The sequence below is a fragment of the Kribbella sp. NPDC051770 genome (assembly GCF_040681455.1).
Lineage (GTDB): Bacteria > Actinomycetota > Actinomycetes > Propionibacteriales > Kribbellaceae > Kribbella.
Genome location: NZ_JBFAYT010000004.1, coordinates 470,728 through 527,424, shown reverse-complemented (window position 1 = coordinate 527,424; position 56,697 = coordinate 470,728). Strand labels below are relative to the sequence as shown.

Here is a 56,697-nt window from a genome sequence, read left to right as displayed (position 1 = left end):
TCCGATGAAGATCGGCTGAGAGCATCTCGTGCTGATCGGTCCTTCACAGATTCTTCATCGCCGCCGGGCCACCCTCGCTGCCATGAAGAACTCACGCAAAGCACTCTCGCTGATCGCGGTCCTGGCGCTGGCCGGCTGCGGGGCCGTGAACAGCCCGGGCGCGGACAAGAAGCCGGTCGAGAGCGACGACAAGAGCCCGCTCGCGGAGTACATGGGCGAAGGCTTCAGCAGCATGGGCGGCGGCGCGGTCCGGGTCACCCGGGCCGGTGGCAACGAGTCGACCGAGGAGCAGAACGCCAAGCAGCGCAAGCTGGAGGACTCGGTCGCGGCCTGTATGAAGACCGCCGGGTTCGAGTACGTCGCCGTGCCGCCGGAGTCGAACCCGAAGTCCAAGTTCAACGACGCCTTCAACCTGCCGCCGGACAAGTTCGCCGAGCAGTACGGCTACGGGATCAGCACCATCGACTGGGGCAAACCCGACGGCGAGGCCGAGGACTCCGACCCGAACGCCAAGATCCGCAAGGCGCTCACGCCGGCCGCGCAGAAGGCCTACGACAAGGCGCTGAACGGCCAGCTGGCGACCAGCGGCGGCACGATCCAGGCGCTGCCGGCGGACGGCAAGCGGCCCGATGCCAAGGACATGGGCTGCCGCGGCAAGGCCGCCGAGGAGGTCTTCGGCAGTGGTGAGGACAAGCTCGCCGACTTCAGCAAGTTCGACTCCCTGTTCAAGGATCTGGAGGCGCTGCGCAAGCGGATCGACAGCGACCAGCGCGTCGTCGACGCGACCGCCGCCTGGACCGACTGCATGGCCGACGCCGGCCACGCCGGGTTCAAGAAGATCGAGGACGCCCGCAACCAGGTCCAGAGCAAGCTCAACGAGCTGACCGGCACGAAGGACCAGCCGACCAAGGGCGGGCCGGCGGTCGCGATCGGGATCCCGTCGCTGGACAAGGTCGACGCGGCCAAGCTGGCCGACCTCCGCAAGTTCGAGATCGAGCTGGCCAAGGCCGACCAGGGCTGCAAGACCAAGGTGTACGACGCGGCGTACAAGTCGGCCTCGCAGGAGCACGAGAAGGAGTTCGTCGCGCAGCACAAGACCGAGCTCGAGCAGTACCGCGACACGATGGCCGAGCGGTGAGCGCGTCGCCCAAGTCGCGGCGGCGGGTGCTGGTCGGGGTGTCCACGGTGGCGGCGATGTCGCTCGGGGTCGGCGTCGCCGCCGGGAGCCGGATCCAGTCGCCGGAGGACGCGGCCGCCAAGACCGCACCGCCGAAGGCGTCCCAGATCACGGTGCCGGTGGAGAAGAAGGCGCTGTCGAGCAAGGTGGTCGGCCGCGGTGACACGTCGTTCGACGGCGCGGTGAACGTCCGCGTCGAGACCAGCGGGCTGAAGACGCCCGCCGTGGTAACCGGGAAGGTCCCGGCCGTCGGGTCGACGATCAAGGAGGGCAAGGTGCTGCTGGAGATCGCCGGGCGGCCGGTGATCGGGCTGGCCGGCGTCCTGCCGATGTACCGGACGCTGAGCCCGGGCAGCCGCGGGCCGGACGTGCTGCAGCTGGAGCAGACGCTGGACCGGCTCGGGTTCGACCCGGGAACCGTCGACTCGAAGTACGACCTGGGCACGGCGCACGCGATCGAGGAGCTGTACGACGCCGCCGGGTACGAGGCACCGGAGGCCGAGGAGCAGCTGACCCACGCCGTCGACGGCGCCGACAAGGCGGTCGACCAGGCGAAGAACGCGCTCCGGCAGGCGAAGGCCGCGCTCAAGCAGGCCAAGGCGACCCCGGGCAAGAAGGACTTCACCGTCGAGCAGGGCCAGGTCGACGACGCGACCGAGAACCTCGCCGACGCCCAGGACGACCTGGAGGAGGCGGAGTTCAAGGCCGGTACGCCGTTGCCGGTGTCGGAGATCGTGTTCGTGAAGTCGCTGCCGCGGCGCGTCGACGACGTGAAGGTCGAGCGCGGCGGCGTGGTGAACGGCGTGGTGATGTCGGTCAGCGGGGCCTCGCTGGTGGTGACGGTCAAGGTCGACGCCACCACGAAGGAGCAGCTGAAGACCGGCATGGCCGCGAGCTTCGACCTCGGCGACGGCACGATCATCCAGGCGACTGTCCGGCGGATCAGCCGCAACGCCGACCAGTACGACGTGGTGGTGGCGCCGAAGTCGCTGACCGCCGCGCAGCTGGAACGGCTGCGGGAGGCGAACGTGCGGGTGACGATCCCGGTCAAGAGCACGCAGGGCAAGGTGCTCGCCGTACCGGTCGCCGCGCTGTCGGCGGGCTCGGACGGGTCGTCGCGGGTCGAGGTGCTGCGCGACGGGAAGATCGAGCTGGTGCCGGTGAAGGTGGGGCTGTCGGCGGACGGGTTCGCCGAGGTCACCGCGACCGGCGACGCCAAGCTCGCCGAGGGCGACCAGGTGGTGGTGGGCAAATGACGGCCATGGCTGTCGCGCTGCCCGCGCCGGTGGTGGAGATGATCGGCGTCCGCCGCTTCTTTCCCGGACCACCGGAGGTGCGGGCGATCAAGGGCATCGACCTCACCATCCGGGAAGGCGAGTACCTGTCGATCGTCGGTCCGTCCGGCTCCGGCAAGTCGACGCTGCTGCACCTGCTCGGCCTGCTCGACAACCCCAGCGACGGTGTCTACCGCCTCGACGGCGTCGACACCTCCAGCCTGCGCGAACGCCGACGCGCCGTCCTGCGTGGCGAGCGGATCGGCTTCGTCTTCCAGTCCTTCCATCTCCTCGATCACCGGACGGTGCTGGAGAACGTCGCGCTCTCGATGGTGTACGTCGGCGTCCCGCGCCGCGAACGGATGGCCCGCGCCCGGGTCGCGCTCGAACGCGTCGGGCTCGCGCACCGGATGGAGTTCGGCCCGCGCACGCTGTCCGGTGGTGAACGCCAGCGGGTCGCGATCGCCCGGGCCCTGGTCGCCGAACCGAGCCTCCTGCTCGCCGACGAACCCACCGGCAACCTGGACACCGCGAACGCCGAAGCCATCCTCGAGGTCTTCGACGAGCTGCACGCCGAGGGGATGACGCTCGCCGTCATCACCCACGACGACCACGTCAGCCGGCGCGCCCAGCGCCAGGTCCGCATCGTCGACGGGACCTTGCAGTGGTGACCCCCAGAACCGGCTCCCCGGATCCCGCCGGCGAGCCGTCCACGTCGCGATCCGGCTCCCGCGCCGCGTCGCTCGCCCGCCGCCTCGCCGGCCTCCGCCCCGGCCGTCTCCGTCCCGGCCTCGACCCGGTCCGCCTCCGCCCCGGCGGCCTCCGCTCCGGCGCCCCGGCACCTACTCCAAGTCGGAGGAGGCGCCTCGCGCACGGTCCCGCGCTGCGGGACCTCCTCGACGAGGCTCTCGCCGGTGTCTCCGCTCGCCCGACCCGACTCATCCTCACCACCCTCGGAACAGTGCTGGGCATTGCTGCCTTGGTCGGCACGGTCGGCCTGGGACAAACCGCTGCCGGCCAGATCACCCAGCGCTTCGACCTGGCCGCAGCCACCCGCGTCGTCGTCCAGCCCGACGACAAAGCCGAAGGCGAAGCCGCCGCCCAGCTCCCCTGGGACGCCCCGCAGCGGATCAAACGCCTCAACGGCGTCGAAGCCGCCGGCACCTTCAGCACGCTCAACACCGGCGACGACCTCGTCCGCAGCGTCGCCGGGATCGGCAAGGACGGCTACGCCCTGCAGGTGATGGCCGGCTCCGAAGGCCTCTTCGACGCCGTCCGCGCGCAGCTCCGGACCGGCCGCTTCTTCGACGCTGGGCACGACACCCGCGGCGACAAGGTCGTTGTCCTCGGCAAGCACGCCGCCGAGAAGCTCGGCATCAACCGGGTCGACTCCCAGCCCGCGGTGTTCATCGGCGACCAGGCCTACACGGTGATCGGCATCCTCGACGGCGTCTCCGGTCGCGCCGAGCTGCTCGACGGCATCGTGATGCCGAACGGCACCGCCAAGACGGCGTACGACCTGAAGGCGCCCGACGCGCTGGAGATCAAGACCCAGGTCGGCGCCGCCCAGCTGATCGCCGGTCAGGCGCCGGTCGCGATCGACCCGAACACGCCGAGCTCGCTCAAGGTCGACGCACCGCCGGTCCAGGGCGGCGTCCGGAAGGGGGTCGAGTCCGACCTGAACGCGCTGTTCCTCCTGCTCGGAGCCGTCGCGCTGCTGGTCGGCGGGCTCGGGATCGCGAACGTCACGCTGCTCTCGGTGCTCGAACGCGTCTCCGAGATCGGCCTGCGCCGGGCCCTCGGCGCCGCCCGAAGACACGTGGCCGGGCAGTTCCTGGTCGAGAGCGTGATCGTCGGGTTCCTCGGCGGCCTGCTCGGTACGGCGGTCGGTGTGCTGCTCACGATCGGGGTCTCGTGGTTCAAGGACTGGACGCCGATCCTCGACACCAGTCTGGCGTTCGGCTCGCCGCTACTCGGCGCGCTGATCGGCCTGCTCGCCGGCACCTACCCGGCCTGGAAGGCCTCCGCGATCGAGCCGATCACCGCGCTCCGCGGCGCTTGACCGGGCGTAGACCAGGGCCGTCACCAGGAACCCGAGCACGATGAAGGCAAGCACCGGGTAGGACTTCCCGTCGTCGGGCAGGATCAGCGCGCCGAGCGCGGCCGCGGACACCTGCCCGACGTTGAAGATCATGTCGTACAGCGAGAACACCCGGCCGCGGTAGACGTCGTCGACGTGGGTCTGGACGAGGGTGTCGACGCTGATCTTGACGCCCTGCGCGCAGAAGCCGGTGAGGAACCCGGCGACGAGGATCGCGGGCTGGGTGTAGAGCCCGCCGGGGAACGCCGTCACGACCGCGGCCGCGACGAACAGCACCGTGATCCAGCGCCGCAGCGTCATCACGCGGGTCGCCCACGGCGTCACCAGCGCGGCCAGGAACAGCCCGGCGCCGACCGACCCGGTCGCGAGCGCGAGCGCGCCGAACGCCTGGTCGAGCTGGTCGGGGCCGTAGAACTCGTTGCGGTAGAGCAGGATCATCGCGACCGTGACGAGGCCGAAGAAGAAGCGCAGCGACCCGATCGCGGCCAGGCCCAGCGCAGCCTGCCGGCGCTCGCGCAGGTGCCGACCGCCGTCGACGAGCCCGTTGGCGATGCTCCGAACGGCTTCGAGCACGCCGGGTTCGTCGCCGCTCAGCTCAGGCCCCAGCTGACGGCGGCCGAGCCGCAGCGCGAGCAGGGCCGCGACGAGGTAGACCGCGGACGTCGTACCGAGCACGGCCAGGTCGGAGTCGGCCAGCAGCTTCACGCCCGCTCCGGCGCCACCACCGATCAGGAAGAACGCCGTACCGGATGTCGGCGTGACCGCGTTCGCCATCACCAACTCGTCGGCGTCCACAACGTGGGGAAGACCAGCCGACAGCCCCGAGAGCAGGAACCGGTTGACCCCGAGCGTCAGCAGCACCGCCAGGTAGAACGGCGCACCCGCGTTGCCGATCGCCACGATCGCTCCGACGACCAGCACCAGCACGGCCCGCGTGACGTTCGCCCCGAACAGGATCTGCCGCCGCGACCAGCGGTCGAGCAGCACGCCGGTGAACGGTCCGAGCACGGAGTACGGCAGCAGCGCCACCGCGAACAGCCCCGCGATCGCCGCCGCGTCGGGCGCCCGCTCGGGCGAGAACAGCACGTACGACGCCAGCGCGACCTGGAACACACCGTCGCCGAACTGCGAGCTGAGCCGAACGGCGAACAGCCGCCGGAAGTCACCCCGCCGCAACAACCTGCCCAGATCGCGGATGAACTGCACGCCTGCACTGTAGTTCTACTGCGTGTGCACCAGGAGAAGGTAGGTGCGGGCGTAGCTGAGGTCGTCCTGCGGCCGCGGCCAGTCCAGCTCGGCGATCGCGGCGCTGGCGGTCTCGTGGACCTCGCCGTTGACGCGGACCTCGGCAGTCTCGGAGCCCGCGCGGCCGCCGAAGAAGACCTTGATGCCGATCAGTTGGCCGCCGGTGAGCTCGAGATCCTTGGCCAGTACCGGCGCGAGGGCCGGCGGGAGCAGGTGCTCGGCCGCCCACAGCTGGACGGCCTGGTGCTCGGCGCCGCTGCCCCAGCCGACGATGCCGCCGTGGATCAGGTGCCAGCCGGGGAAGCCGCGCGGGTCGTCGGCGGCGAAGTGACTCGCGAACGAGCCGTCCTGGACCAAGAGCTCGAAGACCGCGCTTCCCGTCGTACCGAGCCAGGTGTCGATCGCCCGCTCGACGACCGCCTCGGCCGTGTCGCCGTAGCCGGTGACGCAATCGGTGAGCGTCGTGGTGTCCGGCCGCTCCAGGTTGAGCACGAAGTTCAGGTCGAGGTGCGCCGGGTCGCCGGTGTGGTCCGCGCCGAGCGTGACGCCGACCGTGCCCGGCCCGCGCACCACGTCGCCCTCGACGCTCCACTCCCGCTTGGAGGCGGCCGCCAGCTTCCCGGCGAGCAGGTCGAGAATCACCGGGTCAGGCAGCCGCTCACTCATGCGGCGACCTTAGTACGTCGTACTCGCGCGTCAGTACGGCGTACTCACGCGCCTGCGCGAGCCGCCTGCCGGGCCCGCAGCCGGTCGCGCTGCTCGACGAACTTGGTCGCCTGCGCGTCCAGCCCGGCCATGAAGTCGCCGAGCTCGTCACGCGCCTTGGCGCCGTCGCCGCTCAGGTCGTCGCGGTCGAAGACCTTCCACATCCGCAGGATCGGTGCCACCACCTCGTCGTGGTGCAGGCGCAGGTCGTAGATGCCGGCCTTGGCGATCGTCACCGAGTTCCGGGCGAAGCCCTCCATGGTGGCGCCGGGCATCGAGAAGTCGGCGACCTCGTTGGTGACCGCCCGCATGGTCTCGTTCGGCGCCACTTCGAAGGCGGCGGCGACCAGGTTGCGGTAGAAGATCATGTGCAGGTTCTCGTCGGTCGCGATCCGGGCCAGCAGCTGGTCGGCGATCGGGTCGCCGGTCGCCTTGCCGGTGTTGCGGTGCGAGACGCGGGTGGCCAGCTCCTGGAAGCTGACGTAGGCGATCGCCTCCAGCATGTTCTTGTCGACCTCGTGGCCCGCGGTCATGTGCGCCATCCGGGCCACCTCGAGCTCGACCGGGTCGACCCCGCGGGTCACCACCAGGTAGTCGCGCAGCGCGATCCCGTGCCGGCCCTCCTCGGCGGTCCAGCGCCCGACCCATGTCCCCCAGGCGCCGTCCAGCCCGAACTGGGTCGCGATCTCGCGGTGGTACGACGGCAGGTTGTCCTCGGTGAGCAGGTTGGTGATCATCGCCACCTTCGCCACCGGATCCAGCCGCGACTGCTCCGGGTCCCAGTCCTCACCACCGAGGAACGCGAAGTCACGCCCCTCGCTCCACGGCACGTAGTCGTGCGGGTTCCAGTCCTTGGTGATCGCCAGGTGCCGCTCGAGGTTCTCCTCGACCACGGGTTCCAGCTCGTGCAGCAGGTTCGTCACCAGCTTGTCGGTCACCGAGGGCTTCCCTTCGTCGGCGGATCCCTACACCCTACGGCACCGTAAGTTACGCAACCGTAGGTTGTGCGGTAGACCACTAGGGTGACTCCTGTGGACCGCAGCGCCTTCCCGCACTTCCACCAGATCACGACGCGGTGGAAGGACAACGACGTGTACGGGCACGTCAACAACGTCGAGTACTACAGCTTCTTCGACACCGTGATCAACGAGTTCCTGATCCGGGCCGGTGGGCTGGACATCCACGCCGGGCCGGTGATCGGGCTGTGCGTGGAGTCGCAGTGCACGTTCAAGGCGCCGCTGGCCTTCCCGGACACCGTCGACGCCGGGCTGCGGGTGGCCAAGCTGGGGACGTCGAGCGTGACGTACGAGATCGGGCTGTTCCGCGGCGGCGGGGATCGTGCCGACGGTCGGTCCGCTGGGAGCGGGGACCTTGCTCGCGGCGGGTCCGCCGGAGGCGACGAGCCGGCGGCGCTCGGGCGGTTCGTGCACGTGTTCGTCGACCGGGGCGACCGGCGGCCGACGCCGTTGCCCGCCGAGCTGCGGAGTGCGTTGGAGGGGATCACCGGATGATCGTTCGCGGCGCCGTACTGCGTGAGATGGGTCTGCCTCAGCCGTACGCCGAATCCCGGCCGCTGCAGGTCGAGGAGGTCTCGCTGGCCGATCCCGGGCCGGGGGAGCTGCTCGTCCGGGTGCGCGCCGCGGGGCTGTGCCACTCCGACCTGTCGGTGATCGACGGGTCGCGCCCGCGGGTGATGCCGATGCTGCTCGGCCACGAGGCGACCGGCGAGGTGGTCCGGTCGGAGGCGGAGGGGTTCGCGCCGGGGGACACGGTCGGGTTCGCGTTCGTGCCCGCGTGTGGGGTGTGTGGTCCGTGCGCTGAAGGGCGGGCAGCCCTGTGTGAACCGGGAGCCGTGGCGAACACTGCAGGGACTTTGCTCGGTGGGTCGCAGCGCTTGGACGGCGTACATCATCATCTGGGGGTATCAGGCTTCGCCGACCACGCGGTCGTCTCCGCGCGCTCTGCGGTGAAGATCGACCCGTCGCTTCCGCCTGAGATCGCCGCGCTCTTCGGCTGCGCGGTGATGACCGGGGTCGGCGCCGTCGTCAACACCGCGCGGGTGCAGCCGGGGCAGAGCGCTGTCGTCTTCGGGCTCGGTGGCGTCGGGCTCTCCGCGCTGCTCGGCGCCGTACTGGCCGGGGCGCACCCGATCGTCGCGGTGGACGTCGTACCGGCGAAGCTCGAGCTCGCCCTCGAGCTGGGCGCCACCGCCGCAATCGATGCCCGAGGCAACGATGTCGTGGAGCAGGTGAAGGAGGCGACGGCCGGCGGCGCGCACTACGCCTTCGAGACCGTCGGCAGCGCTGCCGTCCTGACGCAGGCCTACGACGCGACCCGCCGCGGCGGCACCACGGTCACCGTCGGGCTCCCGCATCCTTCACAGCTGTTGAGCATCTCGGCCGTCTCGCTGGTCGCCGAGGAGCGCACGCTCAAAGGCTCGTACCTCGGCTCAGCTGTGCCGAGCCGCGACATCCCGCGCTACATCGCGCTGTACCTGGCGGGCCGTCTGCCCGTCGACAAGCTGCTCACCTCGACGGTCGCGTTGGACGGCCTGAACGAGGCTTTCGATCAGCTCGCGGCGGGTACGACGATCCGCCAGGTACTCGTGCTGTAGGGGTGTCTCGCTAGTTGTTGTTGATGAACGTCCGCGCGAGCTCCTGGCCGCGGGTGACGGCCAGGTTGTGGTTCTCGATCGGGTTGATGGTCGAGTTCTTGAACACGATGTAGGTGACGCCGGAGTCGGTGCCGCCGTTGCTCGGGTCGGGGTTGATGCCGAGCTGCTGCGCGGCGGCGTACGAGGCTTCGCCGATGATCTCGGTCGGGCCGGTGTCGCCGACGACGGCGTAGCTGACCTGGTTGTTGTAGATCACCGCGACCACGCCGCCGCCGGCGATGCCGAAGTTGCGGTAGTCCCAGGTGCTGCTCGGGCTCGGGACCACGACGTACGGCAGCTGCGCCGCGTTCAGCGGCTGGTCGGTCGAGGTGTGGAAGGCGGTGTCGGGGAAGAAGCAGCAGTCGGTGTTCTCGTTGCACTGGTCGGTGCGGACGCCGTCGCAGTCGATGTCCATGTCGGCCTTCCAGAACACGGCGCCGTTCTTGCCGCAGACCGGGATGGTCCGGCCGAGCTCCTGGTCGGTCTTGTAGGTGCCGTTGGAGATCTGGCTGCAGCTGGTCACCTTGGCGAGCAGCTCGGCGGCGGTCGGTGCGCCGCCGGTACCGCCGCCGGCGTCGGTGACGGTCAGCGAGTCGAGGTTCGGGCCGCCGTTCGCGGTGGTGGCGGTGGTCTTGATCGTGTGCGTGCCGGCGGTGAGCGTGGTATTGACGGTGGTGGTGGTCCAGTTCGTCCAGGCGCCGGTGCCGGGGAACTGCGGGGTGGCGACGGTGCGGCCGTCGACGGCGATCGTCATCGGCCGGTTCACCGCGGTGCCGTTGGCCGAGCGGAACGCCAGCGTGGCGTTGCCCGCGGTACCGACGTTCACGGTCAGGGTGACCGACGAACCGGTGACGTTGTCGTAGTTGACGAAGCCGGTGCCGGTGAACCCGGCGTGGTTGGACTCGACGACACCTTGGCTACGGGTGCCACTCTCGGCCTGGTACGTCGTGGTCGCGGCCGCGGCCGGCGACGACGTGGCCGCCGGCAGCCCGAGTCCGGCGGCCAGCAGTGCGAGGGCGAGCGCGAGGGGGCGGAATCTACGCATCATTCACCTCTCCAAATAGATAGGAAACCTTCCTAACCATCGAAGTGGTGCGCCGGGTCGTCAAGGGCCTGCCGGTTCCGGAACTTCCATCGGCGGCGAATGGAAGGCGGGAAAGGGTTAAATCCGGGTCAGAACCGTGTACAGCGTGGCAACCGGTGCGGCAGGCTACCCACCGTGCGGAGACGCCCACCGCACGTGAGGCAGGAACCGTCCGTGCGCCGCCCCCCTGCGCGCGACGGTCCCGAGGAGTCCCTGAGGAGGACCCCCCATGCAGAGCAGGATCCGTCGTACCGGCGCGCTCGTCGGCGCCGGAGCCGTCGTCTTCGGAGCGCTGGCCGTCGTGGCCGGCAACCAGGCCGACGCCCAGCAGAAGGTCCCGGTCGTCCCCCTCGACCAGGTGATCGGCGAGCAGCTCCAGGGCAAGGCCGCACTCGGCAAGCTCCAGCCGCGCCTGGCCGAGCTGGCCGAGCGGAACGGGATCGCCGAGCAGAAGCTCCAGCAGATCCTGGCCACCGACAAGACCAGCTGGCTGGACAAGACCGGCAAGCTCTTCTACCGCGAGCCCGCGGCGACCAAGGCCGAGCAGGTCGCGTCGGCCGTCTCGCCGCGCTGGGCCAAGAAGCCGGTCCGCTCCGCCGTGGCCGCCGGCCCCGCGTTCGAGCTGCACAGCAAGCCGGGCTCGAACCGCGTGGTCTACCTGGACTTCGACGGGCACACGATCACCGGCACCGCCTGGAACACCGGCGGCAAGCCGACCACGGTGAACGTCGCGGCGTACGACACCGACGGCAACACCAGCAACTGGAGCACCGCGGAGCAGGACGTCGTCCGCGACGTCTGGGCCCGGATCGCCGAGGACTACGCGCCGTTCGACGTCGACGTGACCACGCAGGCGCCGGCCGAGTCGGCGATCACGCGGTCGGGCACCTCCGACCAGCAGTACGGCACGCGCGTCGTGATCGACCCGGGCACCTGGTACCAGTCGGGGTGTGGCTGCGGCGGTGTCGCGTACGTCGGTGTGTACGACGAGGCGAGCCGGCACGCGTACTACCAGCCCGCACTGGTCTTCACCAAGGGCGTCGGCACCGGCGCGAAGAACATCGCCGAGGCAGCGTCGCACGAGGCCGGCCACAACATCGGCCTGAGCCACGACGGGACCGCGTCGGTCGGTTACTACCAGGGCCACGGGGCCTGGGCCACGATCATGGGCGTCGGCTACTCCAAGGCGATCAGCCAGTGGAGCAAGGGCGAGTACACCGGCGCGAACAACAAGGAGGACGACTTCGCCGTCGCCGGACAGAACGGTCTGGCGCTGCGCGCCGACGACCACGGCAACGACACCGCCTCCGCGACCACCCTCGCGGTCGGCGCCACCGTCTCCGGCGTCTACGCCAGCGACAGCGACGTCGACGTCTTCCGCCTGAGCAACCTGGCGGCCGGCCGCTACACCTTCGCCGCGAACGCCGCCGCCAGCGGCGCCGACCTGGACATCAAGCTCCAGCTCCTCAACTCGGCCGGCGCCGTCGTCGCCACCGCCGACCCGGCCTCCGGCCAGACCAACGCCAGCACCCCCACGGGTCTGAGCGCCAGCCTCACCCAGCAGTTGGCAGCCGGCACGTACTACCTGCGCGTGGACAACACCGGCTACGCCAACCCGCTCAACACCGGCTACTCCACCTACGGCAGCCGAGGCGCCTACACGGTCCGCGCCACCGCCGGCTGACCCCAACAGCCTCACCCGGTCGGGCCCCGGCCCGAGCCGTCTGACCCGGTCGGGCCGGCCCGAGCAGGCCCGACCCGGTCGAGCCGGTCCGGCCCACCCCGGTCGGGCCAACTCCAGCCGGCACACCCAGTCGGGCAGGCTCGACCAGGGCGCGCCCTGGCCGAGCCGTTCGACCGCCCAGCAGACCGACCCGGGGTGCCCTTCTTCTGGTGAAGGGGCACCCTGGGTTTCTTTCTGTTGGAACGAGGCGGAGGTGCTTCCGTGGGCGGTCACCATCGGGTGCGTTCCAGGTCGGGCGCTGCGAAGGTGGGCTGGGCCGGTGGGCGGGCGAAGGACGTCGCCAGGCGTTCCAGGTCGTGGTCGAGGGTCGTCAGCGCGGCCTGAGCAGTGGTGAGCGAGCGTTCGGCGGCGATCGCCTGAGGATGGACCTGGAGGATGTCGAGCGACTGGAAAGCAGTACGGAGCTGCGTCTCCAGCGCGTCCCGGATCTCCGGCTCCTGCTGATAGGGGACGAGCCGGGGCAGCGTGGTCGACCGGTAGAGCAGATCGGTGACCAGCGGCCACTGGCCCTCGGTCGTGTTCCGGTTGAGCAAGGTCAGCGCGGTACCGGGCGGGCTGTGGCGCCGTTGGTCCAAGTAAGCAGTCAGCGCAAGAGTCGCCGGCACATACGCCTGGTACGACGGCGAAGTGCGCACCCGATCGATCCCAGGCGCATGATGCGGGATCGACAACGCCGACAGGTACGCGTCCAGCTGCGCATGCGACCAAGCCTCGGCCACACCCTCCTCCAGCGCCTTGGCGCCCGGAGTGACGAAGGCAGCCCGCGCCGCCTCCTGCGTCGCGCCGTGCGGACCGAGGAAGTGCGACTGCTCATGCAGCAGCGTGAGCAACGCATCGCGATACCGGGCGAGTGTGGTCGAAGGCCGCGTCGCACCGGCCCGCACGTACAGGTCGTGCAGCGGCTCCAGGATGCACTCGCGGTCGAGGTGCAGCGTGCCGTCCCAGTGCGCCAGGCCGAGGATCCCGTCGGCGGCCTCGACGATCTGGCCGTTCCAGGCGGTGCGGTCGGCGCCGGACAGGTCGAGCGCGGCCTGGGCGTGCTGGGCCAGCAGCTCGGGCAGCGTGTGCGGCGTCGCGGTACGCGTCGTCCGGCCGGTGTTGTGCCGGTGCGCGGCCGACGCGAGCGGGTCGGTCATGGGCGCAGCGCCGTCGCGACGCGGACCAGGGCGTCGGCCGAGCGGTGCAGGTTGCGGCGCTCGGCCGGGTCTTCGCAGCAGTCGGCGCGGCGCCGGAGCTCGGTGACCAGCCACTCGGTGCGGGCCAGGCGGTCGCCGTACGGTTCGGGGGTGAAGTCGGTCTCCATGGGGGTCCTTCCGGACGAGGTGAGGTCTCGTCAAGGAAGGTATGGAGAAACGCCCTCAGCTCAGGGGCGACTTCAGAACCTGTGGAGAAGTCAGCGCGAGTGCTCGAGCCCGTCGGCCAGCAGCGTCAGCGGCTCGGTCATCTTCAGCAGCGTGAACCGCTCGCCCGGGTCCTCGACCCGGTCCGCCAGGGTGCGGATCTTCTTGATCGCCCGCTGCGCCAGCCTGATCCGCTCGGTGACCGGCCCGTCGGCCGCGTTCGCCTCGGCGGTCAGCGCGGACGCCTCCTGGAACGCCTTCTCGTACGCCGGTGACGCGGGCGGTGTCGCGGTCCGCCGGGCGATCTCCACCAGGTCGGTCAGCGACGCCAGGTCGGACGCGGCGTCCTCGCGCTCCGAGCGCAGCTCGACCTGCTCGGCCAGCACCGCGAGACGGCCGACCTCGGTGGCCAGTCCGTCCACGTCCAGCCGCGCGTCGAGGCACGCCTGCTGGACGGCGTCATACGCAGAGCGGAACTCGTCGTACCTCACAGTGAACAAACCTAGGGCACAACGGGCCTCCGCGGCGAGACACGAATGTCGCGCTGGTTGAACCTCTGGCGAAGAAAACCGGTCAGAACAGCGTCGGCGGCGCGGTCGGGACTGGTTCCGGCAGTGGTGCGAGCTCCGGGACCCGGGCCCGGACGTCGGCGTAGAAGCGCCGCGCGAGCTCCAGCGCGAGCACGTTGTCGGGGGTGTGGACGAAGATCGTCGGCGACCGTCCCTCGCGCAACCACTCGGCGCTCAGGTCCGCCCAACCCTGCCAGCCGGCCGCCGTCTCCTCGGGGGAGTCCCGCCCGATGTAGCGCACGATCGGCTGGTCGGTCAGCACTCTCGTACGCCGGGGAACGCGCGGCTTGTTCATCCACGCCTCCCGCTCGACCAGGCTGCCGGCCGGCTGCCCGAACAGCGTCATCGTGTCGAACGGCACCCACTCCGCGCCGCTGCGCCCGAGCACCTGCTCCAGCGACGCCGCGGCGCGCTCGTCGGTGAAGAAGTCGCGGTGCCGCACCTCCACGGCGTACCGGTGCTCGCGGGGAAGCTTGTGCATGAACGTCGCCAGCGCGCCGAGATCGCCCGGGCCGAACGAGGCCGGGAGCTGGATCCAGAACGCGTGCGCGCGCGGGCCGAGCGGCTCCAGCGCGGACAGGAACGCGGTCAGCTCGGCGTCGGCGCTGCGCAGCCGGCGTTCGTGCGTGATGGTCTTGGGCAGCTTCACCACGAAGCGGAAGTCGGGCGGAGTCTGCGCCGCCCAGTTCTCCACGGAGCTGCGCGAAGGCGTCGCGTAGAAGGTCGTGTTGCCCTCGACGGCCGTGCACCAGGACGCGTACGTGCGCAGCCGGTCCTTGGACCCGAGGTCCCAGGCCGCGTGCGTCCACATCGCGCAGCCCACATGAAGTCGCACGCCCCAAACCTAGCGGGCCCCCACGACAGTCGTGGGGGCCCAGCGAGACTCAGTACGGCGTACTCAGCGCTCGACCTCGCCCTTGATGAACTTCTCCACCAGGTCGCGGCAGACGTCGTCGGCGTACTGCTCCGGCGGCGACTTCATGAAGTACGACGACGCGGACAGGATCGGACCGCCGATGCCGCGGTCCTTGGCGATCTTCACCGCGCGGATCGCGTCGATGATGATGCCGGCCGAGTTCGGCGAGTCCCAGACCTCGAGCTTGTACTCCAGCGACAGCGGCACGTCGCCGAAGTTGCGGCCCTCGAGCCGGATGAACGCCCACTTGCGGTCGTCCAGCCAGGCCACGTAGTCGGACGGGCCGATGTGCACGTTGCGCGGCTCGATGTCCTCGACCAGCTGCGAGGTGACGGACTGGGTCTTGCTGATCTTCTTGGACTCCAGCCGGTCGCGCTCCAGCATGTTCTTGAAGTCCATGTTGCCGCCGACGTTCAGCTGGTAGGTCCGGTCGACGGTGACGCCGCGGTCCTCGAACAGCTTGGCCAGCACCCGGTGGGTGATGGTGGCGCCGATCTGCGACTTGATGTCGTCGCCGACGATCGGGACACCGGCCGCGGTGAACTTGTCGGCCCACTCCTTGGTGCCGGCGATGAACACCGGCAGCGCGTTCACGAACGCTACCTTGGCGTCGATCGCGCACTGCGCGTAGAACTTGGCCGCCTGCTCGGAACCGACCGGCAGGTAGCAGACCAGGACGTCGACCTGCGCGTCCTTCAGGGCCTGGACGACGTCGACCGGCGCCGCGTCGGACTCGGTGATCGTCTCGCGGTAGTACTTGCCGAGCCCGTCGAGGGTGTGGCCACGCTGCACGGTGACGCCGCTCGGCGGCACGTCGCAGATCTTGATCGTGTTGTTCTCGCTGGCGCCGATCGCGTCGGCGAGGTCGAGGCCGACCTTCTTGCCGTCCACGTCGAACGCGGCGACGAACTCGACGTCGCGGACGTGGTAGTCGCCGAACTGGACGTGCATCAGACCGGGGACGCGCTCGTCGGGCTTGGCGTCACGGTAGTAGTGCACGCCCTGGACGAGCGAGCTGGCGCAGTTGCCGACACCGACGATCGCTACGCGGATCGAAGTCATCTGGAACTCCTCAGGTAGGGGGTGTTGCAGGCGGTTGCTGGTCAGGGGGCCGCTGCTGGCGCCGTTCGCCGTCGATCAGCTCGTTCAGCCAGCGGACCTCGCGCTCGGCCGACTCCAGGCCGTGCCGTTGCAGCTCGAGGGTGTACGCGTCGACCCGCTCCGCGGTCCGGGTCATCGCGGCCCGGAAGTTGGCCAGCCGCTCCTCCATCCGGGCCCGGCGGCCCTCGAGGATGCGCAGCCGGGTGGCCGGGTCGGTCCGGCCGAAGAACGAGAACCGGACCCCGAACGTGTCGTCGTCCCAGGCCGACGGACCGGCGTCGTGCATGGCGTGCGCGAAGTGGTCCTTCCCGTCGGCGGTGATCGAGTAGACGATCTTGGGCCGGCGGCCGTCCGGCGTACCGGCTTCGGTCGCGATCAGGCCGGTGCGGAGCATCGCCTTCAGACACGGGTAGAGCGATCCGAACGAGAGCACCCGTCCCCACCCGAACTGGGCGTTGACGCGCTTGCGGAGCTCGTAGCCGTGCATCGGCGCTTCGTGCAGCAGACCGAGTACGGCGAGCTCCAGGACCCCACTGCGGTTTCCCATGACCCACCTCCCTCGGTCCAGTTTGTCATGACCTGATGTATCGGTTCGATACATCGCTCCGCCACTGTAAGCAGCTGGTTGACGGGACGACAACTCATGACAAAGTCGACCTTTGTCACCTTTACGCCGGACCCGCGCCGAGAAACCTGTTACGTCAGGCGGCGATCTGCGTTAATTCAGCTGACACACAGCGTCGTGGGTCGGGAGCGGAGGGTCATGACCGAGAGTCAGGGCAAGCACGCCAGGCACGAGGTGGAGGGCGAGGGGCCGCTGGCCCGGATCGCCCTGAGGTTCACCGCGTTCACCGAGAAGTGGCTTCCGGACGCGTTCGGGTTCGTCCTGGTCGGCACGTTCGTCGTGCTGCTGTTCGGCCTGGTCACCGGCGAGCCGCTGCTGAAGCGTCCCGACGACCCGGCGGCGACGCACGGGTACGGCCTGGTCGACGCGTGGGGGCTGGGCTTCTGGAGCCTGATCACCTTCACGCTCCAGATGGCGATGATCATCATCGGCGGGTACGCCGTCGCGACCAGCGGGCCGGTGGCCCGGCTGATCACGCGGCTGGCCCGGATCCCGAAGACGCCGCGCGGCGCGGTCGCCTTCGTCGCGGCGGTCGCGATGCTGGCGTCGTACCTGAACTGGGCGTTCAGCCTGATCTTCGCGGCGATCCTGGCCCGCGAGGTGGCCCGCAACGTGCCGAAGGCGGACTACCGCGCGCTCGGCGCGATGGCGTTCCTCGGGCTCGGCACGGTCTGGGCGCAGGGGCTGTCCGGCTCCGCCGCGCTGCAGGTCGCCAGCCCGAGCAGCAGCCCGGCTCCTGTTCAGGAGGTGATCCGGGCCGCCGGGCATGCCAGCGGGGTGATCCCGCTGAGCGACACGATCTTCACCTGGCAGGCGATCGTGGCGACGATCTTCGTGTACGCCGTGGGCGTGACGATGGCGTGGTTCACCGCGCCCGGCGCGGACAACGCCAAGACGGCCGAGCACCTCGGGATCGAGCTGAAGCCGCTGATCGGGCGTGGTTCGGCGTACAACGGTCAAAGGGTCGAGGGCGAGACGCGCCGGCCGGGCGACTGGCTGGAGCACTCGCCGCTGTTCAGCCTGCTGGTGGTGCTGCTCGGCGCGGTCTACCTGGTCCGGTACTTCGACGGCAAGAGCTTCTTCAACGCGCTCGACCTGAACACGGTCAACCTGATCCTGTTCCTGCTCGCGATGCTCCTGCACTGGCGCCCGTGGCGGATGGCTCGCGCGGTCCGCGACGGCGCCCCGGCGGCCGCGGGCGTGCTGCTGCAGTTCCCGCTGTACGGCGGGATCTTCGGCATGATCGCGTACACGGGCATCTCCGCGCGGCTCGCCGGCTGGCTCGTGCAGGCGAGCACCCAGTTCTTCTTCCCGCCGCTGGTCGCGATCTACTCCTGCATCCTCGGCGTCTTCGTCCCCAGCGGCGGCAGCAAGTGGGTGATCGAGGCGCCGTACGTGCTGGAGGCGGCCAACCAGCTGAAGGTCGACGCCGGCTGGATGGTCGTGGTCTACGACCTCGGCGAGGCCAGCGCGAACCTGCTCCAGCCGTTCTGGATGCTGCCGACGCTCGCCATCCTCGGCCTCAAAGCCCGCGACATCATGGGCTACACCTTCACCCTGTTCCTCGCCTGCTTCCCCGCGGCGTTGCTCGCTGTGACGCTACTGGCGCCGCACGTCACCGGCTAGGTACTCTCTGTGCTCGTTTAGGGCGCGTTACCACATCCCCTCTAGTCTGGGGCCCAATGACTTCAGCGAGATCGTCGAGGACCGGACAGTGAGTGAAGCTCGTCGTAAGGCCGCCCCGTCCCGTGCACGCCGGAAGAAACACTGGGCGCTGCGGGTCCTCGGGTGGCTGCTGGCTCTGTTCTTCCTCGGCGTGATCGGGGCCGCGGCCACCTTTTTCATCGGGTACCAGACCACGGACATCCCGGACCCGAACAAGGCGTTCCAGACCAACACGACGACGGTGTACTACGCCGACAACAAGACCGTCCTCGGCAGCTTCTTCGACCAGAACCGCAAGTCGGTGCCGCTGAACCAGGTGCCGAAGACCGTCCAGGACGCCGTGATCGCGGCCGAGGACCGGACCTTCTGGACCAACCCGGGTGTCTCGCCGTCCGGGATGGCGCGCGCCGCCTTCAACATCGCGCGCGGCAAGCAGTTGCAGGGTGGTTCGACGATCACCCAGCAGTACGTGAAGATCATGTACCTGACGCAGGAGCGGACCTTCTCGCGGAAGTTCTCCGAGCTGTTCATCGCCACGAAGCTGAGTCGGCAGACGGACAAGAAGGAGATCCTCGAGGGGTACCTCAACACCATCTACTTCGGTGAGGGTGCCTACGGGATCAGTGCTGCGGGGGACGCGTACTTCAGCATCCCCGACCCGAAGAACCTCGGCGCGGCGCGAGCCGCTTTCCTGGCCACAGTGCTGAACAACCCGAGCTACTTCGACCCGGACAAGCCGGCGGCGCAGAAGCGGATCCTCGAGCGGTACCGGTACGTGCTCGACGGGATGCGGATCGGTGGCACGATCAACCAAGCGGACTACGACAAGATGAGCAAGAAGCTGCCGGCGCTCAACAAGAAGAAGAAAAGCCCTCGATTCGCCGGCACCAAGGGCTACCTGCTCGCGATGGCCAAGGAAGAGCTGGACTCCCTCGGCTACTCGCCCGAGGAGATCAGCGGTGGCGGCCTCCGGGTCGTCACGACCTTCGAGCCTGGCAAGCAGACCGAGGCGGTCCGCGCGGGACTCACCGAGCTCCCGAAGAAGAACGCGGGTCTGCACGTCGGGCTCGCGTCGGTGCGACCGGGAACCGGCGAGCTGGTCGCCATGTACGGCGGTCCCGACTTCCTGAAGAGCGAGCTGAACTGGGCCCGCCTGCGTGCCCGCCCGGGCTCCTCGTTCAAGCCGTTCGCCGTCGCCGCAGCGCTGGAGGACGACCGCAGTCTGTACGACCGGTTCCAGGGTGACAGCCCGATCGAGATCCAGGGCAAGGAACTGAACAACGAGTTCGACCGCGACTACGGCGAGGTCGACCTGCTCAAGGCGACCAAGCTGTCGATCAACACCGCGTTCTACGACCTGGTCGACAAGCAGATGGAGGACGGCCCGAACAAGGTGGTCGACGCCGCCGAGAAGGCCGGCATCCCGAAGACCGCCGCCCTCGAGCGCGGCCGGAACAACCCGTCGACGGTGCTCGGCCCGGACCCGTACGCCTCGCCGGTCGAGATGGCCAACGCGTACGCGACCTTCGCGGCCGGTGGGATGTACACGCCGGTGCACACGATCAAGTCGGTCACCTCGCCCGGCAACGCGAAGAACTTCGACCAGAAGAACAAGTACAAGTCGGTCCGGCAGTTCGACAAGCTGATCGCCGACCAGGTCAACTTCGCCCTGCAGAGCGTGACCGAGGACGGCGGCTCCGGCGAGCGCGCGCAGAAGCTCGACCGCCAGGTGGCCGGCAAGACCGGTACGGCGGGTGGTGTCGCGGTCGAGCACCGGGCCGAGAACGCCAAGTGCGACGGCTGCAAGGACGGCGACGACACGCTGACCTCCTGGTGGACGGGCTACACGCCGAACCTGTCGACCTCGGTGCTCTACCGCGCCGGGAAGACCGGTGAAGGCGACCTCGACCCGTTCAGCGACGACAAGGCGTTCTTCGGTGGCAACTGGCCGCTGCGGACCTGGCTCGCCTACATGGAGCCCGCCCTCGGCAGCTCCGACGAGCTGGAGTTCGACGAGCCGGACCCGGAGATGATGGACAGCCCGACGCCGACCTTCACGCCGACGCCGACCGACACGCCGACCAGTACGCCGACGTTCACGCCGTCCAAGCCGCCGCAGACGCCGAAGCCGCCGACGGAGACGCCGGTCAGCCCGCCGACCGAGACGCCGGACGACCCGACGCCGACCAAGCCGACGCGACCGACCCGGCCGCCGATCACCTTCCCGACCGACCCGAACGATCCACCGGGCGGCGGGGAAGGCGGCGGCCAGGGACCGGGCGGCGGCGACAAGGGCTGAACCAGGGACGGCATCTCTTCGGAGGTGCCGTCCCTGTCTTTGTCCACAGGCCTGTGGACCGAGCTGAGCCGGTTCAGCTCCGATGGGGCACGATGGGGGTGTGTTCGAGCGGACAGCGGGGGAGCAGCCCAAGGGGGCGCGGAGGGCTCGGGAGACCGGGTTCGCCGGGCTGCGGCAGTGGTTGCCGGATCAGCTCGGGCGGGAGGCGCTGGGCTGGTGGCTGATCACGCGGGCCGGGATCTTCCTGCTGGCGCTGTCCGCGCCGCTGCTGTTCAACCGCGGCGACAGCTACCCGAACGTCTGGCACGCCTGGTGGCAGTGGGACGTGTGGCACTTCAAGGCGATCGCGGAGTTCGGGTACGCGAACGGCGAGCCGTCCGGCGCGCCGCTGGCCGCGTTCTTCCCGGGCCTGCCGGTGCTGATGCGGGCGGCCAGCTGGCTCGGGATCGGGTACGTCGGTGGCGGCGTCCTGGTCTCGGCGATCGCCAGCGCGGTCGCCGGGGTCTGGCTGGCCAAGCTCGCGCGGTACGAGTTCCCCGAGCTGCGGGACTTCGGGCCGACGGCGGCGCTGGTCTGGTTCACGGCGCCGGTCGGCGTGTTCCTGGCCGCGCCGTACACGGAGGCGCTGTTCTGCGCGTTCGCGTTCCCGGCCTGGCTGGCGGCCCGGCAGGGGCGGTGGGCCCGGGCGGCGATCCTGGTCGCGCTCGCCTCGACCGTGCGGGTCTCCGGGCTGTTCCTGATCTTCGCGTTGTGCGTCGAGTTCATCACCTCGAAGAAGCGGGACTGGCGGTCGCTGCCCTGGCTCGCGCTGCCGGCCGTGCCGGTGCTCGGCTTCATGGCGTACCTGAAGCAGATCCACGGATCCTGGTTCGCCTGGCAGGACGCGCAGGAGAAGGGCTGGGCGCGCGAGTTCACCTGGCCGTGGACCTCGATCATCCACACCTTCGAGGCGGCGACGAAAGGCCACTTCCCGGCGGACCGGACCGACTGGACGTGGATGTTCCGGGCCGAGCTGGTGGCGCTGTTCGTCGGGCTGGTGCTGCTCGCCTGGTTGCTGTGGCGCCGGTCGTGGGGTGAGGCGGCGTGGGTCGGGGCGACGGTGGCGGCGTTCGTCACGTCGTATTGGGTGTACTCGCTGACCCGGGCGACGCTGCTGTGGTGGCCGCTGTGGATCGGGCTCGCGGTGCTGCTGCACCGCAGACCCTGGCTGGGCCGGTTCTACCTGGGGTTGGCGATACCCCTGGCGGCGATCTGGGCCGCGGCGTTCTTCACCGGACGCTGGTCCGGCTGACCGTGTGATGGCTTAGCGTGACCGGATGGGCACACGGAGGATTCTGCGGGTCTGGGCCGGGTCCGCGGCGGCTGCGGTGGTGGTCGGGCTCGTCGTCGGCATCGTGGTCGGACGACAGCCGACGGGGTGCCTCCCGGATGCGGACGACTGCCTGGCCGAGCTCAGGGGACTCTTCTTCGGGCTGATGACCGGCGTTGGTGTGCTGCCGGTCGCCGTGCTGGTCTCCGCGTGGCGTGCGCGACTCGCCTGGCCGTCGATGCTCGGCTCGGTCGGCGCCGCGGCACTGCTCAACCTGGCCTGGATCAACCTCACGCGCGACGCGTGGGCCGCCGGGCTGGCGGTTGCCGCGGTGGTGCTGGCGCTGGTCACCTTGGCGATGACGAGTCGGCGGGGTCAGGCGGTCGAGCCGGATCTGACCAAGTAGGCGAAGCGCTGGTGGGCGGTCTCGCCGTACGGCGTGCGGATGGTGACGGTCAGTTCGTGGTCGCCGGGGGTGAGGTCGAGGGGCCACTCGTCGGTGTCGATCGGGCCGGAGTCGAGGTGGAGGCGGACGCCCACGCCGTACGGGTGGTGGTGCTGGAAGCGGACGACCGGGCGCTGGGGTGTGCCGGTGAGGCCCGTGGAGAGGGCGGACAGACGCGGGTACGCCGGGCCGCTGTCGCGGACCAGGCGCGGGGTCTTGATCACGCGCGAGCCCTGGAAGACCGGCGCGAAGGTCGGGCCGGCCCAGGTGATACCGGTGGTGCTCGCCGAGGCGAAGTAGCTGAACCAGGCGGCAGCCTGACCTGCGCTGGGCGGCTCGACCGACCCGGCACCGATCAAATGAGGTGGTTCGAAGAGCGCCTGGAGCTCCCGCACGCCCAGTGGCGTTCCAGCAGCATCTGTCCAGTACGAGCCGTTCTGGCCGTCCAGCACGACCCAGCGGTCGAGGTCGTCGATCCAGGCCTCGCTGACGACATGGCCGCGGCCGACGCCCGTGTGGTGCGCGTCCTGCCGCAGGTCGACGCGCCGCGACGGGATCCGTACGGCGTTGAGCGCCTGGCTCAGCACGATCGAGTACTCAACACAGGCGAACCGCTCACCGGCCTCCACCCGCTCCAGCACGGTCAGCGCGTCCTCCGCGTCGACGTGGTCGTTCGCGTGCCGCCACAGCCCGTGCACCCACTCGAGCAGGCCCAGCGCCGTACCCCACGCTGAATCACCAGGCGAAGGCAGCCGCTCCAGCAGCCCCGGCAGGCGCTCAGGAGCGATCGAGTACAGCTCCAGCGGCAGTACAGCCGCCGCCTCCGGCCAGTCGACCAGCTCCAGCTCCGGCGCAGGCAGGCTCAACTCAGCCCACCCGAACACCCTCTCCAACTCCCCGTCGAACAGCTCCGGCTGCCGGAACCCGCCAGCCACCGCCTCCTCCAGCAGCTCCCGCGCACCCGCCGCTCCCACCCGAGCAGCAGCCAGCGCAGCCCCAGGAGCCCACAGATGAGCCCACCACTCGGAGTCAGCCCGCAGCTCAGGCACCAGCTCCAGCAACCCCCGGTCGTCCCGCTCCCGCATCAGTTGCTCCGCCCTGAGCCGCACTGCGGCCAGCGCCCGGGGCGCCGGGTCGAAAGCGCTCACCGGCTCAGCCATCACCCCTCCCTCCGCCCGTCGTCATCTCGGGATGTGGACTCCAGAACTCTCAGGCAACCTATCCGGCGGCTCGTTCGTCAGTACGGGTGGAAGGGGTGGCAGGCCGGGCGGGGTCGCCACCCCTCCCTTCTTCTCACGCAACGTCCGGCGGAACCTCTCAGGGGCAGGTTCCGCCGGGAAATCGGAAAGGGCGGGCCAGGTGGCCCGCCCTTCCGTCGTTCTCAGCCGAAGTTGCGCTCGATCGACGCGCTCGGCGTCGGGGTCGGCCTGGTCTCCGCGACCCGCTTCTCGCTCGGGTGCGTGCCGGCCTCGATGCCCTTCAGCGTGCCGAGCAGCTCCAGCTCCGACAGCGTCACCCCGGTGGCGCCCGCCGCCGGCGTCAGCACCAGCCGGTACTGCGTGTACGTCTTCGGCTGCGCCACGCTGAACGACCGCGTGTACGCCGGGAACGCCCAGCTCTGGCCCGACCGCTTGTCCACGGTCGTCCACTTCGTCCCGTCGTTGGAGCCCTCCAGCGTCCAGCCCGAAGGCGCGGCGCCGGTGGTCCCGCTGGTCAGCGTGTACATCGTCACCGGCCGGCCCTGCTGCAGCGTGACGGTCACCGTCGGGGCCGCCCCGGTCAGCGTGACCTGCTGCTTGGAGTCGTTGTCGGTCAGCGCGGACACGTCCACGCCGCCGGCCGCGGTGACCGCACCCTCGTCCTCGGTCGAGTCGCGCCAGGTCTTCGGGTCCTCACCGGGCTTGGTGATCGACGGCGGCGCGTCGTTGCGGCCGGTGCCCCAGCTCGACGGCTTGTCGGTCATCTCGAACTCGATCTTGCCGCCGTGCGCGATCAGGTCGTGCGGCAGCGCGGTCGAGGACCACTTCTTGCCGTTGACCTTCACACCCTTGACGTAGATGTTCTTCGCGCTGTTCTTCGGCGCGCTGACCACCAGCTTCTTGCCGCCCGGCAGGTTCACGGTCGCCTTGGTGAACAGCGGCGATCCGATCGCGTACGACGGGGAGCCGACCTGCAGCGGGTAGAACCCGAGCATGCTGAACAGGTACCAGGCCGACATCTCGCCGTTGTCCTCGTCACCCGGGTAGCCCTGGCCGATCTCCGAGCCGAGGTACAGCCGGCTCAGCACCTCGCGGACCTTCTCCTGCGTCTTGGCCGGCTGCCCGGCGAAGTTGTACATGTACGCGATGTGGTGCGACGGCTGGTTCGAGTGGCCGTACTGGCCCATCCGGACGTCCCGCGCCTCGAGCATCTCGTGGATCGTGCCGCCGTAACCGCCGACGTGGGTCGCGTCCTCGGGCGTGGAGAAGAACTCGTCGAGCTTCTTGGCCAGGCCGTCGCGGCCGCCGTACAGGGCGGCCAGGCCGGCACCGTCCTGCGGGGTGGAGAAGGCCATGTTCCAGGCGTTGGTCTCGGTGTAGTCGTGACCCCAGTCGCGCGGGTCGAAGGTCGACGGCGAGTTGCCCCAGACGCCGACCGCGTCCTTGCCCTGGAAGAAGCCGAGCGCCGGGTCGAACAGGGTCACGTAGTTGCGCGCCCGGTTCAGGTAGTAGTCGTAGTTGTCCTTGTACTCCTGCTTGCGCGGGTCGCTCTTCTTCGCCGCGTCGTACAGGGCCTTGGACATGTTCGCGATGCCGTAGTCGTTGATGTAGCCGTCCATCGACCAGCTGAAGCCCTCGGCCGTGGAGTTGGCGGTGTAGCCGTTGAAGGTCGAGCGGTCCAGGCCCTTGCGGCCGACGTTCTCCGTCGGCGGCCGGACCGACGCGTTCTTCAGCGCCGCGTCGTACGCCGCCTGGACGTCGATCCCCTTGATGCCCTTCAGGTAGGCGTCGGCGAAGGCGACGTCGGAGCTGGTGCCGACCATCAGGTTGGCGTAGCCCGGAGAGGACCAGCGCGAGATCCAGCCGCCGTCCTTGTACTGCTGGACGAACCCGTTCACCAGGTCGTCCGCGGTGTCCTGCGCGAACAGGCTGTACGCCGGCCAGACGGTCCGGTAGGTGTCCCAGAAACCGTTGTTCACGTAGGTCTGCCCGGCGACCAGCTTCGAGCCGGTCGCGGTCGGGGTGTCGGCGCCGACCTTCGGCGAGACCGGCGACGCGTAGGTGATCACCGGCTTCTTCGCCGTACCGGTGTTCTCCGAGCCGTTGTTCGGGTAGAGGAACAGCCGGTACAGGTTCGAGTAGAGCGAGTGCAGCTGGTCGGCCGTCGCGCCCTCGACCTCGATGGTGTGCAGCTTGGCGTCCCAGAGCTTCTGCGCCGCCGACTTCACCTTGTCGAACTTGCTGTCCGCGCCGAGCTCGAGCTCCAGGTTCTTCTTGGCCTGCGCGGTGCCGATCAGCGAGGTGGCGATCCGGAGCTGGACCTGCTGGACGTCCTTGCCGAAGCTGAAGTACCCGCCGACGTTGGCGCCGCCGCCGTCCGCGAGCTTGCCGGAGGCAACGACTTTCTGGTCGACGACGCCGTACACGAACAGCCGGCCGGCGCCGGTCGACAGCCCGCTCTTCACGTCACTGAAACCGGTCACGATCCCGGTCTCCGGGTCCAGCGTCAGGCCGCCGTTGTTGTTCGCGTTGTCGAAGACCAGCGACGCGCTCCCCTTCGGGAAGCTGAACCGCAGCATCGCCGCGTGGTCGGTCGGCGCGACCTCGAGCGCGTTGCCGTTGTCGAACGTCACGCCGTAGTAGTACGGGCGGGCGACCTCGTTGTCGTGGCTGAACGCCCAGGCCCGGGCCTCGCGGTCCGCGGTCGGGGTCGCCGCCGTCGACGGCATCACCTGGAAGGTCTGCCGGTCACCCATCCACGGGCTCGGCTCGTGGCTGATCGACAGCGCCTGGATCTCCGGCTTGTTCTCTTCGTTGTTGCCCTTGGCGTAGTCGTACAGCCAGGACGTCGAGCCGGCGTTCGTGACCGGCGTCCAGAAGTTGAAGCCGTGCGGTACGGCGGTCGCCGGGATGTTGTTGCCGCGCGAGAAACCACCGGTCGCGTTCGTGCCGCGGGTGGTGATCGCGAGCTCCGACGGGTGCTTCGCGGCGGTCTTCTGCGCGGCGCTGTCCGGGTTCTCCGCCTTGGCGATCCGGACGTCGTCGATCCAGCCGCGGAAGTCGGCCGGGCCCTCGGGCTTGTCGTAACCGACCAGGATCCGCTTGACGGTCTTGCCGGCGGCGTACTTGCCGAGGTCGGCCTCGATGTTGTTCCACTGGTTCGTGGACAGGCCCTTGCCGTCGCCCTGGCCGCGCGGGCTGAGCCCGAAGCCGTGGTGGTCCTTGGCCTTCAGGTCGCTCAGGTAGCTGCCGTCGGAGAACGCCAGGTCGAGCGCGGCGTACGTGCTCGGGTAGCTGAGGTCGCCCTCGACGTGCTCGGGGAAGATCTTGTACGACAGCCGGGTGTCCTTGCCGACCTTCAGGTCGACGTCGGCGACCTTGTTCCAGGTGTAGCCGCGGCCCTCGGCGGTCTGGTGGCCGGCGTACCGGAAGGACTTGACGCCGGTGAAGCCGGTCCGGGCCCGGGCGTTGTAGGCGCTGGTCGGGCCGGAGTCGAGACGCGACTCGGCGACCTCGCCGGGCGGCGGCAGCGGGGCGCCGTTGGACAGGTACCAGTCGGCGAGCTGGACGATGTTCTCGCCGTGGTTGAGCGTGACGTCGAGCTTGAAGTACGTGTACGCCGTCTCGTTCGCGACGGTGTACTCCTTGGTCTGGAACCGGTTCTCGAACGACTCGCCGGTGCGGGTGTCGAGGGTTGTCCAGGTCTGGCCGTCGTTCGAGCCGGAGACGGTCCAGTTCTGCGGGTCGCGGCCGTCGGCGTCGTTGGCCGAGGTCAGCGCGTACTTGCGCAGTGTCACCGGGGCGGAGGTCTGGTAGACCAGCCAGCCGGTCGGTTCGAAGACCAGCCACTTGGTGAACTTGTCCCCGTCGGCCACGTTGGTGGCGATCTCGCCGCCGCCGGTGTTCTCACCGTTGGCGGTCACCTGGGTGACCTTGTCCATCTCGCTGCCGCCGATCCCGGTCGGCGTCGGGCCCTCGACCCCGCCGGTGCGGGGTTTCCCGTCCGGACCGGTCTCGACCGTGTCGGTGTAGCCGGGCTGCGGCTGCCCCGGCTCGAAGGAGGTGAAGTAGGAAGCCCCACTCACAACCGGCTGCTGGTGCGCCTGGGAGGAGGTGGGAACGGAGGCGCTCGCTGACGTCATGGCAGACATTGTCACAACAAGCCCCAGAGACGTGACGAGCCCCAGTGGGCGGCGGAGTTTCATCTCGGCTCCTAGCACGGCAGAAAGTGCCCGCCGGACAGCGAGCACCCTGGTGGTCACGCGGCCCCGATGACAAGGTTGTCAGCCCGCGTCCGCAGTGATCCTCCCTACCGGCATCACCCCGGGTCAAGACTTCGTCGCACTCAGTCCTGCAAGTTACCCGCCAACGACCACCTTTCGCGGTACGACGAGCGGAACGGCGGCGCGAAGCGCACGCCTCGGGGGCGGGCGTGCTACCTACCCCCAACATGAGGGAACCGAGCATCAGCGGCTGGCGAGGACCAGCTCGCGGAAGCGACGGGCTGCGGGGGTGGCGGCGTGGCCTTGGGGGAGGACCAGGTCCAGACGGCGGTGGGTGGTCAGGTCGGTGACCGGGATCTGGCGGACTCGGGCGGCGACGGACGGCGTGAGGTCGAAGCCCGTCGGAGTGAGCGTGAGGCCGACGCCGGCGGCGACCAGGTCGAGGACCATCGTCCACTCGTTCACTTCGCAGGCGACGCGCCGGGTCAGCCCCGCCTCGCGGAAGAGCCCGTCGACCATCGCGCGGATCGCCCACTGGGCGGGCGGTTCGACGAAGCGTTCGCCGTCGAGGTCGGCGAGGGTGATCGACTCGCGCTGGGCGAGTGGGTGCGTGAGCGGCGCGGTCAGCACGATGGGCTCGGAGTCGAGCGGAGTGACGTCGAGGCCGGGGATGCGGTCGATGGTCGGGGAGACCAGAGCGCAGTCGAGCCGGCCGTCCACGACCAGGTCGATCATCTGCATCCCGGGCAGCTGCTGGACCGAGATGTCGACCCCCGGATGCGCCAGCGCGAACTCAGCCAGCCAAGCGGAGAACGGCAACCGGTGCCCACTCGTCTGCAGCGCGCCGATCCTCAGCTGCCCAGCCAGTACGCCGTGCGCATCCTGCACCGCCTGCTGTGCCGCGGCCGCCGAGTCGAGCGTGTGCCGAGCCGCCGGCAGCAACGCCAGACCCTCAGCGGTGAGCCGCACCGGCCGCGTCCCGCGGACGAACAGCAGTGCCCCGACCTCCCTCTCCAGCGCCCGGATCGAGGTCGACAGCCCGGACTGCACGATGTGCTCGCGCTCAGCGGCCCGCGTGAAGCTCCGCTCCTCGCCGAGCGCCACGAAGTGCCGCAGGTGCCGCAGCTCCACTGATATCTCCCGCACAGATGGAATTGATCTCTTCCAGTCCCAGTAAAGCTGAGATCGCCCGGGAAGCCGGAGCCGTTGGACCTCTGTGGACAACAACCAGCCACCCGAGAGGTTCCGCATGAGCACCACCACCGCGACCACGACCCGGCACCTGACCGGCTTCTGGTTCGTCGCCGCTGCCTTCTTCACGCTGATGGCGTTCGGTACCGCACCGACCCCGCTCTGGCCGATCTACCAGGTCCGCGACCACTTCGGCGCGACCACGGTGACGGTCGCGTTCGCCGCCATGGTCGTCGGCGCGGCCACCAGTTTCCGGCTGCTCGGTCACCTGTCCGACCGGCTCGGCCGGCGCCGGATCATCGTGCCCGCGCTGCTCACCGGGATCGCCTCCGCCGTGGTCCTCGCGGCCTGGCCCGCGCTCCCCGGCCTGATCATCGGCCGCGTCCTGACCGGTGTCGCCGTCGGCCTGATGGCCTCGACGGCCACCGCCTACCTGACCGACCTGTACCACGAGGCCCGCCCCGGCGACCCGTCCTCGCCGGTCCCGGCGCTGGTCGCCACCGCCGCCAACCTGGGCGGGCTCGCGCTCGGCCCGCTCGTCGCGGGCGCACTCGCGCAGTGGGCTCCGGCGCCGGTGCACACGGCGTACGTCGTGTTCGGTGTGCTGATGGTCGTGCTGCTCGGCCTGGTGCTGACCAGCCCGGAGACCGTCGACACCGACCTGACCGAGCAGGACCGCCCGGTGCGGTTCGCGGTCCGGCCGGGACGGCGGACGGAGTTCGTCGCGGCGGCGGCGGTCGGGTTCTTCGCGTTCGCGCTGATGGGCCTGTTCTCGTCGCTCGGCGCGATCATCGTCCGCGGGCAGCTCGGCATCACGTCGTACTTCGTCGCAGGTCTGGCGCCCTTCACCGCGTTCGCGGCCTCGGCGATCGCGCAGCTCGCGCTCGGCAAGCAGTCGCAGCGCGCGGTGCTGGTCACCGGGACGCTGCTGTTCCCGATCGGCCTCGCGCTGACCGCGCTCTCGCTCTACCAGCCCTCACTGGGGCTCATCCTGACCGCCGCCGCCCTGGCCGGTGCCGGCGCAGGCCTGCTGTTCAAGAGCGCCGTCACGCAGACCGCGATCGCGGCCCAGCCGGCGTCCCGGGCCGGTGTGCTCGCCGCGTTCTTCGTGATCGCGTACTTCGGGATGGGCCTCCCGTCGATCGCGTTCAGCCTGGTCATCCAGCACGTCGCGCTGCGGCCGTCGATGATCGGGTTCGCGGCCGTGCTGTCGATCGGCACGGTGCTCGCGGTCGCGAGCTCCCGGCGTACGGTCAGCGCGTAGCGGAGACCAGCAGCGTCGGCAGTACGGCGAGGAACCGGTCGCGCCGGGCCCGGTCGGTCTGCTCGGCCAGCCAGCCGTCGGCGTCCTCGCGGGTGATCAGCGCCCGCTCGACCGCCGCGTCAGCGGCCAGCTCCAGCTGCCTCACCATCACGTCGTGGCCGGTCACGACCTGGTTGTGGACCACCACCTCCGGGTCGTGGAACCCGGTGTCGAGCAGCCAGTCCCGGAAGCTCCGGGCGGCACGCGGCGCGACCGACCGGGACTCCAGCCCGAGCAGTACGACGTCAGTCAGGTCCTGGTCGCTGCTGTCGACCAGCAGGAACCCGTAGTCCTGCCCGGCGAGCACAGCCCGCCCGCCGGGCCGCAGGACCCGGTAGGCCTCGGCGAGCGTCGGCATCGGTTCCTCGAGCAGGTGGAACAGCCGGGCCGCCCGGTACCCGTCGACGGAGCCGTCGGCCAGCGGCAGCTCGTCGGAGCGTGCCACGTGAAACATCGCGCCCGGGATCCGGGCCTGCGCCACCGCGACGCAGGCCGGGTCGCTGTCGATTCCGATCACCTTCACGCCGTCGGCGATCAGCTCGCCGGCCGCGTGCCCGCACCCGCACCCGACGTCGACCACCGTCTCGCCCGGCGCCACCCCGAGCAACCGGTAAGACGCCGCTCGCAGCTCCCCGGCGCCGGGCATCTGCTCGAGCCGGTCCAGAAACGTCTCGTCTGTCATGCGACCACGCTGCAACTTCAGGTGCACCTGAAGTCAAGCGGGTCAGTCCATCGACACCTTGTCGAAGATCGTCGTGGTGTACCGGACGTCGACGCCGACCTCGTCCCCGACCGCGGGCGGCGCGACCGACGACGGCAGGAACAGCATGCTGGCCTGCATGTGCGGCGGCTCGGCGAACCAGCGCTGCTTGCCCTCGATCGTGAACGGCGACAGCGCCATCCCGGCCGCGTCCAGGCTGCCCTTGGCGACGGCGATCGCGCGTTGGCGAACACTCGCCGCCGCGGTCGGTGCCTCCAGGCCGACGCCGTGCGCCGTACCGCCGGAGACGACCAGGATGTGACCGTCTCCGGTCACCCGGCGCTGGCGGTACCCGACGCGCTCGCCGCGGCGTACCGAGTGCACGTCGAGCACGGTCGCGCGGACCGTGAACGCGCCGCGGTCACCCAGCCACAGACCGGTGCCCATCCGAAGCTTCACGTTGTCGCCGATGTCGGCGAGCTTCTGCGCCGGGACGTGCGACACCCACAACGGCCCGTTCCGGACGGCACGCGCCTGCTTGCCGAGCTCGGCGGCCTCGCGGATGTTGGCCGACGTACCGCCGGCGCCCATCGGGAAGTGCAGCGACCAGCCCTCGAACTTGATCCGGTCGAGCGCGTTCAGCAGCATCGTGTGCCGCAGCTCGCGGGCGCCGATCCCGTGCCGGCGCATCGAGGTCTGGACCTCGATCAGCACCCGGCTGCCGGCCGGGATCGAGACCAGGTCGGCCAGCCGGCTGACCGTGTGGATCACGTTCTTGCCCTGCGGGACCTCCAGGAACGAGCGCCACGGCGAGAGCACCACGACGTCGTCCTTGTAGTCCGGCGGGACCTCGGTGTACGTGCCGACGGCGACCGTCTTCGCGCCGAGCGCCCGCGCCTCGGCCAGCAGCCGCGGGTTGCCCACGCCGTACCCGTTGCCCTTGGCCACCGGGATGATGTCGGCGTTCCACGTGGAACGGAGATGGTCGCGCCATCGATCGGAGTCGATGTGCAGGATCAGGGGCATGGTGTCAACGCCGTCTCATGTAGAGGTCGAATGCGGTGTAGAGCGCCTTGTTCAACGGCAGATCCCACTCACCGACGTACTCGACGGCCTCGCCGCCGGTGCCGACCTTGAACTGGATCAACCCGACGTGCGGGTCGTTCGGGTCCAAGGTGTCGGTGATGCCCCGTAGGTCGTACACGGTCGCGCCCGAGCTGAGCGCGTCCGACATCATCCGCCACTGGATCGCGTTCGATCCACGGACGTCCCGCTTGGCGGTCGAGCTGGCCCCGTAGGAGTACCAGGAGTGACCGCCGACCCGGACCCAGATCGTCGAGGCGACCAGGTCCCCCTCGTGGTAGGCGTTGTAGAGCCGGAAGTCGCAGACGTCGGCCGGCTGGTTGGCCATCGCCGCCTGCATCTTGACGAAGTACGGCAGCGGCCGCGGCGTGAAGTGGTCGCGCTCGGCGGTCTCGACGTACAGCTGGTGGAAGGCCTTCAGGTCCTCCGGCGTGCCGAGGGTGACCTCGACGCCGAGCTTGTCGGCCTTCTTGATGTTGCGCCGCCAGAGCTGGTTCATGCCCTTCAGCAGGTCCTCCTGGCTGCGGCCGCCGAGCGGCACCTGGAAGACGTACTGCGGCTGGCCGGCCGCGAAGCCCTCGCCGACCCGGGGCGCCTTCCAGCCGAGCGCGCGCAGCTGCGCGGCGACGGTCGCGCCGGACGGCTCGATCACGTCCGGGCGGACGTCGCCGAGCTTCGGCTGCTGACCGCCGGCGATCGCGTCCTTGATCGTCTTCGCGGTCCACCGCCGGGTCGGTACCGGCGGGCCCATCCGGAGCCCGAACGCACCCATCTCCTGCGCGTGCGCGGCCAGCGGCCGCAGGTAGCGGCCGAGGTCGATCGCGTCCCAGTCGATCACCGGGCCCTCGGGCAGGTAGGCCAGGTAGCGCTTCACCTTCGGCATCTGGCGGTAGAGCACCAGTGCGGCACCGACCAGCTCACCCGGGTTCGCCGGGTCGAACCAGCCGAGCGACTCGGCCTTCCACTCGCTCTTCACCGCTGCCCAGCCCGGGGTCTGCAGGAAGCTCGCCGACGGCTGGGCCGCCAGGTACGCCGCGTGCTCGTCGGCCGAGATGGTCCGGATGCTCAAGTCACTCACGGTCGGTCAGGTTACCGGGCGGGAGCGCAAGACCGTAGCCGACGGAGGAATCCGCCACTACTGACAGCGCTCCCACCCCTACAGAACTAACCGATGCGGATCAGTCGGGAGCCGTGCGCGGGCACGTCCTGGGCGGTCCAGCTGTCCCACGACCAGCCCAGGCTCTTCCGGGCCACCAGGTCCCGGACCGGGCGCAGGTGACCGGCGCCGACCGACTTGAAGTCGACCTTGATGTCGGCCGGGGCCGAGCCGAGGTTGTAGACGGCGACGTACGTCTTGCCGTGCACGACCTTCTTCCAGACCTGCAGGTCGCCCGCCGTGACGCGGGTCGGCAGCACCGCGGACTGGTCCAGCGCGATCACCTCGGGGTTGGTGAGGATCTTGACCGCGGCGTCGTCGATGTTCTGCAGGTCGCCGCCGACGTACAGGGGTGAGGAGGCCATCGACCAGAACGTGAACACGGACTGCCGCTCGACGTTGCTGATGCCGTCCTGCAGGCCGGTGCCGCTGTTGTTCACGATCGGCATCGAGTCGAGGTCGCCGAGGTAGTTCGAGCGCAGGTGCGGCAGCCAGTTCGGCAGGTCCTCCCAGCGGTTGTCGACCGAACTCTCCCAGGTCGCCGTGGTGTCGCAGTAGCACTCGACGTCGGTGTCGATCCGGACGCCGTTCACCGACGGCCGCAGCCCGTCCGCGGCCGCGATGTCGACCGGCCAGGCGCTGCCGCTCAGCCAGATCTTCCGGCCGGACTTGTCGATCGCCTTCGAGTACGCCGCCATCTCGGCGACGCTGGACGGCAGGATCCCGTCGATCTTCAGGAAGTCCACGCCCCAGGAGGCGAACTTCTTCACCACCGAGTCGATGTACTTCTGCGCGCACGGCTTGGTGTAGTCGATCATCCAGTTGTCGCCCCACTTGTTCGCCGTGGTCAGCGGCAGGACGGTGATCTGCTGGACGGTGCAGCTGGTGCCGGCGATCGGCACGTTCTGGTCGTAGATCTTCTTCTCGAGGCCGATCGCGCCGTAGATGCCGAGCTTCAGGCCCTTGCTGTGCACGTAGTCGGCGACCGGCTTGATGCCGTTCGGGAAGCGGACCGGGTCGGCGCTCGGGATGCCGTTCGCGTCGCTGTTGGCCTGCCAGTCGCCGCGGGTCTTGCTCCACTCGGCGTCGAGGTTGATGTAGCGGTACCCGGCCGGCTTGAGCTTGGCCGCCATCGTGTCGGCGGTCTTCTTCACCCGGGCCTCGTCCATCCAGTCGCCGCCGTAACCCGGCGCCTTGGTCGAACCGATGCTCCAGCTGCTCCAGCCCATGAACGGCTGCGGGTGCGGTGCCTTCGCCTCCGCCGGCGCCGTGACGGCGACGGCCAGCAGCGGGGCGATTGCTGCGCAGGTGACTACTTTTCGGAGGGTCATGCCCTCGAACCTATGGTCATTACTTAACTCTGGCAACAAATAGGGTTTCTGTCGGTGCCGCGTTCTAGCATCGCCGGATGCCGTCGCTGGGTGTGGATTTCCGTCGTCTCTGGCTCGCCTACACGGTGAGCGCCGCCGGAAGTGCGGTCGGGTTCGGTGCGCTGCCGCTGATCGCCGTACTCGTGCTCGACGTGAGCACGTTCCAGGTCTCGCTGCTGGCCGCGTTGTCCGCGGTGGCGGGTGCGGCGCTGGCGCTGCCGATGGGCGACTTCATCGAGCAGCGGTACAAGCGGCCGGTGATGATCGCGGCGGACCTCGTCCGGTTCGCCGTCCTGCTCAGCGTTCCGGTGGCGGCGGCGCTCGACGTGATGACGTACGCGCAGCTGTGCGTGGTCGGGATCCTGCACGCCGCGGCGCTGATCGCGTTCACGGCCGCCAGCGGCGCGCACCTCAAGGCGCTGGTCCCGGCCGAGCAGCTCGGCACGGCCAACGCGCGGTTCGAGCAGACCGCGTGGATCACGCTCAGCGTCGGCCCGCCGGTCGGGGGCGCGCTGATCGGGCTGATCGGCGCGACGTTCACGCTGGCGCTCGACGCGGTCTCGTTCCTGCTGTCGGCGTTCGGGATCAGCCGGATCCGGCACCCCGAGCCAGTACCGGTACGGCGTACCGAGAAGGCCGACATCACGGCGGGCTGGCGCTACATCTGGCGGCAGCGCGGGCTGCGGGTGCTGTTCCTGAACTCGCAGCTGTTCGGCGGGCCGGTGATGATGACATCGCCGTTGCTGTCGGTCTTCATGCTGCGCGACCTCGGGATGCCGCCGTGGCAGTACGGGCTGGTCTTCGGGCTGCCCTGCGCCGGCGGGGTGCTCGGCGCGTGGGTCGCGCCGCGGCTGACGCCTCGCCTCGGGCTGCACCGGATGCTGCTGCTGTTCGGCGTACTGCGGGCGCCGTGGGTGCTGATGCTTCCGCTGGCGACGCCGGGAGTCGGCGGGCTGCTGGTGCTGATCGTGGCGGAGACGCTGATCATCACCGCAGCCGGCGCGTTCAACCCGTCGTTCGCGACGTACCGGATGCAGGTCACCGAGGACGGCTACATGGCGCGGGTGTTCACCGCCTGGTCGATCACCTCACGGGCCGTGCAGCCGGCGTTCATGGCGGTCGGTGGCGTGCTCGCCGGGCTGATGGGGATCCGGCTGACGTTCCTGGTCGCGGGGATCTGCTGCCTGGCCAGCGCCTTCGTGCTGCCGTGGCGGAGTGCGGCGTACGCCGAGCCAGTGCCGGAGGCGGCCTGAGCGTTGCGGTACGGTCCGGCGCATGGCGGATGCCGAACCGACGACCGATCGCACCAGCACGTTCTACTGGGTGTGCGCGGCGCTGTGCCTGGTGGTCACGCTGTTCCTGGCCGCCGACATCAGCAAGTCCAACAGCCAGTACGGCGCTGTCGCGTGGGCCGGTGCGGCGCTGGCCGCCGTACTGATGCTGGGTCTGACCGCCCTGTACGTCGCCTGCGCCACTGGTCGGCTGCAACTGCGCCGCCCGGTCACCGGGACGCTGACTCTCTTCCACGTCTCGACGCTGTGCGTCGTGGCAGCAGTCGGCGCCGACATCCTCATCCCGGCGCGCGACACCGGCTCCCTGGCGCTGCTGCTGCCCTGGGGCATCACGTACTGGCTCTACAACCTCAAGCCGGCCGAACCGACCAGCTAGTTGAGGTGGGCCCGCAGGTAGTCCATGTCGGCCTTCTGCCCGTTGTCTGCGTTCGGCGTCTCGACCACTACCGGCGCTCCCGCGGCCTTCACCACCGCGACGATGTCGGCAGGGTCGATGTGCCCCTGCTCGAAGTTGCTGTGCCGGTCGGCGCCCGACCCGAACTCGTCGCGGGATCCGTTCGCGTGCACCAGATCGATCCGCCCGGTGATCGCGAGCACTTTCTCCACGATCGTCGGCAGCTCCTCGCCGGCCGCGTGGAAGTGGCAGGTGTCCAGGCAGAACCCGACGTTCTCCAGCCGGTCGTTCCCCGAGGCCTGGACCGCCTCCCAGAGCCGCTCGATCCGCTCCAGCTGGCGCGCCATCGCGTTCTCGCCGCCGGCGGTGTTCTCGATCAGCAGCGGCACCGGCAGCTCGGCCCGCTCGATGCACTTGCGCCAGTTGTCGAAACCGGCCTCCGGGTCGTCCTCGTCGCCGACGTGCCCGCCGTGCACGATCACGCCCTTGACGCCGATCTCGGCCGACTTGTCCAGCGTCTGCTGCAGCAGCTTGCGGCTCGGGATCCGGATCCGGTTGTTCGTGTTCGCCACGTTCAGCCGGTACGGCGCGTGCACGTACAGCGCGACGCCCGCGGCCTCGGCGCGCTCCTTCAGCGCTTCCTCGCCGTCGGCGTACGCCAGCTTCGGCGCCTTGTAGTCCTGGGGGTTGCCCAGGAAGAACTGCACCAGGTCGGCTCCCCGGTCGGCCGCCTCGGCCAGCGGGTCTTCCTGATCGACGTGCGCCCCAAGCTGAAAACTCATGCACCCACCCTAGAACCACCCACCGACAGCCCGCCGCCGAGCCCGGACGGTGACGGAGTGCTGACCCGGAGTTGTCAACAGGCCCCGGGAGGTGGTCAGGAGACGGTCCGGCCGCTGGTATTCTTCTGGTGTGGCCCGGTCCAGCGACCGGGCTGCTTGCTTGGTTTCGGCGGCAATTGCCGGAGCCGGGTGTTCGCATCGCCCTCCTGCCACGGAGAGACCGTGGCCGCCAAGTCCGAAGGAGGTGGAGTTCGCGCATGCGTCGTTACGAAGTCATGGTGATCCTCGACCCGGAGCTCGAAGAGCGCACCGTTGAGCCGTCGCTCGACACGTACCTGAACATCGTCCGCAAGGAAGGTGGAACGGTCGAGAAGCTCGACATCTGGGGTCGTCGCAAGCTCGCCTACGACGTCAAGAAGAAGGCCGAAGGCATCTACGCCGTCATCGACCTGACCGCCGAGCCGGCTGTGGTGAAGGAGCTCGACCGTCAGCTCACGCTGAACGAGTCGATCCTGCGCACCAAGGTCATCCGGCCGGACCAGCACTGAACCCTGGGGTCGTCAGCAGCATCGGTACTGTCGGCGCCAGCCGCTACTGATAGCTGTGGACACAGACACACCCGAATGCAGGAGGAACGGTAATGGCAGGCGAAACCGTCGTCACACTGGTCGGCAATCTTGTCGACGACCCCGAGCTGCGGTTCACCCCGTCCGGTGCCGCCGTCGCGAACTTCCGGATCGCGTCGACCCCACGGACGTACGACCGGCAGTCCGGTGAGTGGAAGGACGGCGAGTCGCTGTTCCTGAGCTGCTCCGTCTGGCGGCAGGCCGCCGAGAACGTGGCCGAGTCGCTGCAGCGCGGTATGCGCGTGATCGTGCAGGGCCGGCTGAAGTCGCGTTCGTACGACGACCGTGAGGGCAACAAGCGCACGGTCTTCGAGATCGACGTCGACGAGGTCGGTCCGAGCCTGCGCAGCGCCACCGCCAAGGTCACCCGGGCCTCGCGCTCAGGCGGCGAGGGCGGCGGCAACTTCGGTGGTGGCGGCAACTCCGGGGGAGGGTTCGGCGGCGGCGGCAACCAGGCCCCGCAGAACGACCCCTGGGCGTCCCCGCAGGGTGGAGGCGGCGGCGGTCAGTCGCAGGCTCCGCAGAACGACCCCTGGGCGAGCCAGGGCGGCGGTTCCATGGAGGAGCCCCCGTTCTGATCCGCCGCAGGATCTCACTGTCACTCTGACCATTCCGGCACCCGTGCCGGGCTCTGCTAGGAGGAGAGCACCACAATGGCCAAAATCATCCGGAAGCCGAAGAAGAAGGTCTGCGGCTTCTGCAAGGACAAGGCGACGTACGTCGACTACAAGGACACCGCGCTGCTGCGCAAGTTCATCTCGGACCGCGGCAAGATCCGCGCCCGCCGGGTGACCGGGAACTGCGTGCAGCACCAGCGCGACGTCGCCACCGCCATCAAGAACGCTCGTGAGGTGGCCCTGCTGCCGTACACGAGCACGGCTCGCTGAGGGAGGTCCGAACCATGAAGCTCATCCTTGCGCAGGAGGTCGAGGGCCTCGGTAACCCCGGCGACATCGTCGAGGTGAAGGACGGCTACGGCCGCAACTACCTGGTTCCGCGTGGGCTGGCCATCGGCTGGACGCGCGGCGCCGAGAAGCAGATCCAGTCGATCAAGCGGGCGCGCGACGCCCGGGCGATCCAGGGCAAGGAGCACGCGAGCGAGGTCAAGAACCAGCTCGAGCAGCTCGGCGTCAAGCTGGACGTGAAGGCCGGCGAGACCGGTCGCCTGTTCGGCTCGGTCACCCCGGCCGACGTCGCCGGTGCGATCAAGTCCGCCGGTGGCCCGCTGGTCGAGAAGCGCGCGATCACGATCGGCTCGCCGATCAAGACCACGGGCAAGCACCAGGTCTCGATCCAGCTGCACCCCGACGTGGCCGCCACGGTCCGCCTCGAGGTCGTCGCGGTCTGACGCTCCACCCGTAGTACTGACAGGGCCCGGACTCCGCAGGGAGTCCGGGCCCTGTGTCATGTCATTCCTTCTTCGCCGTCGGCCAGCTCGCCGGGCGCGGATCGCTGCCCTGTGCGTTCGCGGGTTTCTTCACCGTCGGCAGACTCACCGGCCGCGGGTCCGACGAGTTGATCGACCCACTCGGCTTGTCGACCGTCGGCCAGCTGCTCGGCCGAGGCTCGTCCTCCAACCCGGCAGCTCCTGCCGACGCCGGGGCCAGCACCAGAAGCACGGACGCGCCGACCAGCGCCCAGCGTCCGGCCTTCACTTCTTGTCCAAGGCGTACAGAACGGTGCCGTGGACAACGATCGCGCGGTTGCCCGCGATCCCCCACGGCCGCGCCGCGTTCTTCGGCAGCTCGGTCAGCTTCCCGCCACCGGGCACGATCGACGACAGCTTCCCGCCCGAGTTCGCGTAGATCGTCGTACCGGTGACCGACAACGGGTCGAAATCCTCGAGAAGAGTCGTCTTCCGCCCGATGAAGTCGATGACGCACTCGCCGTACGCCGCGACCTTGCCGCTCGGGTCCGGCACCCACTTCCAGCTCGACACCCGGCGCGGATCCACCGCCTGGCAGGCCGCCGCGACCGACCCGTCGGCGGTCGAGCTCACCGTCGGGATCACCGCGTCCGGGTTCTTCGTGTTCCAGATGATCAGCGCGCGCCCGGGGCTGGCCATCGCGACGTGGTTGATCCCGGTCGCGCCCGGCGGCGGCTTCAAGGTCAGTTGCTGCAAGTCCTTCCCGGTTTGGCTCCAGTACAGCGGCCCGGCGTACCGCGCGATCAGCGCCTTGTCGCCCTCGGCCAGCAGCACGGTCGAGAAGCGCGGCTGGTTCTCCACCGTGTGCAGCTCACCGTTGCTGACCACGCTCGCGCTCGTGTCCCCGAAGGTGATCAGCGGCGACGTCCCGAAGAACTGCACGTCGGCGCCGTTCGGCAGCTCGATCGACGTCGGCTCGACGCCGTCGCCGGGGTAGTAGCGCAGCTCCTTCGGCGTCGCGATCGCGAGCACCGGCTTGGAGTCGATGGTGGTGTAGACCGGATCGCTCGCGTTCTTCGGGAGCTCGTCCTGGTAGAGCACCTTCCCGTTGCTGTCCAGGACGACGAGCTTCTGGTCCTCGGTCAGCACGGCGACCTCACTGCCGTCCGGCGACACCACGGGCGCGGACCCGTCGGCGATGTCGACCGTCCAGCTCGCGTTGCCGGTCCAACCGGGAGGCGCCGGCCGCCCGATGAACTGGTCCGGAACGATCCGCGGCAACGGCAGCTCGGGCAGCATCTTCACCGCCGACGGCTTCGGCTTCGCGGGGGTCCGCCCGACCAGCAGGTACGCCGTCGTCCCACCGACCAGTACGACGGCCAGCCCCGCCGCGGCGACGATCGGCCAGATCGGCTTGCGTTTCGGGGCCACCTCGATCGCGTCGACCTGGCCGTCGGGGTGGATCACCAGCGGCCACGACGACCCGTCGGAGTCGATCGCGGTCGCCTTCACCGGGCGGCCGAGCTGCCCGGCCCGCTCGGCGATCAGCGCGATCGCGGCCTGCCGCGGGTCGTGGTGGTTGACCGGGTGGCTGCGCCCGGCGATCTTCACCTCGGCGTTGTGGTCGTCGTACAGCCGAATCGTGACCTTCGGCCAGGACGGGATGCCCTTGTCAGCCACGGTCACCCCTCATCCAGGCCACGGAACTCCCTCGATCGTCGGCTTCACGGGGTCTCGTTCTAGCATGGCGACCGCCTGCAACACCTACCGAACACATGCTGCCGCCCAGGCATGCCAAGCCCCGAGCCGGCAGGCTCGGCTGACCCCGACAAGGGGGTAGAAACATCCTCGCCTGTGGATGGGTCACGCCCGTGTACCCCGTTAGCGAGACAATACTGTGGGCGACAGCCCGTGACACGCCGCGAGAGGAGGGGTCATGACGCAACCGCAGCACAACCCGTGGACGACGCAGCAGCCGCTGCCGCCCGGGCCGCAGCAATCCGCGGCCGGCCCCGGCCCCGAGGCGGGTCCACGGGGGCCGTCGGCGCCGCAGCACGGCGTACCGGCGCCCGCGGAGGACCAGCGGCTGCCCAAGTTCGCGATCCCCGCGGCCGACACCTTGTGGTGGGTCGGCGTGCACGGCGGGGCGGGCGAGTCGACGATGTCGCAGCTGCTGCCCGGGACGCGCGCGGCCGGGCACCGCTGGCCGATCCCGCCGCCACCGGTGCCGACTCCCGTCGTACTGGTCGCGCGGACGCACGGGTCGGGTCTGCGGGCCGCGCAGCGCGCCGCGATCGAATGGGCTTCCGGGGTGGTCCAGGGGGTCGCCGTGCTGGGGCTGGTGCTGATCGCGGACGCTCCCGGCCGGCTGCCGCGGGTGCTCGACGACTTCGCCGACATCGTCGGCGGCGGTGTTCCCCGCGTGTGGGACATCCCCTGGATCGAGGAGTGGCGAAGGGGGGAGGATCCCACGCCGGACAACACCCCTGACGAGGTTTTCGAAGTTCTCGAATCCATCTACGCTCTTCGCGCGTCAAATCCAGCGGACTACCCCGCCCCGTACTGAAAGGCTCTGTTCATGTTGGCAAAGACCATCCACCTGCTCGTCCCGCTCGTCGAAGACCTGCCCGACGACGTCACCGACAAGGTCGACACGGTGGTCAGCTGGGTGACGACGATCGCGATCGCGGTCTGCGTCCTCGGTGTCATCGTCGCCGGCGCCATGATGGCGATCGGCCAGCGCCGCGGCGAGGGCGGCGAGCACGCGGCCCGGCTCGGCTGGGTCCTCGCGGGCTGCATCGTGATCGGTACGGCCTCGGCGCTGGTCAACACCATCGTCGGATGACGACCCCGCCGCGCACCGCCCTGCACGGTTCGTCCAGGGGCTGATCCACGATGGCCTGGTTCAGTGGACGCGACTCTTCCGGTTCCGGAGACGACGGCAACAACGCCTCGGTCTGGGAGAGTCGCGGCTTCGTCGCGTCGGCGATCGTCATCGGGGCGGTCGTCGTGTGTCTCGTCGTCTGGCTGGTCGCGGGCGGCGCCCGGTCCGGTACGCCGGACAGCCGGCAGAGCCCGTCGGTCACGCCCACCCAGGTGGGCCCGACCGACGACTCCTCCGACGACCCCACCGAACCACCGGCCACCCCGGACCCGCCCAGCTCGACCCCGTCGGTGCCCCCCACCCCGAGCGGTACCGGGGGCTGCCGTGCGAAGAACCCGCCGCAGCGGATCCCGCGCGAGGCGCCGGGAGCGGTCAGCTGGCAGTTCGAGACGAACATGCTGATTCCCCTGCAGGCGCAGGGCGGACCGGCCGTCCAGGACGCCAAGGGGCTGCGCTCCTGCTTCGCCCACTCGCCGACCGGCGCCGTCCTGGCCGCGATGGTGACGCTGGGCCAGATCCGCAACCCCCAGCTCACCGAGGCCGTCCTGCGGACCCGGATCGCGCCCGGTGACGGGCGGACCCTGGCGCTGAAGGCGGTCCGTACCTCCCCGACCCCGCGCAACACCGGGCAGACCTCCCAGTTCACCGGCTTCAAGGTGATCGACTACCTGCCGAACCGGGCGATCATCTCGATCGCGGTCCGGCTGGACAGCCAGAAGGTGGCCGGCCTGCCGGTCACGCTGCTCTGGCAGGACAACGACTGGAAGCTGGTCCTGCAGCCGGACGGCAGCTTCAACGGCGCGGTCGCGCCGGACGTCCTGCAGTCGCTCGAGGGTTACGTCCGGTTCGGGGGCGCCTGATGATCTCGCTGGGCTGTTCCTGGGCGCCGTGGGACTGGGGCGACTGCATCTCGGAGAAGCTGGGCGACGCGCTGGAGTGGGCGATCGGCAGCCTGTTCGACCTGATCTTCGACGCGATCAAGGCGGTGGTGATCAAGGCCGTCGAGATGGTGATGAAGGCGGTCGGCACGCTCTGGATCGACATCGACACCCCGCAGTTCGGCAACAACAGCGCGGTCGCCTTCGTGCAGGAGCGGACGCTGTGGCTGCTGGTCCTGGCCGCGACGATCGCGATGATCGTCGGCGGCGTCCGGATGGCCATCGCCCAGCGCGGCGAGGCGGTCCGCGACATCGTCAAGAGCCTGCTCACGATGGTGGTCGTCTCGGCCGGTGCGGTGGCCTTCGCCAGTGCGCTGATCCAGGTCGCGGACAGCTTCTCGGAGTGGATCGTGGACGCGGCGATCTCGGCCGGGCCGCCGCCGCAGCCGATCCCGGGCGAGCCGACGCCGGAGGTGTCGACGTTCGCCACCCGGATCGGCGAGATCCTGGTGAACCCGCTGAAGACCGAGGGCGTCGGGCTGATGCTGGTGATCGTGATGGGCATCCTGATGGTGGTCACCTCGATCATCCAGCTGGCCCTGATGGTGATCCGGTACGGGATGCTGATCCTGCTGGTCGGGATCCTGCCGCTGACCGCGGCGGCCACCAACACCGAGGTCGGGATGATGTGGTTCAAGCGGTCGGTCTCGTGGCTGGCCGGGTTCATCCTCTACAAACCGATAGCGGCGATCATCTACGCGGCCGCGATCACGTTGATCGGTACGCCGGAAGGCGCGACGGACGAGACGCTGGCCGTGATCACCGGCGTCGCCATGATGATGCTCGCCGTCGTCGCCCTGCCGGCCATCCTGCGTTTCGTCTCGCCGAAGACCGGAGGCTGACATGCTGGCACTCCTGTGCGACGACGGCTGGGACGCCTGCATCCGGGACTTTCTGCTGGATGCCCTCACCCCCGCAGTCGAGGCGTTGATTAAGTTGATCTTCGATCCGATTCTCAGTGAGCTGGCCGAGGCCGTCGGCAGTGTGATGGGGACCATCGGGACCTTCTGGGTCTTCATCGAGACGCCCGCCGTCGGTGACACGCAGGGACGGCCGGACAGCGCGACGGTCGGCTGGCTGTGGGAGCACACCGCCTGGCTGGCGATCTTCGCGGCGATCATCGGCGTGATCGTCGGCGGCGCCCAGATGGCCTGGTCGCACCGCGGCGACGCGGCCCGTGACGTCCTCAAGTCCCTGTTCACGCTGGCGGTCGCCTCCACCCTCGCGATCGGCCTCGCGCAGCTGCTGATCAGCATCGGCGACACCTTCTCCAAGTGCATCGTCTCCACCGCGCTGAACACCGACGCGACCACCGGGTGGACCTGCACGATGGGCGCGGGCAGCCAGCAGGCGTTCGGCGACGCGATGATCGTGCTGTTCGGGCTGTCGGTCGCCCAGGGCGGTCTGCTCGGTCCCGGGCTGATGATCGCGATCGCGATCCTGACGCTGCTGGCGTCGGTGATCCAGGTCGTGCTGATGGTGGTCCGGTACGCGATGCTGATCCTGCTGCTCGGCGTGCTGCCGGTCGCGGCGGCCGCGACCAACACCGAGATGGGCCGGAACTGGTTCAAGCGGATCCTCGGCTGGCTGGTCGCCTTCATCCTGTACAAACCGGTCGCGGCGCTGGTCTACGCGACCGCGATCAAGCTGACCGGGGCCGCCTTCGAGGAGGGCGAGCGGAACGGCCCGCTGGCCTTCACCGCCCAGGATCCCGGGACGGCGATCATGAACATGATCACCGGCGTCACGATGCTGGTGCTCGCGCTGTTCGCGATGCCGGCGCTGATGCGGTTCGTGGCGCCGATGGTCGCGGCGACCGCCGGTGCCGCAGGTGCCGGTGGACTCGCGGCCAAGATGGTCGGTGCGGACAAGCTCGCGGACGGTGCCAGCAAGAGCACCTCGAGCGAGAGTGACGGCCCGTCCGGCTCCCGCAACGTCGGGCGCTCCGGCAGCAGCAACTCCTCCCCGCCGAGCTCCGGCCCGCGCGGCTCGCAGAGCTCCGGCCAAGCCAGCGGCAGTCGCGGCGGTGGCGGTGGCGGTGGCGGTGGAGGGGGCGGCGGCGGTGGAGGCGGCGGCGCCGGAGGCGGTGCAGGCGGTGGCGCCGGAGGCGGTGCAGGCGCAGGTGCTGGAGCCGGCGGTGGTGCTGGGGCCAGTGCTGGTGCCAGTGCTGGAGCAGCAGGCGGTGGCGCAGCGGCTGGTGGTGCCGCAGGTGGTGCGGCCGCCGGAGGTGCGGCAGCCGGTGCGGGTGCGGCGGCCGGCCCGGTCGGCATCGCGGTGGTGGCCACCGCGGCGGTGGTCAAGAAGGGCATCGACACCGCCAAGGACGTGAGCAGCGAGGCAATCGGCGACGACAGCGCGATGGATGAGGGACCAAGTGGCAGCGGCTGACAGCGTACGAACGGCGCCCAGGACGTACGGCAACTGGCGCGCGCCCGCCTCCGCGGGCATCGCCGGGATGGGCACTCTCGGCACCGCGATCATGATGTTCGGCCTGGTGATCACGATGATCGCCACCCTGGCCAGCGGGATCGGCGGTGCGCTGGTGTCGCTGTTGATCGTCGGTACGGCGCTGCTGCTGCTGATGACCAAGGACAAGCACGGGCACTCCGCCCTGCAGAGGCTCTCGACCCGAATTGGATGGCAGCGAGCGAAGATGGCCAGGCACAACGTCTACCGATCCGGACCCCTCGGCCGTACGGCGTGGGGCAAGTTCCAGCTGCCCGGTCTCGCCGCGGCCTCCCAGCTCAGCGAGTACCAGGACTCCTACGGCCGGCCGTTCGCGCTGCTGTTCTACCCGAGCACCCGGCACTTCACCGTGGTGATCAACGCCGAGCCCGACGGCGCCTCGCTGGTCGACGAGGACCAGGTCGACGTCTGGGTGGCGCACTGGGGGCAGTGGCTGGCCTCGCTCGGTCACGAGCCGGGCATCGTCGCCGCCTCGGTCACCGTCGAGACCGCGCCGGACACCGGGATCCGGTTGCGCCGTGAGGTCTCGCAGAACATGCAGGACGGGACGCCGGCGATCGCGCGGGCGATGCTGGCCGAGGTGATCCAGACCTACCCGGAGGGTTCGGCGCTGGTGTCGGCCCGGGTGGCGCTGACCTTCAAGGGCACCGACCGGAACGGGAAGCGGCGCAAGGAGGACGACATGGGCCGCGAGCTCGCGTCCCGGTTGCCGGCCCTGACCCAGAGCCTGAACTCGACCGGCGCGGGCGCGGCCCGGCCGGTCACCGCGCAGGAGCTGTGCGAGACGATCCGGATCGCCTACGACCCGGCGGCCGCCGTACTGATCGACGAGGCGCGTGGGCAGGGCATCGCGCCGGAGCTGCAGTGGACCGACGTCGGCCCGGCCGGGGCGCAGTCGTTCTGGGACAAGTACCGGCACGACAGCGCCTGGTCGATCACCTGGCAGATGACGCAGGCGCCGCGCGGCGAGGTGTTCTCCTCGGTGCTGTCCCAGCTGGTCGGGCCGCACCCGGACATCGACCGCAAGCGGGTCACCCTCCTATACCGGCCGCTGGACGCCGCGACCGCGGCCCGGATGGTCGAGGCCGACAAGCGCAACGCGTCGTTCCGCGCCACCGCGTCCTCGCGGCCGTCGGCCCGCTCGATGGCCGAGGCCCGGGCCGCCGACCGGACGGCGCAGGAGGAGGCCCGCGGTGCCGGCCTGGTGAACTTCGGCATGGTCGTGACCGGGACGGTGATGACCGCCGAGCAACTGCCGGACATGGTCGCCGCGATCGACAACCTCGGCGCCACCGCCCGGGTGCTGCTGCGGCCGGCGTACGGGTCGCAGGACTCGGCGTTCGTCGCCGGGCTGCCGCTCGGTGTCGTGATGCAGAGCCACCTGTCGGTGCCGGCGGGGCTGCGGGAAGCGCTGTGAGCCGACGGGAGAGCTCGTGAGCAAGAAGCCGAAGAAGCCGGTCGACCCGAGCCGCGGCGGCCGCCGCCCGATGCCGCGCGGCTGGCCGGGGATGGGCGGCGGTTACTCGACGTACCTGCAGGCCCCGGCGGAGTGGCGCGGGACCACCGTGCAGGTCTGCGGGATGTGGCCGTTCGCGGCCGGTACCGGCAGCCCGATGGTCGGGGTGCCGATCGGCCGCAACATCATCTCCGGCGCGACCATGTGCTGCGACCCGATCAGCTGGTTCATGCGGGCCAAGCTGATCTCGAACCCGTCGATGTTCGTGCTCGGCAAACCCGGTCTGGGCAAGTCCACGATCACCCGCCGGATGGCGCTCGGCCTGGCCGGGTACGGCGTGATGCCGCTGGTGCTCGGCGACCTGAAGCCCGACTACAAGGACCTGATCGAGGCGCTCGGCGGCCAGGTCATCCAGCTCGGCCGCGGCCGCGGCCACCTGAACGTGCTCGACCCGGGCGAGTCCCGGCAGGCCGCGCTGCGGCTGACCGGCTCGGCCCGGCAGGCGATCGAGGCCGACGCGCACGGCCGCCGGCAGACGATGGTCTCGGCGCTGATCTCGATCATGCGGTCGGCCCCGCCGACCGACCGCGAGGAGACCATCATCGACGAGGCCCTCAAGGTGCTCGACGAGCGCCACGAGGGCACGCCGGTGCTGCGCGACCTGCTCAAGGTCGTCCAGGACGCGCCCGACCGGGTCCGCAACGTCACCCTCGACCGCGGCAGCCTGGACCGGTACCGGCAGATCACCGAGGGCCTGGAGGCGTCGCTGATCGGGCTGGTCGGCGGCGGCCGGCTCGGCGAGATCTTCTCCGAGCAGACCGACCACCCGATGAAGCTGGACCGGCCGGTGGTCTTCGACGTCTCCAACATCGACGACTCCGAGACGAACCTGCAGGCCGCCGTCCTGCTGGCCTGCTGGTCGTACGGGTTCGGCGCGGTCGCGGTCTCGCAGGCGCTGGCCGACGCCGGCCTCGAGCCGCGGCGGCACTACTTCGTCATCCTCGACGAGCTCTGGCGGGTACTGCGGGCCGGCCGCGGCCTGGTCGACCGGGTCGACGCCCTGACCCGGCTGAACCGGCAGCGCGGTGTCGGGATGGCGATGATCTCGCACACCATGTCCGACCTGCTGGCGCTGGAGCACGCCGAGGACCGGATGAAGGCCAAGGGCTTCGTCGAGCGCTCCGGCATGGTGATCTGCGGCGGGCTGCCGCGGGCCGAGATGCAGAACCTCACCGAGGTGGTGCCGATGTCGGAGGAGGAGCAGAACATGCTCATCGGCTGGCAGGACCCGCCCGCGTGGGACCCGGCCACCGGCGAGGAGGCCGCACCGCCCGGACGAGGCAACTTCCTGGTCAAGGTCGGCGGCCGCCCGGGCATCCCGGTGCACGTCGGGCTGACCTCGGTCGAGCGCGAGATCAACGACACCAACAAGCTCTGGAAGACCGGCGCCGACGGCCGCCCGCTCAAGGTGGAGATCGCCGACGACGGGACCGAGGAGGTGGTGGCCGAGTACACCTTCGACGACCCGGCCCAGCTGCCTCCGCCCGACCCCACCACCCGGGTGGTCGCCCGAAGCGGAGTTGACGACTGATGGCACAGGGACGCAAGAGCACCGGCGGCGCCGCGATCTCACCCGAGGCGATCGCGCTGTTCGCCGTGATCGGACTGGTCGCGCTGGTCTCGGTCGGGACCTGGGTCGCGGCCTCGCTCGGGGCCGCGATCAGCGGCGACAAGAAGCCCGGCGGCAACCCGCTGTCGGTGCCGATCGACCTGATCTCCGGCGACTACGAGTGGCCGGGCGCGGCCACCGTCGTACTGGTCGCCGAGATCGTCGTCGTGGCCGCGCTCGGCGCCGGCCTGTTCATGCTGCTGCGCAACCGGAGCGGCAGCAAGTCCCGGGTCGACCGGCACGCGCAGCTGATGTCGAACCGCAAGGACCTGCGCAAGATCCTCCGCGAGGGCGCCCAGGAGACCGCGAACCGGCTCGGCGCCGGGCACGCCGGTCCGGGGGTCTTCATCGGCCGGACCGTGCGCGACGACCTCGAGCTGTTCGGCTCCTGGGAAGACATGCACATCGACATCTGGGGTCCGCGGACCGGTAAGACCACGACCCGCGCCGTACCGGCGATCCTGGACGCGCCGGGTGCGGTGATCGCGACCTCGAACAAGCGCGACATCGTCGACTCCAGCCGCGGCCCGCGCAGCGCCAAGGGCCAGGTCTGGGTGTTCGACCCGCAGGGCGTCGCGGACGAGGAGCCCACCTGGTGGTGGAACCCGCTGAGCTACGTCACCGACGAGGTGAAGGCCCGGCAGTTCGCCGACCACATCGTCAACAGCCAGCGCCAGGAAGGCGCCCGCTCCGACGCGTACTTCGACACCGTGGCCGCCGACCTGCTGGCCGGGCTCCTGCTCGCGGCAGCGCTGGCCAAGCGGCCGATCAACCAGGTGTACCTGTGGCTCGCCGACCAGCTCAACGACGAGCCCGCCCGCATCCTCGACAACACCCCCGGCTACGAGCTGCCCGCGCAGCAGATGGCCAGCCTCTACAGCCTCCCGGACAAGCAGCGCGCCGGCGTCTTCGGTACGGCGCAGCCGAACGTGCAGTTCCTGCTCAACCGCAAGGTCGCCAAGTGGGTGAACCCGAACGGCCCGAGCGACAACCGGCCGCAGTTCGACCCGCACGAGTTCGTCCGCAGCAGCGGCACCCTCTACAGCCTGTCCAAGGAAGGCACCGGTACGGCGGGCCCGCTGGTCGCCGGCCTCACCGTCGCGATCGTCGAGGCGGCCGAGGAGTACGCCAAGACCTGCCCGATGGGCCGGCTGCCCACGCCGCTGGTCGGCGTACTGGACGAGGCGGCGAACGTCTGCCGCTGGAAGGACCTGCCCGACCTCTACAGCCACTTCGGCTCCCGCGGCATCGTGCTGATGACGATCCTGCAGTCGTGGGCCCAGGGCGTGGAGTGCTGGGGCGAGCACGGCATCGAGAAGCTCTGGTCCTCGGCGAACATCCGGGTGTACGGCGGCGGTGTCTCGGACTCGAACTTCCTGGAGCGGCTCAGCAAGCTGATCGGCGAGTACGACATCAACTCGAACACGGTCTCCTACGAGGGCGGCAAGCGCTCGCACAGCAGCCAGGTGCAGCGGCACGCGATCATGGAGGTCTCCGACCTGACCTCGATGCCACCCGGCCGCGCGGTGGTGTTCGCCTCCGGGACGCCGGCCACGATGATCAAGACGATCCCGTGGATGGCCCGGCCGGACGCCGCGTCGGTGCGGGCGTCGCTGGCCCAGTTCGACCCGGGCGCCGCGTCGACCGCCGGCCCGGCGGGCGGCGCGTCGAACCCGTGGATCGCGGCCGGCCAGAAGGCCAAGCACAACCCGCTCGGCCCGGCCCAGGCGGCCTGGCCGGCGACGCCGGACAACCAGCCCGCCGTACCGCCGCAGGGGCAGCAGCAGCCGCAGCAGTGGGGTCAGGCGCAGTGGAGCCCGCCGAACCCGAACGACCGGCGCGGGTGACAATGTGGAGTGCACCAAGGCGGTGTGACCGGCGTGGTCGCACCGTCCGGCCGGACGGCAGCCCAGGAGGAGAGCCATGGACGACGACGTGATGGAGCTGTACTACCCGCACGTCGCGGCCTTCGTGGAGGATCGCCTGGTCTACCTGTACGCGCGCCGGCTCGGGCAGACCTTCGTCTGGTGCCCGGAGTGGTTCCGGCACGCCGAGGCGCTCAGCCGGCTGGACTCGATCTGGCGGGCCTGGGAGCACCTGCGGCTCGACCCGGCGACCGGGATGTCGGTCTGGTGGCGCGACCACGCCGACCCGCACATGCACGTGCTGCTCAACCCCGACGGCCCGTTCGCGGGCTGCCGCGGCGCGCACAGCGAGTACACCGCGCGCCCGCTGGCGACCGTGCCGCCGCCCGAGGGACTGTTCTACGACCAGCGCGAATCCAGCATCTGATCCAGCAGCCGGCAGGCTCTGGGAGAATAGAGACATGGTTATGGAATCCGCACGTCCGGTGTCGCTGACCGGGATCAAGCCGACCGGCGACCCGCATCTCGGCAACCTGATCGGCGCGATCCGGCCGGCGCTGCAGCTGGCCGACTCCTACGACGCGATGTACTTCATCGCCGACTACCACGCGCTGACCGTGCTCCGGGACGCCGAGCAGCTGCGGCACTACACGCGCTCGGTGGCGGCCACCTGGATCGCGGCGGGTCTCGACACCGACCGGATCACGATGTACCGGCAGTCCGACGTACCGGAGACGTTCGAGCTGCACTGGGTGCTGTCGACGGTGGCGGCCAAGGGCCTGATGAACCGGGCGCACGCGTACAAGGCGGCCCGGGACAAGAACCAGGAGGCCGGCAAGACCGACCTCGACGCGGGCGTCAACATGGGCCTGTACAACTACCCGGTGCTGATGGCCGCCGACATCCTGCTGATGGACTCCGACGTGGTCCCGGTCGGCAAGGACCAGTCCCAGCACGTCGAGTACGCCGCCGACATCGCCGGCACGTTCAACCACCTGTTCGGTGAGGACAAGCTGAAGGTCCCGCGCCTCGTGCTGCCGGAGGACGACGCCGCCAAGACCCTGCCGGGCATCGACGGCCGCAAGATGAGCAAGAGCTACGGCAACACGCTCCCGCTGTTCGCGCCGGAGAACCAGCTGAAGAAGCTGGTCCGCAAGATCGCCACCGACAGCACCCCGGTCGAGGACCCGAAGGACCCGGACAGCTCGTCGGCGTTCCTGATCTACGAGCAGTTCGCGACGCCGGAGCAGCTGGCCGATGTCCGTAAGCGGCTTGAGGCCGGCGGGATGGGCTGGGGCGACCTGAAGAACGAGCTGTTCGAGGTGATCAACACCCAGATCGGCCCGCTCCGCGCCCGGTACGACGAGCTGATGGCGCCGGGCTCCGACCTGGACGACCTGCTCGAGGCCGGTGCCGTCCGGGCCCGGGCCCGCGCGCGGGTTGTGCTCGACCGGGTCCGGGACGCGGTCGGTATCTCGCAGTAGCTGTTGTGGCCGGCGCGGTCAGCGGACCGCGCCGGTGACCAGCCAGGCGTCGCGGCGTTCGCGGGTGACCAGTGTCAGCAGGCGGAGCAGCATGAACCCGCCGAACGCCCACCACAGCGCCACGACGCCGCCGTCGAACCAGATCACGCTGAGCGCCAGCGGGACGTAGAGCACGAGCGCGATCACCCCGGCGACCGCCAGGTACGGCCCGTCGCCCGCGCCGATCAGTACGCCGTCCAGCACGAACACCACGCCGTTCACCGGCTGCCAGAGCGCGGCGACCAGCAGCACCGCCGACAGCGAGTGCCGCACGGCCGGGTCCTCGGTGAACCAGGGCACGTAGATCGTGTGCAGGCCCCACAACGCGAGGCCGCCGACGAGCCCCGACCAGAGTCCCCACCACATCATCCGGCGCGTGATCGCACGGGTGCCCTCGACGTCGCCCGCGCCCAGCGAGCGGCCGGTGAGCGCCTGCGCGGCGATCGCGATCGCGTCCAGGGCGAGCGCCAGGAACGACCAGAGCGTGAACGCGACCTGGTGCGCGGCGACGGACGTCGTACCGAGGGAGGTGGCGACGAAGGTGGCCAGGATGATCGCGACGCGCAGCGTCAGCGTGCGGACGATCAGCGGTACGCCGGAGTGCGCCGAGGCGCGGATACCGGGGAAGTCCGGGCGCAGCTTGGCGCCGTCGCGGCGGGCGCCACGGACGACGACCACGACCAGCGCGACCCCGGCGGCGGTCTGCGCGAGCGCCGTACCGAGGGCGGAGCCGGCGATGTCCAGGTCGAGGCCGTAGACCAGGACCAGGTTGAGCACGATGTTCAGCAGGTTCGCGGTGATCGCGACGATCATCGGCGTCTTGGTGTCCTGCAGCCCGCGCAGTACGCCGGTGGCCGCGAGCAGCAGCAGCATCGACGGGATGCCGAGGCAGCTGATCCGCAGGTAGGTCACCGCGTGGTCGGCGACGTCCGGCGACGGGTTGAACGCGCCGATCGCGGACGGCGCGAGCAGCAGCCCGAGAGCAGCCAGTACGACGCCGAGCAGCAGCGCGAGCCAGAGGCCGTCGATGCCCTGGGCGAGTGCGCCCTTGTGGTCGCCGGCGCCGATCCGGCGGGCGACTGCCGACGTGGTGCCGTAGGCGAGGAAGACGCAGATGCCGACGAGGGTCTGCAGGATCGTGCCCGCGATCCCGAGCGCGGCCAGCTGCGGGGTGCCGAGGTGGCCGACGATGGCGGAGTCGGCCAGCAGCATCAGCGGCTCGGAGACGAGGGCGAAGAAGGCCGGCACCGCCAGCCGGAGGATCTCCCGGTCCTGACTGCTGGTAAGGCGCACGGGGCTTATTGTGCCTGACACAGGCTGTGCACAACGCAGCGGACCGAACTGTCTCGAATCTTTTTCTCCTCCACACCTGTGGGTTGGAGAAACCGCAGGTCAGAGGGATGTTGTGGATCTTCTCGCCAAGATATCCACAGGGTTGTTCCCAACCTGTGCACAGGGGTGGGCGGGGTTTCCCACAGGTCTTGCACAGCCCCTGTGGACACTCGGCTACCGGGTCGCGGTGCTTCCGGCGTACCGTCGCGGGACCGGCGCCGTCCGCCCGACTCGGGGGCTTGGGTGGCTCGGGGAAAACTGTCGGCGACGCCGGATACGGTTCGATCACGTGTTCGACCCGTTGGGCGGGTCGGTGGGCGGACGATGGAGGTCGGGCGAAGTGAGCGTTGCGGAGTTCCGCGGGGGGCAGGACGGCGGGAACGAGGAACGCAACCCGGCGATGGGCTTCGACCGGACGCCGCCGCAGGACCTGGCCGCCGAGCAGTGCGTGCTCGGCGCGATGATGCTCAGCAAGGACGCGATCGCCGACTGCATCGAGACCGTCCGCGGCACGGACTTCTACCGCCCGGCGCACGAGTCGGTCTACGACGCGATCACCGACCTGTACGCCCGCGGTGAGCCGGCCGACGCGATCACCGTCGCGGCCGAGCTGACCAAGCGCGGCGAGATGGCCCGGATCGGCGGTGCGCCGTACGTGCACACCCTGGTCGCCTCGGTGCCGCTGGCCGCCAACGCGAGCTACTACGCGCACATCGTCCGGGAGAAGGCGATCCTGCGCCGGCTGGTCGAGGCCGGGACCAAGATCGTCCAGCTCGGGTACGCCGGGGAGGGCGAGGTCGACGACGTCGTCGACGAGGCCCAGGCCGAGATCTACCAGGTCACCGAGAAGCGGACCACCGAGGACTACGCGCCGCTGAAGGACATCATGGAGGGCGCCCTCGACGAGATCGAGGCGATCGACTCCCGCGGTGACGCGATGGTCGGCGTCCCGACCGGCTTCACCGATCTCGACGAGCTGACCAACGGGCTGCACCCGGGCCAGATGATCATCGTCGCCGCGCGTCCCGCGATGGGCAAGGCGCTCGCGCTGGACACCCCGCTGCCGACGCCGTCCGGCTGGACGACGATGGGCGAGGTCGCGACCGGTGACGTGCTGCTCGACGCCGACGGCCTGCCGACCCGGGTGGTCGCCGCGACCGAGGTGCTCGAGGACCGGCCGTGCTACCAGCTGACCTTCAGCGACGGGACGACGATCGTCGCCGACGCCGAGCACCAGTGGGTCGTCGAGGACGGCGGCCAGCCCGTCGTCTGCACGACGCTCGACCTGCACAGCGCGATGTCGGCGTACGAGGGATTCACTCCGGCGGTGCCGAAGTCCGCGCCGCGGGAGATCGACGGGCACGGCGTGACCACCGGGGTGCTCGGTGAGCCCGACCGCCGGATCGAGCGGGTCGAGCCGGTCGCCTCGGTGCCGGTCCGCTGCGTCGAGGTCGACAACGCCGACCACCTCTACCTGGCCGGCAAGACGATGGTCCCGACCCACAACTCCACGCTCGGGCTGGACTTCGCCCGCTCCGCGTCGATCAAGCACGGCCTGACCTCGTGCATCTTCTCGCTGGAGATGAGCCGCAACGAGATCACCATGCGACTGCTCTCGGCCGAGGCGAAGGTCCCGCTGCACCACATGCGCAACGGCAAGATGACCGATGAGGACTGGGCCCGGCTGGCCCGCAAGATGGGCGAGGTCTCCGAGGCCCCGCTGTTCATCGACGACTCACCGAACCTGACCATGATGGAGATCCGCGCCAAGGCCCGCCGCCTCAAGCAGCGGCACGACCTGCGCCTGATCGTCATCGACTACCTCCAGCTGATGACGTCCGGCAAGAAGGTCGAGTCCCGCCAGCTCGAGGTCTCGGAGTTCTCCCGCTCGATCAAACTGCTGGCCAAGGAGCTCGAGCTCCCCGTCGTCGCCATCTGCCAGCTCAACCGAGGCTCCGAGCAACGCTCCGACAAACGCCCAATGGCCTCCGACCTGCGCGAAAGTGGATCGCTCGAGCAGGACGCCGACGTGGTGCTCCTGCTGCACCGCGAGGACGCCTACGAGCGCGAGTCCACCCGCCCCGGCGAAGCCGACTTCATCGTCGCCAAACACCGCAACGGCCCCACCGCCGACGTCGTCGTCGCCTTCCAGGGCCACTACTCCCGCTTCGTCGACATGGCCCACGACGGCTAGTCGCGGGGCCAGCTGTGCGCTGAGATCGACTCCTGGGCGAGCAGTCTGAGGGCGGCGATCAGGGTTTCGCCGAGGATGGTGCCGATGACGACCGACTCGGCGATCTGGTCGGGGTCGGTGCGGGTGGTGACCGAGGCGACCTCGAGGGCGGTGAACTTCTCGACGGCGTCGGCGTACGCGTCGAGGTAGTCGGCGAGGTGGTCCTGGTCGAGGGTGCGCAGGGCGGCGACGGTCTCGATCAGGGTGGTGAGGGCGGGGGCGTCGGGTTCGACCTGCCAGCCGCGGCGGGTGATCAGGTCGCCGACCTGGACGGCGGCCGCGGTGCGGGCCTCGGTGTTCGCGGAGGCGGGGCGGGTCGGGGTGATCGCGCGGTGCGCGCGGCCGATCTGGTCGTGCAGCGGGAGGTCGTCGGAGTCGAGGCCCTCGAGGATGTCCTTCACGCGGGCGACCGGGACCTGGCCGAGGTCGATCAGGGCGCGGATCAGGCGCAGCCGGCGCAGGTGCGTCTCGCCGTACGACGCCTGGTTCGGGCTGGTCAGCTCGCCGGCGGGGAGCAGGCCCTCGCGCAGGTAGTACTTGATCGTCGGCACCGGGACGCCCGACTGCCGGCTCAGTTCTGCGATTCGCATAACCACCTTGTCTTCCCTTGGCCTGTGATGGATAGTAGCAGTATCCATTAACGGATAGTCCGACTATCCATGCTGAGGAGAGAAGATGCTGATCGTCGCCGTGCTCGTCCTCGCGACGCTGGCGTTCCGCGGGCTCGGCGCGCTCGGCGTCCGCCGGTTCGCGCGCTGGCCGGTCGCCGCCGCGCACGGGCTGGCGGTGATGCTGGTGCTGACCGCGAGCGCGCACTTCGTTCCGGCCGGCGTCACCGTGATGCCCAACCACGCCGACCTGGTCCGGATCGTGCCGCCCTTCGTCCCGTACGCCGACGCGGTGGTCTACCTGACCGGCGTACTGGAGCTGCTCGGCGCGCTCGGCCTGGTCGTCACCGCGACCCGCCGGGCGGCCGGCTGGTCGCTCGCCGCGCTGTTCGTGGCGTTGCTGCCGGCCAACGTCTACGAGGCCGTCGAGCAGATCTCGTTCAGCACCGGGGAGGCCGCGACACCGTTGTGGCAGCGGATCCCCGAGCAGATCCTGTACATCGCGGTCGCCGTCTGGGCGGCCCGTTCGACCCGTACGCCGAGCGCCGCGCCGCAGCGCGACCTCGTCCACCACTGAAGGAGCACGTCAGATGTCCGATCCCTCCCGGATGATCGCCGGAGTCATCCTGCTGACCATCGTCACGATCGAGTTCGGCGGCTGGTTCCTGACCAAGATCGCCCGCGGCCAGATCCCGATGACCGACTTCCAGAAGGCGTTCGCGCGGGCCGGGCACGCGCACGCCGGTGTGCTGGTGATCCTCAGCCTGGTCGGTCTCCTGTACGTCG

General features: G+C 69.9%; 53 protein-coding genes (1 of these 53 only partly in view). 31 read left to right on the top strand and 22 right to left on the bottom strand.

All coding sequences use genetic code 11. The annotated features are described in order from the left end of the window. Positions 1-82 precede the first annotated feature (82 nt). The 4 genes from AB0M01_RS17365 to AB0M01_RS17350 are packed head-to-tail and all read left to right on the top strand — an operon-like array spanning position 83 to position 4,513. Positions 83-1,138 carry a hypothetical protein gene (locus AB0M01_RS17365; RefSeq protein ID WP_363670411.1) on the top strand — a complete coding sequence of 352 codons (1,056 nt, stop codon included), beginning with the start codon at positions 83-85 and terminating at the stop codon, positions 1,136-1,138. Continuing rightward, positions 1,135-2,433 carry a peptidoglycan-binding protein gene (locus AB0M01_RS17360; RefSeq protein WP_363670409.1) on the top strand — a complete coding sequence of 433 codons (1,299 nt, stop codon included), beginning with the start codon at positions 1,135-1,137 and terminating at the stop codon, positions 2,431-2,433. The genes AB0M01_RS17365 and AB0M01_RS17360 overlap by 4 nt, the downstream gene beginning before the upstream one ends. Further along, positions 2,430-3,122 (top strand): ABC transporter ATP-binding protein, encoded by a 693-nt coding sequence (locus AB0M01_RS17355; RefSeq protein WP_363670407.1) that lies wholly within the window; start codon positions 2,430-2,432, stop codon positions 3,120-3,122. The genes AB0M01_RS17360 and AB0M01_RS17355 overlap by 4 nt, the downstream gene beginning before the upstream one ends. Beyond that, a complete protein-coding gene (locus tag AB0M01_RS17350; protein ID WP_363670405.1) occupies positions 3,119-4,513 on the top strand; it encodes an ABC transporter permease in 1,395 nt (464 codons plus the stop codon). Before AB0M01_RS17355 ends, AB0M01_RS17350 begins: the two co-directional genes overlap by 4 nt. Here AB0M01_RS17350 and AB0M01_RS17345 read toward each other — a convergent pair. The 3 genes from AB0M01_RS17345 to AB0M01_RS17335 are packed head-to-tail and all read right to left on the bottom strand — an operon-like array spanning position 4,421 to position 7,440. Continuing rightward, a complete protein-coding gene (locus AB0M01_RS17345) occupies positions 4,421-5,758 on the bottom strand; it encodes an MFS transporter (protein WP_363670403.1) in 1,338 nt (445 codons plus the stop codon). The two genes, AB0M01_RS17350 and AB0M01_RS17345, sit on opposite strands and share 93 nt — an antisense overlap. Positions 5,759-5,773: 15 nt before the next feature. After that, positions 5,774-6,463: a DUF6348 family protein gene (locus AB0M01_RS17340; RefSeq protein ID WP_363670401.1), complete on the bottom strand. Its 690-nt coding sequence runs from the start codon at positions 6,461-6,463 to the stop codon at positions 5,774-5,776. A gap of 44 nt (positions 6,464-6,507) precedes the next feature. Further along, entirely contained in the window at positions 6,508-7,440 is a 933-nt protein-coding gene (locus AB0M01_RS17335) for an acyl-ACP desaturase (protein ID WP_363670399.1), read from the bottom strand. A gap of 93 nt (positions 7,441-7,533) precedes the next feature. On the opposite strand from AB0M01_RS17335, the gene AB0M01_RS17330 reads away from it, so the two are divergent. Both AB0M01_RS17330 and AB0M01_RS17325 read left to right on the top strand, forming a co-directional pair. Next, positions 7,534-8,013, top strand: a complete 480-nt coding sequence (locus tag AB0M01_RS17330; RefSeq protein WP_363670397.1) for a thioesterase family protein — start codon at positions 7,534-7,536, stop codon at positions 8,011-8,013. Beyond that, entirely contained in the window at positions 8,010-9,116 is a 1,107-nt protein-coding gene (locus tag AB0M01_RS17325) for a zinc-dependent alcohol dehydrogenase family protein (RefSeq protein ID WP_363670395.1), read from the top strand. The genes AB0M01_RS17330 and AB0M01_RS17325 overlap by 4 nt, the downstream gene beginning before the upstream one ends. A 10-nt stretch (positions 9,117-9,126) precedes the next feature. Here AB0M01_RS17325 and AB0M01_RS17320 read toward each other — a convergent pair whose 3' ends face one another. Continuing rightward, positions 9,127-10,203 (bottom strand): glycoside hydrolase family 75 protein, encoded by a 1,077-nt coding sequence (locus tag AB0M01_RS17320; RefSeq protein ID WP_363670393.1) that lies wholly within the window; start codon positions 10,201-10,203, stop codon positions 9,127-9,129. 265 nt (positions 10,204-10,468) lie between these two features. Between AB0M01_RS17320 and AB0M01_RS17315 the strand changes: the two genes are divergently transcribed. Further along, positions 10,469-11,923, top strand: a complete 1,455-nt coding sequence (locus tag AB0M01_RS17315) for a zinc-dependent metalloprotease family protein (RefSeq protein WP_363670391.1) — start codon at positions 10,469-10,471, stop codon at positions 11,921-11,923. Between the two features lie 269 nt (positions 11,924-12,192). Here AB0M01_RS17315 and AB0M01_RS17310 read toward each other — a convergent pair whose 3' ends face one another. From AB0M01_RS17310 to AB0M01_RS17285, 6 genes are all read right to left on the bottom strand, one after another. Then, positions 12,193-13,119 (bottom strand): hypothetical protein, encoded by a 927-nt coding sequence (locus AB0M01_RS17310; protein ID WP_363670389.1) that lies wholly within the window; start codon positions 13,117-13,119, stop codon positions 12,193-12,195. Next, positions 13,116-13,286, bottom strand: a complete 171-nt coding sequence (locus tag AB0M01_RS17305; protein ID WP_363670387.1) for a hypothetical protein — start codon at positions 13,284-13,286, stop codon at positions 13,116-13,118. Before AB0M01_RS17305 ends, AB0M01_RS17310 begins: the two co-directional genes overlap by 4 nt. Positions 13,287-13,376: 90 nt before the next feature. Further along, positions 13,377-13,814 (bottom strand): hypothetical protein, encoded by a 438-nt coding sequence (locus AB0M01_RS17300; RefSeq protein WP_363670385.1) that lies wholly within the window; start codon positions 13,812-13,814, stop codon positions 13,377-13,379. 82 nt (positions 13,815-13,896) lie between these two features. After that, positions 13,897-14,727: a DUF72 domain-containing protein gene (locus AB0M01_RS17295; protein ID WP_363670383.1), complete on the bottom strand. Its 831-nt coding sequence runs from the start codon at positions 14,725-14,727 to the stop codon at positions 13,897-13,899. Between the two features lie 63 nt (positions 14,728-14,790). Further along, positions 14,791-15,870, bottom strand: a complete 1,080-nt coding sequence (locus AB0M01_RS17290) for an inositol-3-phosphate synthase (RefSeq protein WP_363670381.1) — start codon at positions 15,868-15,870, stop codon at positions 14,791-14,793. A gap of 10 nt (positions 15,871-15,880) precedes the next feature. Further along, a complete protein-coding gene (locus tag AB0M01_RS17285) occupies positions 15,881-16,456 on the bottom strand; it encodes a PadR family transcriptional regulator (RefSeq protein WP_363670379.1) in 576 nt (191 codons plus the stop codon). 216 nt (positions 16,457-16,672) lie between these two features. Here AB0M01_RS17285 and AB0M01_RS17280 point away from each other — a divergent pair, with 216 nt between their 5' ends. The 4 genes from AB0M01_RS17280 to AB0M01_RS17265 all read left to right on the top strand — a co-directional run bounded on the left by AB0M01_RS17280 (position 16,673) and on the right by AB0M01_RS17265 (position 22,213). Then, on the top strand, positions 16,673-18,160 hold the full coding sequence (locus tag AB0M01_RS17280; RefSeq protein ID WP_363670377.1) for a TIGR00366 family protein: 1,488 nt from the start codon (positions 16,673-16,675) through the stop codon (positions 18,158-18,160). An 88-nt stretch (positions 18,161-18,248) separates the two neighbouring features. Then, complete coding sequence (locus AB0M01_RS17275; RefSeq protein WP_363670375.1) at positions 18,249-20,498, top strand: transglycosylase domain-containing protein; 2,250 nt, start codon at positions 18,249-18,251, stop codon at positions 20,496-20,498. 100 nt (positions 20,499-20,598) lie between these two features. Beyond that, on the top strand, positions 20,599-21,789 hold the full coding sequence (locus AB0M01_RS17270; RefSeq protein WP_363670373.1) for a mannosyltransferase family protein: 1,191 nt from the start codon (positions 20,599-20,601) through the stop codon (positions 21,787-21,789). Positions 21,790-21,814: 25 nt separating this feature from the next. Further along, positions 21,815-22,213 carry a hypothetical protein gene (locus AB0M01_RS17265; RefSeq protein ID WP_363670371.1) on the top strand — a complete coding sequence of 133 codons (399 nt, stop codon included), beginning with the start codon at positions 21,815-21,817 and terminating at the stop codon, positions 22,211-22,213. Here the strand turns inward: AB0M01_RS17265 and AB0M01_RS17260 are convergent. The 3 genes from AB0M01_RS17260 to AB0M01_RS17250 form a co-directional block, all read right to left on the bottom strand. Further along, a complete protein-coding gene (locus AB0M01_RS17260; protein WP_363670369.1) occupies positions 22,183-23,412 on the bottom strand; it encodes a hypothetical protein in 1,230 nt (409 codons plus the stop codon). The genes AB0M01_RS17265 and AB0M01_RS17260 overlap by 31 nt on opposite strands. Positions 23,413-23,633: 221 nt before the next feature. Continuing rightward, positions 23,634-27,593 carry a GH92 family glycosyl hydrolase gene (locus AB0M01_RS17255; protein WP_363670367.1) on the bottom strand — a complete coding sequence of 1,320 codons (3,960 nt, stop codon included), beginning with the start codon at positions 27,591-27,593 and terminating at the stop codon, positions 23,634-23,636. Between the two features lie 324 nt (positions 27,594-27,917). Next, positions 27,918-28,805: a LysR family transcriptional regulator gene (locus AB0M01_RS17250; protein ID WP_363670365.1), complete on the bottom strand. Its 888-nt coding sequence runs from the start codon at positions 28,803-28,805 to the stop codon at positions 27,918-27,920. Between the two features lie 118 nt (positions 28,806-28,923). Between AB0M01_RS17250 and AB0M01_RS17245 the strand changes: the two genes are divergently transcribed. Next, positions 28,924-30,129: an MFS transporter gene (locus tag AB0M01_RS17245; protein WP_363670363.1), complete on the top strand. Its 1,206-nt coding sequence runs from the start codon at positions 28,924-28,926 to the stop codon at positions 30,127-30,129. Here AB0M01_RS17245 and AB0M01_RS17240 read toward each other — a convergent pair. The 4 genes from AB0M01_RS17240 to AB0M01_RS17225 form a co-directional block, all read right to left on the bottom strand. Continuing rightward, positions 30,119-30,850, bottom strand: coding sequence for a methyltransferase domain-containing protein (locus AB0M01_RS17240; RefSeq protein ID WP_363670361.1), 732 nt, complete (start codon positions 30,848-30,850; stop codon positions 30,119-30,121). The two genes, AB0M01_RS17245 and AB0M01_RS17240, sit on opposite strands and share 11 nt — an antisense overlap. A gap of 42 nt (positions 30,851-30,892) precedes the next feature. Next, positions 30,893-31,894, bottom strand: a complete 1,002-nt coding sequence (locus tag AB0M01_RS17235) for an alanine racemase (RefSeq protein WP_363670359.1) — start codon at positions 31,892-31,894, stop codon at positions 30,893-30,895. Positions 31,895-31,898: 4 nt separating this feature from the next. Continuing rightward, positions 31,899-33,029: a peptidoglycan bridge formation glycyltransferase FemA/FemB family protein gene (locus AB0M01_RS17230; RefSeq protein ID WP_363670357.1), complete on the bottom strand. Its 1,131-nt coding sequence runs from the start codon at positions 33,027-33,029 to the stop codon at positions 31,899-31,901. 86 nt (positions 33,030-33,115) lie between these two features. Then, positions 33,116-34,438 (bottom strand): glycoside hydrolase family 27 protein, encoded by a 1,323-nt coding sequence (locus AB0M01_RS17225; protein WP_363670355.1) that lies wholly within the window; start codon positions 34,436-34,438, stop codon positions 33,116-33,118. Between the two features lie 77 nt (positions 34,439-34,515). Here AB0M01_RS17225 and AB0M01_RS17220 point away from each other — a divergent pair, with 77 nt between their 5' ends. Further along, positions 34,516-35,730 carry an MFS transporter gene (locus tag AB0M01_RS17220; RefSeq protein ID WP_363670353.1) on the top strand — a complete coding sequence of 405 codons (1,215 nt, stop codon included), beginning with the start codon at positions 34,516-34,518 and terminating at the stop codon, positions 35,728-35,730. Positions 35,731-35,752: 22 nt separating this feature from the next. Further along, positions 35,753-36,145 carry a hypothetical protein gene (locus tag AB0M01_RS17215; RefSeq protein WP_363670351.1) on the top strand — a complete coding sequence of 131 codons (393 nt, stop codon included), beginning with the start codon at positions 35,753-35,755 and terminating at the stop codon, positions 36,143-36,145. Here the strand turns inward: AB0M01_RS17215 and AB0M01_RS17210 are convergent. Continuing rightward, positions 36,142-36,945, bottom strand: a complete 804-nt coding sequence (locus AB0M01_RS17210) for a deoxyribonuclease IV (protein WP_363670349.1) — start codon at positions 36,943-36,945, stop codon at positions 36,142-36,144. The genes AB0M01_RS17215 and AB0M01_RS17210 overlap by 4 nt on opposite strands. A 257-nt stretch (positions 36,946-37,202) precedes the next feature. Between AB0M01_RS17210 and rpsF the strand changes: the two genes are divergently transcribed. From rpsF to rplI, 4 genes are all read left to right on the top strand, one after another. Then, on the top strand, positions 37,203-37,493 hold the full coding sequence (gene rpsF, locus AB0M01_RS17205) for a 30S ribosomal protein S6 (protein WP_344177900.1): 291 nt from the start codon (positions 37,203-37,205) through the stop codon (positions 37,491-37,493). Between the two features lie 92 nt (positions 37,494-37,585). Next, complete coding sequence (locus AB0M01_RS17200; protein ID WP_363670346.1) at positions 37,586-38,149, top strand: single-stranded DNA-binding protein; 564 nt, start codon at positions 37,586-37,588, stop codon at positions 38,147-38,149. 75 nt (positions 38,150-38,224) lie between these two features. Then, entirely contained in the window at positions 38,225-38,458 is a 234-nt protein-coding gene (rpsR, locus tag AB0M01_RS17195) for a 30S ribosomal protein S18 (RefSeq protein ID WP_012924539.1), read from the top strand. 14 nt (positions 38,459-38,472) lie between these two features. Next, positions 38,473-38,919 carry a 50S ribosomal protein L9 gene (gene rplI / locus AB0M01_RS17190; protein ID WP_363670343.1) on the top strand — a complete coding sequence of 149 codons (447 nt, stop codon included), beginning with the start codon at positions 38,473-38,475 and terminating at the stop codon, positions 38,917-38,919. A 61-nt stretch (positions 38,920-38,980) separates the two neighbouring features. Here rplI and AB0M01_RS17185 read toward each other — a convergent pair whose 3' ends face one another. Together AB0M01_RS17185 and AB0M01_RS17180 are read right to left on the bottom strand one after the other, a co-directional pair. Then, positions 38,981-39,226, bottom strand: a complete 246-nt coding sequence (locus AB0M01_RS17185; protein WP_363670340.1) for a hypothetical protein — start codon at positions 39,224-39,226, stop codon at positions 38,981-38,983. Continuing rightward, positions 39,223-40,623 carry a hypothetical protein gene (locus AB0M01_RS17180; RefSeq protein ID WP_363670338.1) on the bottom strand — a complete coding sequence of 467 codons (1,401 nt, stop codon included), beginning with the start codon at positions 40,621-40,623 and terminating at the stop codon, positions 39,223-39,225. The genes AB0M01_RS17185 and AB0M01_RS17180 overlap by 4 nt, the downstream gene beginning before the upstream one ends. 250 nt (positions 40,624-40,873) lie before the next feature. Here AB0M01_RS17180 and AB0M01_RS17175 point away from each other — a divergent pair, with 250 nt between their 5' ends. From AB0M01_RS17175 to AB0M01_RS17130, 10 genes are all read left to right on the top strand, one after another. Continuing rightward, positions 40,874-41,503 carry a DUF6668 family protein gene (locus tag AB0M01_RS17175; RefSeq protein ID WP_363670336.1) on the top strand — a complete coding sequence of 210 codons (630 nt, stop codon included), beginning with the start codon at positions 40,874-40,876 and terminating at the stop codon, positions 41,501-41,503. Between the two features lie 12 nt (positions 41,504-41,515). Next, positions 41,516-41,782 carry a TrbC/VirB2 family protein gene (locus AB0M01_RS17170; protein ID WP_363670333.1) on the top strand — a complete coding sequence of 89 codons (267 nt, stop codon included), beginning with the start codon at positions 41,516-41,518 and terminating at the stop codon, positions 41,780-41,782. Positions 41,783-41,832: 50 nt separating this feature from the next. Beyond that, positions 41,833-42,681, top strand: coding sequence for a hypothetical protein (locus AB0M01_RS17165; protein WP_363670330.1), 849 nt, complete (start codon positions 41,833-41,835; stop codon positions 42,679-42,681). Beyond that, positions 42,681-43,601, top strand: coding sequence for a type IV secretion system protein (locus AB0M01_RS17160; RefSeq protein ID WP_363670328.1), 921 nt, complete (start codon positions 42,681-42,683; stop codon positions 43,599-43,601). Before AB0M01_RS17165 ends, AB0M01_RS17160 begins: the two co-directional genes overlap by 1 nt. Before the next feature lies 1 nt (position 43,602). Continuing rightward, positions 43,603-45,147, top strand: coding sequence for a hypothetical protein (locus AB0M01_RS17155; protein WP_363670326.1), 1,545 nt, complete (start codon positions 43,603-43,605; stop codon positions 45,145-45,147). Further along, positions 45,134-46,642 (top strand): SCO6880 family protein, encoded by a 1,509-nt coding sequence (locus AB0M01_RS17150; RefSeq protein ID WP_363670324.1) that lies wholly within the window; start codon positions 45,134-45,136, stop codon positions 46,640-46,642. The genes AB0M01_RS17155 and AB0M01_RS17150 overlap by 14 nt, the downstream gene beginning before the upstream one ends. Positions 46,643-46,658: 16 nt before the next feature. Next, a complete protein-coding gene (locus tag AB0M01_RS17145) occupies positions 46,659-48,272 on the top strand; it encodes an ATP/GTP-binding protein (RefSeq protein WP_363670322.1) in 1,614 nt (537 codons plus the stop codon). Then, complete coding sequence (locus AB0M01_RS17140) at positions 48,272-50,197, top strand: TraM recognition domain-containing protein (RefSeq protein ID WP_363670320.1); 1,926 nt, start codon at positions 48,272-48,274, stop codon at positions 50,195-50,197. The genes AB0M01_RS17145 and AB0M01_RS17140 overlap by 1 nt, the downstream gene beginning before the upstream one ends. A gap of 76 nt (positions 50,198-50,273) precedes the next feature. Beyond that, the gene (locus AB0M01_RS17135; protein ID WP_363670318.1) at positions 50,274-50,642 is read left to right on the top strand and encodes a DUF4913 domain-containing protein; all 369 of its coding nucleotides are present in this window, start codon (positions 50,274-50,276) and stop codon (positions 50,640-50,642) included. A gap of 40 nt (positions 50,643-50,682) precedes the next feature. Beyond that, positions 50,683-51,699, top strand: coding sequence for a tryptophan--tRNA ligase (locus AB0M01_RS17130; RefSeq protein WP_363670316.1), 1,017 nt, complete (start codon positions 50,683-50,685; stop codon positions 51,697-51,699). An 18-nt stretch (positions 51,700-51,717) separates the two neighbouring features. On the opposite strand, the gene AB0M01_RS17125 is transcribed toward AB0M01_RS17130, so the two are convergent. Further along, entirely contained in the window at positions 51,718-53,031 is a 1,314-nt protein-coding gene (locus AB0M01_RS17125) for an MATE family efflux transporter (RefSeq protein WP_363670314.1), read from the bottom strand. A 439-nt stretch (positions 53,032-53,470) separates the two neighbouring features. On the opposite strand from AB0M01_RS17125, the gene dnaB reads away from it, so the two are divergent. Beyond that, complete coding sequence (gene dnaB, locus AB0M01_RS17120; protein WP_363670580.1) at positions 53,471-55,264, top strand: replicative DNA helicase; 1,794 nt, start codon at positions 53,471-53,473, stop codon at positions 55,262-55,264. Here the strand turns inward: dnaB and AB0M01_RS17115 are convergent. Continuing rightward, positions 55,261-55,893, bottom strand: coding sequence for a MerR family transcriptional regulator (locus tag AB0M01_RS17115; RefSeq protein ID WP_363670312.1), 633 nt, complete (start codon positions 55,891-55,893; stop codon positions 55,261-55,263). The genes dnaB and AB0M01_RS17115 overlap by 4 nt on opposite strands. 85 nt (positions 55,894-55,978) lie before the next feature. Between AB0M01_RS17115 and AB0M01_RS17110 the strand changes: the two genes are divergently transcribed. Then, positions 55,979-56,488, top strand: coding sequence for a hypothetical protein (locus AB0M01_RS17110; RefSeq protein ID WP_363670310.1), 510 nt, complete (start codon positions 55,979-55,981; stop codon positions 56,486-56,488). A gap of 13 nt (positions 56,489-56,501) precedes the next feature. Continuing rightward, positions 56,502-56,697: the start of a hypothetical protein gene (locus AB0M01_RS17105; protein ID WP_363670307.1), read on the top strand. It continues 206 nt past the right edge of the window; the window shows 196 of its 402 coding nt (coding positions 1-196); it begins with the start codon at positions 56,502-56,504; its stop codon lies off the right edge, out of view.

Coding starts and splice junctions, on each gene's coding strand:
- AB0M01_RS17285 (WP_363670379.1), bottom strand. CDS start 16,456: ATGGGAAACCGCAGTGGGGTCCTGGAGCTCGCCGTACTCGGTCTGCTG.
- rpsR (WP_012924539.1), top strand. CDS start 38,225: ATGGCCAAAATCATCCGGAAGCCGAAGAAGAAGGTCTGCGGCTTCTGC.
- AB0M01_RS17235 (WP_363670359.1), bottom strand. CDS start 31,894: ATGCCCCTGATCCTGCACATCGACTCCGATCGATGGCGCGACCATCTC.
- AB0M01_RS17245 (WP_363670363.1), top strand. CDS start 28,924: ATGAGCACCACCACCGCGACCACGACCCGGCACCTGACCGGCTTCTGG.
- AB0M01_RS17140 (WP_363670320.1), top strand. CDS start 48,272: ATGGCACAGGGACGCAAGAGCACCGGCGGCGCCGCGATCTCACCCGAG.
- AB0M01_RS17160 (WP_363670328.1), top strand. CDS start 42,681: ATGATCTCGCTGGGCTGTTCCTGGGCGCCGTGGGACTGGGGCGACTGC.
- AB0M01_RS17130 (WP_363670316.1), top strand. CDS start 50,683: ATGGAATCCGCACGTCCGGTGTCGCTGACCGGGATCAAGCCGACCGGC.
- AB0M01_RS17280 (WP_363670377.1), top strand. CDS start 16,673: ATGACCGAGAGTCAGGGCAAGCACGCCAGGCACGAGGTGGAGGGCGAG.
- AB0M01_RS17240 (WP_363670361.1), bottom strand. CDS start 30,850: ATGACAGACGAGACGTTTCTGGACCGGCTCGAGCAGATGCCCGGCGCC.
- AB0M01_RS17320 (WP_363670393.1), bottom strand. CDS start 10,203: ATGATGCGTAGATTCCGCCCCCTCGCGCTCGCCCTCGCACTGCTGGCC.
- AB0M01_RS17110 (WP_363670310.1), top strand. CDS start 55,979: ATGCTGATCGTCGCCGTGCTCGTCCTCGCGACGCTGGCGTTCCGCGGG.
- AB0M01_RS17305 (WP_363670387.1), bottom strand. CDS start 13,286: ATGGAGACCGACTTCACCCCCGAACCGTACGGCGACCGCCTGGCCCGC.
- AB0M01_RS17255 (WP_363670367.1), bottom strand. CDS start 27,593: ATGACGTCAGCGAGCGCCTCCGTTCCCACCTCCTCCCAGGCGCACCAG.
- AB0M01_RS17215 (WP_363670351.1), top strand. CDS start 35,753: ATGGCGGATGCCGAACCGACGACCGATCGCACCAGCACGTTCTACTGG.
- dnaB (WP_363670580.1), top strand. CDS start 53,471: ATGGGCTTCGACCGGACGCCGCCGCAGGACCTGGCCGCCGAGCAGTGC.
- AB0M01_RS17155 (WP_363670326.1), top strand. CDS start 43,603: ATGCTGGCACTCCTGTGCGACGACGGCTGGGACGCCTGCATCCGGGAC.
- AB0M01_RS17365 (WP_363670411.1), top strand. CDS start 83: ATGAAGAACTCACGCAAAGCACTCTCGCTGATCGCGGTCCTGGCGCTG.
- AB0M01_RS17115 (WP_363670312.1), bottom strand. CDS start 55,893: ATGCGAATCGCAGAACTGAGCCGGCAGTCGGGCGTCCCGGTGCCGACG.
- AB0M01_RS17325 (WP_363670395.1), top strand. CDS start 8,010: ATGATCGTTCGCGGCGCCGTACTGCGTGAGATGGGTCTGCCTCAGCCG.
- AB0M01_RS17175 (WP_363670336.1), top strand. CDS start 40,874: ATGACGCAACCGCAGCACAACCCGTGGACGACGCAGCAGCCGCTGCCG.
- AB0M01_RS17290 (WP_363670381.1), bottom strand. CDS start 15,870: ATGACTTCGATCCGCGTAGCGATCGTCGGTGTCGGCAACTGCGCCAGC.
- AB0M01_RS17135 (WP_363670318.1), top strand. CDS start 50,274: ATGGACGACGACGTGATGGAGCTGTACTACCCGCACGTCGCGGCCTTC.
- AB0M01_RS17265 (WP_363670371.1), top strand. CDS start 21,815: ATGGGCACACGGAGGATTCTGCGGGTCTGGGCCGGGTCCGCGGCGGCT.
- AB0M01_RS17225 (WP_363670355.1), bottom strand. CDS start 34,438: ATGACCCTCCGAAAAGTAGTCACCTGCGCAGCAATCGCCCCGCTGCTG.
- AB0M01_RS17260 (WP_363670369.1), bottom strand. CDS start 23,412: ATGGCTGAGCCGGTGAGCGCTTTCGACCCGGCGCCCCGGGCGCTGGCC.
- rpsF (WP_344177900.1), top strand. CDS start 37,203: ATGCGTCGTTACGAAGTCATGGTGATCCTCGACCCGGAGCTCGAAGAG.
- AB0M01_RS17355 (WP_363670407.1), top strand. CDS start 2,430: ATGACGGCCATGGCTGTCGCGCTGCCCGCGCCGGTGGTGGAGATGATC.
- AB0M01_RS17220 (WP_363670353.1), top strand. CDS start 34,516: ATGCCGTCGCTGGGTGTGGATTTCCGTCGTCTCTGGCTCGCCTACACG.
- AB0M01_RS17170 (WP_363670333.1), top strand. CDS start 41,516: ATGTTGGCAAAGACCATCCACCTGCTCGTCCCGCTCGTCGAAGACCTG.
- AB0M01_RS17310 (WP_363670389.1), bottom strand. CDS start 13,119: ATGACCGACCCGCTCGCGTCGGCCGCGCACCGGCACAACACCGGCCGG.
- rplI (WP_363670343.1), top strand. CDS start 38,473: ATGAAGCTCATCCTTGCGCAGGAGGTCGAGGGCCTCGGTAACCCCGGC.
- AB0M01_RS17210 (WP_363670349.1), bottom strand. CDS start 36,945: ATGAGTTTTCAGCTTGGGGCGCACGTCGATCAGGAAGACCCGCTGGCC.
- AB0M01_RS17200 (WP_363670346.1), top strand. CDS start 37,586: ATGGCAGGCGAAACCGTCGTCACACTGGTCGGCAATCTTGTCGACGAC.
- AB0M01_RS17340 (WP_363670401.1), bottom strand. CDS start 6,463: ATGAGTGAGCGGCTGCCTGACCCGGTGATTCTCGACCTGCTCGCCGGG.
- AB0M01_RS17165 (WP_363670330.1), top strand. CDS start 41,833: ATGGCCTGGTTCAGTGGACGCGACTCTTCCGGTTCCGGAGACGACGGC.
- AB0M01_RS17315 (WP_363670391.1), top strand. CDS start 10,469: ATGCAGAGCAGGATCCGTCGTACCGGCGCGCTCGTCGGCGCCGGAGCC.